Source organism: Oceanobacillus sp. M60, from assembly GCF_053839645.1.
In genome coordinates, this window is sequence record NZ_JBSSNH010000008.1 from 115,344 (window position 1) to 173,014 (window position 57,671).

The following is a 57,671-nucleotide window of genomic DNA, read 5'->3' on the forward strand; positions in this document are numbered from 1 at the left end:
TGGCGCTAACTTTTTCAACGATGGCTGGTACGCCGCCGATATTATTTAGTGCCAATGTCAATGTTGTTGCAACGCCGACGGTTAAGATAATAAACTGAATGGCATCCGTATAAATAACGGCCAGCATGCCGCCTCCCCAAGTGTAAATTACCGTAATAACAGAACCCAAAATAGTCATTGGAATATAATCAAATCCCGTCAAGGTTTCCAGAATTCTTCCCATTGCCAGCACCTGTACCCCAAACATTCCTACGCTATATAAGAAAGAAAAGATACCGGACACCAATTTCCCAGAGCGTCCATAGAAATATCCAAAAACATCTCCTACGGTGTAGACATTCCCCAGATTTCTAACCCGCGGCGCTACAAATTGTCCGATTAAAATTTGGCTGAAAACAACACCAAAAACGGCAAGAAAGATAACCACACCAGTCTCGTAAACGAACGCCACCCTGCCAATGGTTGCTCCGCCGCCGGCTAATGTTGCTGCAAGCGTCGCAAAAATAAGAGCCATTGGCATGGAACGGCCGGCAACGGTATAGTCTTTAAAACCGGAAATTCTTCTCATGGAATAGTAACCAATGTATAAGACGAGCGCTAAATAAAATAATACGATAATAACATCAAAGGTATTTACTGGCATATATCTTCCCCCTCATTTTATGATTTTTCAAATCGTGCTGGTGAGAAAGCTTCTATATTCAAGTCTGTTTGCCCGGTTAGGATGATTTCGGAAATCATTTTCCCGCTTACGGGTGCCATAGCCAAGCCTACCATGGCATGACCGGTACAAATATACATATTGTCCAGATGAGGTATCGCCCCAATGACCGGCATGCCATCAGGAGTCATTGGTCTCATCCCTCCCCATTCTTCTTCGGTATCTCCTTTGATTTCTTCCTTTAGATAGTGAGATGCAGCCGACCGAATCCCCTGCACACGTTTCTTATCGATGTTTACATTTTTTCCAGACAGCTCCATGGTTCCTCCGATGCGGATAGCATGGTCAAAAGGAGTAATTCCTCCCTTTAAATCACCTAGATAAAGCGGATGATCGATTTCTGTTTTAGGATTCGTGATTGTAATACTGTAGCCTTTCCCTGCAGTCAGCGGCAGCTTATAATTCAGCTTTTTTCCTATATCATCAGACCACGCTCCGGCGGCCAGCAGGAACGCATCCGCTTCAAAAACTTCCTGCTTGGTCTTTACCGAAGTAATCTGATTCTCCTGCTTTTCAATATCTATCACTTCTGTATTTGAATACAGCTTAACTCCCAATGCTTTTAATTTTTCCACTATCCCTTTGGAAAAGGACTCTGGACGAATATGGTATTGATTCTCTAAAAAAATGCCGCCCTTTACTTCATCGGAAAGTGCAGGCTCTAATGTTTTAACCTCCTGCTGATTTTTGTACTCCGGCTTTTGATGTCCATACTGATGCGAGACAGCTTTCAGGCGCTCTAATTTCTTCTTGAGGTTCGCCTCATAGAGAAATACAAACAGCATTCCTTTTTTATGCAATTCGAAAGTAACGCCATCCTTTTGAATCTCATTAAATAGAGATAAGGTATGCTTGCTTGTCGTTAATAAAGCCTCTTCCCCTTTTTTAAAAGCCGCTTCATTACAATGTTTCATAAATTGCGTCAACCAGCCGGACAGCTGCGGCATGGCAGAAGGCTTGATATAAAGCGGGCTGTCTTTTTTCATTAGCATTTGGATGGATTCCGTTACCAGCCCGGGTGTCGGCACCGGCTCATGGATTGCAGGACAGACCCATCCTTGGTTGCCCCTGGAGCACGCCATGCCAAATTCTCCTTTTTCAATAATCGTCACCTCTGCACCGGATTTTCTTAAAAAATAGGCACTGGTAAGGCCGATAACGCCTCCGCCAATTATGATTACTTTTTTCAAGATAAGGACTCCTTTGTTAAGCATTTGTGAAACAGTAAGATTAATCAGTAATCATTAAATTTTTCGTTAATTAAACAGATGCTTTATTCGATGGATTGTTCTATCTCGAATTATTGCCTGGCAACACATAAAGCTTGTTTTCTGACAGACTTATTTAGCACCCTCTTAATATTTTACAATTTTCTAATTTCTATTATACAAGATTAGACAGAATATTGCTTTATTTTGTTTTAATTTATTTAATATATGGCAGTAATATCAACTTCTAATAAATAGGTTAATCTTTAGCTTATCATTAAAAACTCTTACTTTTCCCTCAACAGCAGCACAACCTATTAGCCTTATAATCTACCTTATCCAAAATATAGCACATTCCACAGCATCCCACATAAGATACAACAATCTCATTTACATTATTCTTAACTAATCATGTTTCTATCATTCACACATCCTATGACCGTATTCCCTATCAAAACACCTTCACACTTATTCAATAATAGATAATATTCTCTATTTTTATAATTTTAGAAGGATTTGTATTCATTCCTAGCGAATTTGATAGTATAACAAAATGGGAGGGGTATCTATGAAAAAGATAAGCAAAAAGCTTTTAATGTTCAGTCTTGCCGGGGCATTTGTTGTGGGAGGATCAATCCTTACTTCACCGGCTGTCCATGCAGTAGGAAACGGGCCAAATTACAATGGCAATGAAACGGTTAATACTTCCATTCTTACTACCTACGATGAAATGGTTGATTATCTTAAGAAACAGGACTCAAAACAAAGTCAAATGGAATTGGAAGTGATTGGCCAATCTATGAAAGGTCGCGACCTATATCTTGTTAAATATATCTCCAACCCTGAAAACCCAACTATTCTTTTTTTAACACAACAGCATGGTAACGAGCAATTGACAACAGAAGGGACGCTTGAGTTCATTAAACACCTGGGAACTGGTAAAACAAAAGGTGTGCTAGATAATGTGAATGTGTTGATTGTTCCGATGTTGAACCCTGATGGAGCAATGGGAGATGTAGATTTTGATTTAGATGATTATATTGCTAGCGGAGATCGTCATCTAACAAGATACAATGCGGCAGGCGAGGATTTAAATCGTGATCATGTGAATAAAGTTTTCCCGGAAACACAAGCCCTGCATAATAATGTATTAAGTGCTTACGATATTGATTATATGATAGACCTGCATCATCAGGGAGCTAATAGTGAACGTGATGGAGAGCTAGTGTCTGGTTCCATCCTTTATCCGACTACGGAAAATGCAGACCCTGAAGTTGTTCATAAATCCAAACAATTAGGTGCTGTGGTGTTTGATAAAATAGATTCAACTGGTTGGGGACATCTTGGTAAATATAATGGCGGTTCTGCCGAGACAATTTCCCGAAATGGAATTTCTGTCGAATACGGAATCTCTACCCTGTTATTTGAAATGCGCGGCATGTCGGATCACTCCAATGAATCCGCCATTTTAGGACAAAAAAGTAATGGCTATTTAATAAAACAAACAGTAAATACGTTGGATGCTGCTGTTAGGGCCATTTCAGATGGATCTATCAACAATAAAGATGTTTCTTTTTGGGATACTTTACCAACACAATCTACGAGGACAACGGAGTAAATAGTTATTTCCCCATAAATCATGATAACTCGTACTATACCTTGAACTTCTCTAGGCAGTTTTAGAAAACGGAGCATTTAAGGGATTCTAAGAAAGCGATTATTACTTTCTTAGAATCCTTTACTTTGGTGTGGAATCTTTAACTTTCTATTAAAAAGAAAAGCACCTTCTCCGTTTGGATTTTGGCGCACTCTATCTGAGTGTTGAATTCCAGTCTAGCTTTTTTAAGACCCTTAGTTTTTCACTGGATGTCTATAAACATATTCGGGAAAGTCGGTAATAATACCATCCACGTTGCGTTCAAATAAGTTATTTGCTTGTTCCTGCGTTCGCACTGTATAAGGATATATCTTCATCCCGGCAATATGAACACGGTCAACAAGCTCATCGGTAACAATGCTCATATTTGGGTTGAAGAAATCAGCAAAAGTTGTAAATTGTGCCAACTGTTCATCGGTAACATTTGCCCAAGAAGTACCCGCAAGGACACCGTGAGGGACATTCTGCAGGAGTGCCTTTGATTGTTGCACAGATGTATGATTAAACGACTGGATAATAATTTTTTCGTTATTAGGCTTATGCATATTACGCTCCATTAAGGTTTCAGCGACTTTTTCTTCTACGCCTGGATACAATTCAGGAGATTTTAATTCTATTAATAACCCAATCTTTCCTCGATATGTATCGATTACTTCCTCAAAAGTAGGAATTTGTTCACCCGCAAATTCTTGTCCGAACCAACTTCCGGCGTCCAATTGTTGAATTTCTTCAAGTGTGTAATCCCCAACAGATCCTGCCCCATTTGTTGTACGATTAACAGTTGTATCGTGAATGGCTATTAGCTCTCCATCCTTGGTCATTTGTACATCAATTTCAATATAATCAGCTTTCATTTCAAAGGCTTTTTCAAAAGCAGCCATTGTATTTTCCGGAGCATGACCTGATGCCCCTCGATGTGCAATATTAACCATTTTTTTCTGTTGTTGAACTGTCTGAGTGCCTCCACCTTTGGATGCGAATACAGGAACTGTGAACACAGACGCGAAGATCATTACTGTTAACGATAAAATAGTAATCTTTCGTATCATAATCTTAATCTCTCCCTTTTTCTGTCTTACTTTTTATTATAGAGGTAATCTATTAAGTAAATGTAAACTGTAAGATAAAGAGATGTAAGATAAACTAAGAAATTCTTAATAGTTCAAAAAGTTTGCAACATTGAGGCTTCCATCTTTACTACCAAACCCTAACCCCCACTCAATCCCCTTCCAACAGCCTCAACATAATCATAAAATTCCTCCGTCCGATTATCCCGATTCCCAGACGAAAAATCCCCCTCCTCAAAAAAAGCCTTTCGCTGCGCAGTGCTAATCTCTAATTGAACTCCTTTGCTCTGCCTATTTTGATTAACAATATTGTCCTTTTCTTCCCCATTGATTTCCTTCGGTGCATCACTTACGGAAAATCCAGCTTTTTTTAGCTCTATCTCGATAGATTGAGCTAATGCTTCATCCAATCCTCCCAAATACGTGTGTTTTTCCAGTTCATCCTCGTATCCATGGAAAGATACGGTATAGAAACTGTCTGAGACAAGGGCTACTGCCTCTGGTTCATCGAAGTTCGTGGAATCAATATGCAGGTCCGTATTGTTTGCTGCTTTGATTCCTTGAAAAGAATAGAAGGAATAGTCGCCTGCGAAAGCTAATTGTTCCGCTAAATCCGTTGTACCAGGCTCTATCCCTCCGCCATGGATGGCTATGCTGGCAACATCCGAATCTCTTTCTTCGGAACTGATTCGATAATCTTCATCCTGCCCCTCCTGTTGATGAAGTTCGTTAAAGTTTTTATATTTATCGTTCCCGTTACTTCCATTGACTAGCAGCAGCGCTATCATTATAACGGCCAGTGCTAGTCCCACAATCATAAAGTTATTTCTTTTCATCGCTGCTACCTCTATTTCATGTATGCCATATTCTCTTTACCATTCTCTCATTCTACTATATCAGGCATCACATCTGAAACGTCATCAATATACTACCAGTCATTTATCGAACTTTTCTGCTTTCTCCACCCACTCCTCTGCGTCAAACATGCTAAAATAAGCATACCGATGAAATAACAAGTCAAACAGCAGCGAAAGGAAAAACAACCATGACCTTAGACTATACAAACTCCATCCCGCTTCATGTGCAGTTAAAACAAATCATTGAACAGAAAATATATAACGGCGATTATGCAGAAAAGATTCCCAGCGAGAGAGAATTGATGGATGAACACTATGTAAGCCGAAGTACGGTGAGACAAAGTATCGAACAGCTGGTTCGGGAAGGAATCTTGGTGAGAAAGCCGGGGAAAGGAACCTTTATCGCCGTTCGAACGATTAATGACTGGCTTGGCAGCCTTCACAGCACCTCGGAAAATATCGAGAAAATGGGGATGGCGCCGGGAGCCAGATTAGTAGCCTCCCAGGAAATCGAGTTAGTTGGAAGATTAAAAGAAGTGACCGGTTTAGATAAGGCACATCACTTTAAAAGAATAAGGTATGCAAATGATATTCCGATGGGAATTGAAAGGCATTATTACCCTGTGGCATTAGGGAAAAAGCTGTCTCAATTTAACCTGGATGAAGAAGCATTCTATGAGCTGCTGGAAAGAGAATTAAAAGTAAATACCTTTCAGGCGGAGCAGGAAATCAGAGCCGGAATCTCCACCCGGGATGATTCAGAGTTACTGAATATTCCTGAGGGGACAAGCATCATTATTGCAGAAAGAAAAATTACCGATGTCCATGGAGACTTCGTGGAATTTGAGAGGGCCTATTATCGTGCGGATATGTACTCCTTTAAAATAACCTTGTCGAGAAATAGCAAATAAAAATAGAATAGTTATTGTTTTTTAACTGGTTAGAACATTCTGACCTCCTTGAGAATACTGGTGTCTATCGCATAAAATATAAATACTATTTTTGCAGTCAAAATTAGACAGCTTTTTTAGGGAGGTCATCCATATGAGTTTTATGATTGCATTCAGTATCGCAAGTATCCTGCTTTGTGCCGGTATGATTATTCGGGCCAAAGTAGCTTTTATTCGAAATATGTTAGTGCCTGCCAGTGTCATAGCTGGTATTTTAGGCATGATTATCATGAATACAAATCTTATCCAGGCAACCAATGCCGAAATGTTCACTGTAATTGTTACGCAGTTATTTACGATCACGTTCATCTCCATTGGCTTAACAAGCAATAACAAGGCGAATAACGACCATACTGCCGGGAAGCAGATTGCCAGAGGCTCCCTCGGAATGGGCATGCTCTGGAATCTATTATATGCACTCACCCCTGCTGTCGGCGCAGTTGTCATTTTACTCGTCGGCGGTTATTTCGGAATGGACGCCCTATATGGGCTGCTTATCCCCTTTGCCTTTACACAAGGACCAGGGCAGGCGGCGACATTCGGATCTATTTTTGAACAGCAGTACGGAATAGAAAATGCAGCGATGGTAGGCCTGACCTTTGCGGCAATCGGTTTTATCGCCTGCTTCTTAATTGGCGTCCCACTTGCAAAATATGGGTTAAAACGCGGGTTAGCCAAGAAATATGGCGAATCCGAAATTAAAGATTATGTCAAACGAGGCTATTACACGAAGAATGAGAAAAGAGAATCAATCGGACAAGAGACGGTATTCAGCGGAAATATGGATACAATGACGTTCCACTTTACGATGATTGGTATCTGTTATGTGCTGGCTTTAGGAATGGCATCTCTTATTTCCATGATTCCTGGTATAGGTCCGACGCTTGGCGGAATGCTGTTTATTTACGGCATGCTTGCCGGCTATTTTGTGAAAATGGTATTGAAAAAGCTGCAGCTGGACCATTTGCTGGATAATACCTTTCAAACGAAAATTACCGGCTGGTCCACCGATTATTTAGTTGTCTGTTCCTTTATGGCCGTTCAATTCAGTATCATCGGCCAGTGGATTGTTCCAATTATTATCGAAGCCGTTGTCATAGCTGCGCTTACTATTGCAGTCGTTTTATACTTTGGAAAGCGCTTAGGCGGCGACAACGACTTTTCCCGGACGCTCGGTTTGCTGGGAACCTCGCTGGGTACTGTTCCAAGCGGAATCGCGCTTGTACGGATTATTGAGCCTTCCCTGCGTTCCACCACAGCCATCGAATTAGGGATGATGAATATTCCGATGATGTTCTCTTATATAACCGTTTCAACGATTATGATGATTATGGCCGGGACATTATCCGTCACAGCTGGAATTCTATGGTTACTGGCGCCTGTCCCTATTTATTTGATTCTATTAAAGGTATTTAAAGCATGGGGCAGAAAAACATACGATTTCAAAGAGGAAGCTGAACCAATCAAAAGTAAGAAAAAATCCTATGCATAATCTACAGCGAAATAAGGAGTGAAATCTGCAATGCAAAAATTATATTATGGCGGCGATATCATTACGATGACTGGAGAGAATGACAGCGCCGAAGCAGTGTTAGTAGAAAATGGGGTTATCAAAAAGCAAGGCAGCCTAGCAGAAGTGAAACAAGCAGCCAGCCCTCAGGCAGAAAGCATTGATTTACAAGGAAATACCCTGATGCCTGCCTTTATCGACCCGCATGGTCACGTTTCGATGGTTGGTCATTTTTCATTGATGGCTGATTTAAGTGAATGCGATAATTTTGATGAAGTAATTCAAGCACTAAAAGCATATATTCAGGAAAAAGAATTAAAAAAAGGCGATATTGTCGTCGGATGCGGGTATGATCATAATTTTCTTGCAGAAAACAGACATCCAACGAAAGAGATATTGAATCAAGTATCCACGGAGCATCCTATTTTGATTTTACATGCTTCCGGCCACTTAGGCTGCACGAATGATTTGGGATTACAGGCAGCAGGCATAAACGAGCACACTTCCGACCCGGAAGGCGGTACAATCGGCCGGGTTGCAGGTACAAATGAGCCAAATGGCTATTTAGAAGAAAATGCCGTGATGGGATTACAGAAAACCCTTTTTAAAGGTGTGAAACGGGATGAGTTCAAACTGGCAGAGTATGCCCAGAATGAATATATCAAAAATGGAATTGCAACCGTTCAGGACGGCGCATCATCCAAAGAGATTATTGACTTATTCAAAGCCTTGGCCCAGCAGCAAAAGCTGAAAATCGATGTGGTCGCCTACCCCGTATTTGATGCAGAGCCGAAAAAGCTGATGGAAGAAAATAAAGATTATGCCAAAAAATATCAGAACCGCTTTAAAATCGGCGGATATAAAATGTTTTTAGACGGGTCCCCTCAAGGGAAAACAGCTTGGCTCACAGAACCTTATGAAGGCGAAGAAACCTACCTGGGATATCCATGGTTCAAGGATGAGCAGGTCAAACAATATACCGACGCAGCAGTCAACGATGGCGTGCAGCTATTAACACACTGTAATGGAGATGCCGCTTCTGATCAGCTGTTACGGAACTACCAAGCATCGCTGGAAGAATCGAATCATCCAGATAAAGAGAATCTGAGACCTGTGATGATACACTGCCAGACCGTAAGAAATGACCAATTGGACATCATGGCCGACTTATCGATGGTCCCTTCCATCTTCGTCGCGCACACGTATTACTGGGGAGATGTCCATCTAAAAAATCTTGGCGACAGGCGTGGACGTCGTATTAGCCCGGCAAGATCCGCATATGACCGCGGTCTGTGCGTGAACTTCCATCAGGATGCACCTATCGTCAAACCGGACATGCTGCATACGATTTGGTGTGCGGTGAATAGACAAACGAGAAATGGTGTGAGCATCGGGCCCGAGGAATGTGTCAGTGTCTATGAGGCGTTGAAGGCTGTCACGATTAATGCCGCGTATCAATATTTTGAAGAGGATGATAAAGGGAGCTTGGAAGATGGGAAAGTTGCCGATTTGGTGATTTTGGATCAGAATCCGATGAAGGTGGATACGATGGATATTCGTGATATTCAAGTTTTGGAGACGATTAAGGATGGGGAGACGATTTATCGGAGTGAGGTTCGTGTGAGGTAATTGCATTTTAAAGAAGCTCCGAACCCTATAACTAAAAACTTGTTACAGAAAACAAATCACGAAACAAAGCAAATAAAATAATTGAATGAATTATTGAGTTGTTAAGGATTAAAGAAGCTTTATCACAGCTTTATTAGTGCCGTTGCTATCTAGATTAATTGCAAATGGGGGCAAGTATAGCTTCATTAAGCTATTGCTGTGTTTTGTTTGTTACTTCAATACGACAATTACAGCACCAGTCATATCTCTTTTTATAAATTGTAAAAGCAACAGAATGATTTTATTATCTGACTGTTGCTTTTAGTTTTCAATTAAATATCCACTGCCAATCACTGTATATGAATGACATAATAAAAATACATAGTTTAGCGGTGTGAAAGTACATAGACAAAACCATAAAAAAACCTGCTGCACAATTAAATAATTAATTATGCAACAGCCTCACGCTCAATATAATATATTCCTTTTATCCTTCATCTATAAAATCGATTATTTTATCTAACTTCCTACCCTACCCCGAAACCGGGTAAGCATAGGCAACAAACCGATCAGGTGCACTGCCTACAAAGTGGAATGGATAACAGGTCGTTACTACTAATACCTCTTCTCCCATCTCGCGGATAACCGATGTATCATCCTCAGGAACAATTTCTGTTTCCCTGATTTCGTACGTATACTCACCATAAGGCATCTGTACGACAAATGTATCGCCTATCTCCAATTCTCCAAAATCACGAAATACGGTATCGCGATGACCTGATAGAAGAATTTGCTCCTCCTGTCCTGGCAACACCGAATTGGATAGATGACCAACGCCTTTTTCTAATGAATCCGGGTCAGTTCCCTCGACAATAGGCAATGTTTTTCCCAGTTTAGGGATTTCTAAGGTGGCAAATGCTTCGTCTGTCTCTAAATTAAACTCCTCTATGATTTTCTCTATATCCTGGTCGGGGTCATCCTGCTCGCTGACTCCTTGCTCGATTCTTTCCTCCGCCTGAACTAAAGACTGTTTTTGCGATTGCTCATGTCCTATAATTTGATAACCAAAAACACCTAGACAGACGACGCCAATGATAATAAAGAGGATTCCGATACGTTTCATGGTGATGCTCCCTTCTTCATATCAACTTAATCATTTTCATTACCTTCTAAATAGAACTAACTCAGACTGCTGATCAATTGTTGCCATTTATCTGCTACTTTTTCTTCCGTATAATGAGCAGCTGTGCGTATGGCTGCCTGCCGATAGTATTGCTTTTCTTCGTCCGTTTGATTTAAATACGTAACAATCTTCTCAGCAAAACTTTCCTTATCTCCAAAATCAACAAGAAAACCATTTTTTTCTTCTTGAACCATTTCATCAACACAGTAGCGGACATTGTAGCTGCCAACAGGACAACCGCATGCTAAGCTTTCTAAAACACTCATGGTGAATCCTTCAGCTTGTCCAGCAAATAAGAATAAGTCGCTGGAGGCGTATACGTCCTCTACATTGTCTACATATCCTTTAAATGTTACATTATTTTTTAAATCAAGCTTTTGAACTAATTTCTTTAAATTCTGTAGTTCTTTTCCACTTCCGTAAATTTCTAATATTACTTCTGGAATATGTTGCTTCACTAAAGAAAGAACTTCCAATAAGTGATTGATATTTTTTTCGGGAGCTAAACGTCCGACAGAAACCAGCTTATTGGTTTTAGGCTTCTTTTGATCTAATTTATCAGTTATCTTGCAAGGGTGCGGAATAACAGCCAAATTATTAAAGCCAAATCGCTTTTCAATATCTTGTTTCTGATTATTTGTTAACACAACTATATTATCGAAGCTATACGGACTATTAAAAACTTCTAGATAATTCTTATTTATCTTGGAACGAAATGCTGTGTTTGAAAAATAAGTGGAATGAATCATAGATATTGTTTTCACGTTTAATTGGTTTTGTCCCGTAAAAATCGGGCTGTATCTTTTATTACGATCAATAATAACAATAGGTTCTTCCTGTCCGATTATTTCTTTCAAAAAATAAAGAATAAGAGCCTGCTCATCTGGCAGCACGGTTTGAAAAACAGCATTTCCATCACTGATAAGATAAGGACCGTCATCGTACTTTACAATCACCCGTTTGCCATAAACATCGAAGTATTCTGTCATGTACACCGTGTTATCATCGTGTAAATATTCGGTGTGGGATAATTGGCCAAACCGGTTAAATCGATCACGGACGATTTTTTTACCATTATGAAAATAATTTATATAATCTAAAAGCTCATTTGATCTAAATACCATATACTTTACGAGTTTATTATTGGCATCAAAAATACGAATATGTCGTTTTTCTGCTGATTTTTCATCTTCATACCCATATGTTTGTTCTTTTTTTATTTGAAAAGGGGGCATGTTCTTTCCCTCTTCACTGCGTTGAAAAAACTCGAATAAATTAATCATGGAAATATCCGGGTCAACGATTCCATTTTCAACATAGCGCTCCCAATTTGTATGTATATTTACGTTTTTATTCACTGTAACAAATACAGGTTCCACATCTAAATATTTCACAAACATATTCCCGCGTTTCATTGCTGATTTTTCAATACCAGTAAGATGCTGTCCAATATTTGAATGTAAGAAATAAGCTTTTCTCTTCTCCAATGACGAACTCCTTTCCCTATCCAAAACAATGTCAGCAAAGCTCCTTTTGACATATTAGCAGAGCTTTGCTTAGACTGTAAATTATTACTGTTTATTCTGTTTTAAAAATAAATTATAGTACGCACAATATCCAGATAAATAATGTTCCACATCATCAATTCGCGTTCGGAAGGAGTGATGCCGAATGAAGAAACTGCCGGTGATTCTTTTCGGATTTTTAAAATACATGGCCAGTTCCGGATAGAAAAAACCATTACGCTGATACTCTGCCCTTCGGTGAATCGTTGCTTCTAATTTCAATTCATCAAAATCTAATTCGTTAATTAAGTCACCGTATCCGTCTGCTTTCATACGATTAACCATCTGATATGCTGCAATCATCAACTCAAGGAAGGTAGGATATGTGGTGATTCGTTTGTAAATATAATCCAGTCTATTTTGTACGTTCTGTAAGCCGAATTTATAATATTTACGTTCCGGTTTATAGAGAGTGACCTCATTGGTACAGTAGCTTAGCCAGTGATCGTGATGTTTCCAGTGATCGCTTTCAATAAAATAGTCAAATGCTTTTTCAACTGCTTGTAACCACTGTTCATCACGGTCAATTTTATAAAGACGCATCAACGCAAAACAAGCTTCTCCATCATAATAAACAATACGGAACTCCTCTTTTAACGCAAGAGATGGATAATCTAGTATATGAACAAATTTACCATTTTCCTGCTGCAATTGAAGAATACCTCGTGCTAATTTCTGAGCGATTGGAATATGTTCTACATTCTCAAAGACCTCTGTGTATTTCGTGATAGCTAATATTGCTGCAGCAATTGCGCCTAGTTTCACTTCCATCCTATCTGCTTGTTCCCCATCAATGATATAAGCTATGTCTTTCTCTTCATCGACGTATAGTTTTTCACGAATAAGATAATCAATCCCTCTTTCAATGGCGTCTGCAGCTTCTTCTGTGGGATGAAATTCATAGGCTTCAATCATGGAATAAATGGTACTGCTATGCCGAAGACTATTATAGTGCTTTATTTCTTTATCATAGTAAGAGAAAAAACCATATACAAACCTACCATTGGGTTTACTTAAACTGGCTAAATATTTTTGCCCGCCTTTTATTAATATGTCAACTTCTTCTGCATTTAATGGGGTATCCCGCCGTCCATTATCACGTTCGCCCTGATGTAATTTATAGCAGTTCCCTTTTTCATAAAAATAACCTTGTGTCTCAAAAATATATACTTTTTCTACTTTCTTAAAATCAATTGGTTTTCCATTTGGTCTATGTTTTTGAATATACTTTTGTAAATTTTGTTCATGGATAAAGCCGCGTTTTGTTTCTCTATCAATTTGAATCACAGCATTCCCATTTAGTTCTTGTTCTAAAAATGCATGTTTGAAATCCTTACTGAAGCTGACACCTTGACGAAAATAATTTTTCTTGGTTTTTGTAATTCGGTTGATAAATTCAGGAATAGTTACAGGAATAACGTTGGTAACAATATCAATCTTTATAGAGGTAAATAATTCTTTTGTTTTTTTCAAATAGGAATCACCCTGATTCTCTATATTCTCCCATGCCTGATAAAAACTTTTCCCATTTGCAGTGAAGACGGCAGCACGTTTTTCCGCAAATCCAATTGATAAAAAGATAGTCAGCGAGGCCTGGCCGTTGATTTGCTGAAAGGTCTCTCCATCCTCTATTATATTATTTTTCAATGGTTCAAGGTGTTCTTTAAAATGTTGATAAGGTACTTTCTCCTCTGTAATCATCATGTCCTCCTACACTTAAAAAGCAGCATTATTTTATGTAGACAAAAGCAAACATCTTTTGACGTTTGCTTTTGTTTTGGTACTACTTATTTATTCATTCGTTTTATTTCTTCTGGAGAATAATGTTACTCCTACTCCAGCAGCTACAGCAACTAACCCAACTAGCCCAATTGTCCACATGGATGTTGCAGTACTTGGGAGTTTCTGACTTTCGTGCTGGTTTTGACTACTTTCAATTTTATAGCCTTGGCCAGATTGCCCTTGCGTCCCGTTAGAGCCAGAACCAGAACCTGATCCATTTCCAGGAGTGGCAGTTGCACCTTCTCCATCATTTCCGCCTGAACCAGAGCTGCCGTCTGCAGGGACAGTTACTTCATGCTCGTCATTAACATTGCCTGCTTCATCTGCAACAACTAATGTCAGAACATCTCCTTGATTAACCTCGTCTCCCGCAATAACAAGGGTGTATTCGCCAGTTTCTTCATCATAGATAACTTCTTCAATTTCAACTTCATTTCCATTTTCATCAATTAGTTTTATATCAGCTAATTCTTCATCGGATACGAACGAAATTTCATAGCCATCTTCACTATTTCCACTAATTACTACATCGCTAAGTTCTGGTGCGTCCGTGTCAGCATCTCCATCAGCATCCGAGTCACTGTCTGAATCGGAGTCACTATCTGAGTCAGAGTCGCTGTCGGAGTCAGAGTCACTATCGGAATCAGAGTCACTGTCCGAATCGGAGTCACTATCGGAATCAGAGTCACTGTCCGAATCGGAGTCACTATCGGAATCAGAGTCACTGTCTGAGTCAGAGTCACTATCGGAATCGGAGTCACTGTCTGAGTCAGAATCGCTGTCCGAATCGGAGTCGCTGTCCGAATCGGAGTCGCTGTCGGAGTCGGAATCACTATCGGAATCGGAGTCACTGTCCGAATCAGAGTCGCTATCTGAGTCGGAGTCACTGTCCGAATCAGAGTCGCTATCTGAGTCAGAATCACTGTCCGAATCAGAGTCACTGTCCGAATCAGAGTCACTGTCGGAGTCGGAGTCGCTGTCCGAATCAGAATCGCTATCGGAATCAGAGTCGCTGTCCGAATCAGAGTCGCTATCGGAATCAGAGTCGCTATCGGAATCAGAATCGCTATCGGAATCAGAGTCGCTATCGGAATCAGAGTCGCTATCGGAATCAGAGTCGCTGTCCGAATCAGAGTCGCTATCGGAATCAGAGTCACTGTCGGAATCAGAGTCGCTGTCCGAATCAGAATCGCTATCGGAATCAGAGTCGCTATCGGAATCAGAGTCGCTGTCGGAGTCGGAATCGTCTTCTTCATCAAAGACAATCGTGTCTTGACCTTCTGAGTCATTCAATAAGTCTATGTCAATAGCAGTAGTAGTTAGACCAGCACCACGTACAGGAACTTCACCTGATACACCAGCAGGGTTTTCTACACCTACGTTTAAGTTAACGGACATTGAACCAATTGCTTGTACACTGGCAAGATCATTGGATAAATCAATCGTTCCATTAGTGATTTGATCAATAAGTCCATTTGCTTCACCTGCTACATCAGTCACCGCCCCTAGGACTCCGTTAACAGCCTCATTCAATCCTCCGATAATTTGACCAACACCAGGAATATTTTCAGCTCCAGGTAAAATTTGAATTTCTAGAGCATTGGCAGCATCTACAACATTTTGCAGTGTTTCAACAATAACATCTTGAACAGCTGTTTCAAGATGTTGGCCAACACCATCTGTAAATTCGACAACAATTGTACCATCTGGATTTATTGTATAATCAACTTGATCATTGTACTGTAGTAAATCAGCTAACGCACTATCCAAGTTATTAAGTGCATCAAGTGCGCCACTTAACTCATCTACTCCATTGATGGTAAGAAAACGTTCTGGAATAATACTGCTTTGCAAGTCATCTACAACGCCTAAAACATCTGACACAGTGCTAGTTAACTCCCCCGTTAAGGTAGTTACAAGCCCACCTACTGCAGGAATATCATCCATTGTAATTGCTGTAAGATCGACACTTACATCAGCTGAACCTTTTTGATACATTTGACCAGCTAATTCAGGAATGCTGAAAGCAACTACTCGGTCTGGATTAAGTGCTTCAACATTAGCAACACCTGTACCACTTAGATTTAATGCTAAATCATAGTCTTCCCCATCTGCTGGTTGATTTAAAGTTGCATCAACATTTACATTCTCTAATAACCGCACTTCCGCCAAACTAGCAAATGGAGCAACATTTAAAATAGCAGAAGAGCTGGCGATTTTAGGGTTTGTCAAAGCTTCCCCGGCTGTTGACGCACTTGCTACAGCAGGTAATGTATTAAAAGCTAATAAAGAAGCTGCTGCTGAAGAAGCAAAGACTTTTCTCATTTTACTCGATCGACTTACTTTTTTTGCTTGCATCTTACGCTTATAGTCAAAATTCTTTTTACTCAAAGTCTCATCCTTCCATTCTGTTTTATCTAATAAACATTAACTTGACGAAAACAACAAAAGATTAATATGTACTTTATCTAATCAAACTCCCCCTTGCCTTTTAGCTAATTTCTAAAGATGACTGAGTCAATCAAACGATTAATTATGTATATTAGCTAAAATTAAAAATTTCAGAACATTCTCGTTGATAGATAATAATCCAACAAAGGACCTAAATTTTCATTAGCCTAAAAAAGTAACTTCTTTTCTAGTCTTTTAAATAAAAACCATGAATAGATAATTTCAGAAATTCCAATCTATCAACGAAAATCTATGTAGCAGAAGAGTGTATCTAAACATTCTGCTAATTAAGGCAATTCTATCTAAATCTCATAATCATGTGAACCCTGGACTTTAGACCTTAATTCTTAATTCTTTTTTACTTATTGAAGAAAATTTATTTCTAAATTATCTTTTTATCCTTTAAATCAGCTTTTTATAGATTTATTAAATATTTATAAATATATTTAAATAGTTAATTTTTCCTCAATTACCTTTTAAAAATCTCTTTATAAATAAGTTTATTGGCTTAATAATGATTATATATTCATTTAAATTAATTCAAATTACCTTAATTTAATTCTTAAATTTTCTTATATTAAAAAATAGTATCCTAACCAGAGAACAATCATCTCCTGAATTGTTTTGATTTGTTAAACCTTGTATTTAAAGGGATAGCGCAACTATAATTTTTATTATGTTTAGATAACTTCTTTTCAATGTAAATAAAAACTCTTAAAAACTTCGAGTTTCTAAACTTTGAAAAATAGTTAAATCGACCCCTTATATTGTTTTTTCGACAATAAATTTACCTACCTTGTTCAAACAATTTGTTTCTTAAACCTCAGAAAAAAATTAAATAAAAATATAGAAACTTTCTAGAGGCACCCCCTGCCTCATTTCTCTATTTCATTTAAATAGAAAGGAAGTGGCAAAGCCTCTTCAACAGAAAAAATGACTAAATTTGAAAAATAACAATGGAATATAGAACACTATTTTGCTAGTATTAATTTTATAAAAAATAAATTTGGGAGGAACAACCCGTTGAAAAAATTATTACTGGCAGCATTATTTTTAAGTTTATTATTGGCTGCATGCACCAGTGACAGCGATACTGGAGAAAATACTGAAGAAGAAAACAACGAAACAGCAGAGAGCGAAAAAGATACAGATACTTCAGAAGAAGAAAAAGAGGTATACAGCATCGGTGATACAGCAGTAATTACCAGCGATTTATACGAATTTGATTATGAGGTAACGGTAAACGATTTTTACTTTGCTGAAGAAGCAAATGGGAAGCCAATGGAAGATGTCATGTCTACTTCTGATGATGATTTTAAGCTGGCCGTGGCAGACGTTACATTCAAAAATATAAGTGATGAAGCTTATGTGCCTCATGATATGTATTCTGCCAACTTATCAGCAATAGATGAAGATGGCGGGGAAATATCTTATAATGAATTTTTTCCGGAAGCAGATGAAGAATTAGCTCCGGGAGAAGAAATAACAGGACCGTTAGTGTACGTAGAAAGAGTAGATTATGCCGATACCTTTTTATTAAAATTTGAAATGATGTCAGATGAAGAAACACATTTCGAATTGCCTAACCCTAATCAATAAGATAAATAACCAATTAAACCCATCATCAATCCAAACCCTGGCGTGAGGCATCGTGCCAGGGATTTTTTGTGAATGACATCTTTTTAAAAATAGAGAAAGATCCCTATTCAGAAATAAGTCCATATTTGGAGTATCTATATCTTACATATTCTGTTGATTCATTGCCCCTACCATCGAAATGATTGTAAGAATGCCAGCAATAATAAAGAGCTTCAACCAAAACTTCGGCATAGATTTTTTCTTAATGATACGGTAAAGCAGACCCCAAATCCCAGTAAGTATGAAAGAAAGTAAAAACGCTCCTAGAAGTCTGCCAAAAAGATAGGCAATCATGTTGGTCATTATAGATTTCTCCTTTGTTTATTATTTCATTTTTGATAGGTTATTGATAAATTTGTTATATCAACATATTTCATCAAATTTTGTTACTTTAATTCGTTTACAGCTTAGGCGCCTTGATTCATATCATGCCGAAGCTTCTCTCTTCCTGCATAACTTTTATTACTCATACGAGCGATAAGAGCAATAAAAAACCACTCCAGAATCGTCCATAATAAATAAAGTCTAAGAATGGTACCTTCTTGTAATGTAAACAAAACGACCGCACCCTCACATAACGCAGGTACGGCCTCCTCTATTAAGCAATTTTATTCTACGACTTCAAAGCCTTGGCTCTCCATCATTTCTACAGACTGTTCCAAACTGACCGTATCAGCACCCTCTTCTCCTTCAAAGGTAGAACCAGGCAGTGCTGATATTTCAGAAAGATCAGCTGTCGTGTAATCGATTGTCATTGTTTCAATGGCTTTATCATCTTGATAATCAATATTATGTTCAAGTCCTTCTGTTCCTTGGATTTCGGCAACAATGGGGTCGAGAATAGCTTGAGCCTCTTCTTTTGTTGTTACCATTAAAGAAGAATAGGGTATTTCACTTTCGGTAGATTGTTCTATTACTTCGTCACCCTCGGCTACATATGTAATTTTCATAATAACTCCGTTTTGTTCACTTTGGAGTGTGACCGTTTCTTCCGAGTTACAAGCCATGAGTCCAGCTAATGCCACAAGCAAAGCCAGCATTCCAATGATTCTAAAAGTTTTTTGTTTAATCATGTTTTTTCTCCCATCCATCACAAATTTATATTTTTTACATGGTTCCATTACCTTACTTAGATCCGGTCCAATATTTTTCCCTGATCCGCATTACTTGCATCTCAGGGGAAGCTTCCTCTGCAGAGACAAGGCAAGTTGGTTCGGAGCTTTTTTCATCTGAATTACAAGCAATTCTTGTCATACTAATTCAGTAAAACCAAATAGATGAATAACCGTTTTTTCATATGTGCGCTTCCTTTCTTATGAAGTTTTCAAATAACAGGCTTTCATGTTATTTCATAATATTATGTATTTATAAATCATTTTACAATAGGCCGAATATCACTTAGTCCTAATTCGAACTGGCTTGTCCCCTTTTTGTGTTATGACCTTTTCCCTAATTTTGAGTTCTATATTTAAAATAATTAAGAAACTTCCTTATCTTATTCATTTCTTAGCTATCATTGAAAAGTGCTCTTTTCACCTCTTTTTACCTACTTCATAAAAGAAAGTAAAGGAATTGTAATATTTATTTTTGTTTTGATTTCGTGTTTATGGATTCTTGTATGGCGATTATTTATAACGGAGGATTTGAAAACATGATAAAAAGAGTCTATGTAGAGAGGCCTCTTATAGAATCTTAATTTAATAATACCATATTGTTCTCCCCAGGTACTTAACTATACTGGAACTTTAACTTGTTCAATTAACTCATTTTTAAATCTCTTCATTAATAAATTTACTCTTCCCTCTTTTTAGGCATGAATTTCTGAACAAACTTACATTTTATTCTTCAAAAGCCTACCAAGTTCAAAAGAGTGCAGACATAAAAATCGGAGCTGTCGCAAAATGCATATTATGCATTTGCTAACAGCTCCTTTTAAAATTTCATCACAAATAAGCGTCCGTAAAAACTCTAGCAGAAGCAAGCTTCATTTTATACATTTACAAGAAAAGAATCATAGATAGCACAAACATAAATATAACACCTGATATCATCGGTACAGAAGTACGCTTAATAATATGAATTGGATTTAATTTTAACGTTCCAGCTACAATTAAGATAACAGCAGCTACAGGGGATACGGCTCGGAATAAGTTTCCTGCCATTCCCATTGGAACACTGATAGCAATTGGGCTGATACCTGCTGCCTCGGCAAGTGGTACAACCAGCGGAACCATTGCAAAGAATAAGGCAATGCCGCTTCCGCTCAACAGGACTATTAACGCTGTGACAGCCACTAAAATAAGCGGCAGAATAAATCCGTTTCCTTCGCCATGTGTACTTTGCATTGTTTCCTGCAATGTGTCAATCAAACCAATCGATTGTAAACCTGCAACAAAGACAGAAGCAGCAACCAGTAATGCTACTACTGGGAGCATATTACCCATTCCTGTAAAGAATTTCTCTGTGCTTGCAAAGACCTCTTTCGCCTTACGATGACGAATCAATTCACAGACAATTGCCAGGATAAATGAAATTAACACAGCAATTTCTACATTAACAGCTATCGTAGCTGAAGTTGTCATTTCAACAATAAAAGAAACGAGTAAAATAATAATCGGAAATACTGGAAGAATTGAATAAACTGTTTTATAAAGTTTACTACCCTCTACCTTTTCAATATCTTTTAATTCCACCTGTTCCTCCGACTCCGCTGCCGTCATTTTTTTATCCATTCGTTTTTGCCAGAAATAGTGAACCAATGCGATAAATAAAATGGTAGGAATCGATACAAGCGCGTGATAGCTAAATACATATTGTGTTACTGTCATATCATTAAACATAGGATATTTAGCAAGTTCCTCTGCAATAGCAACGTTATCACTGCCCAGCGGTGTGGGTACAATCGTTGCTGAGGTGGCAATAACAGCACCAATACTTAATGTAGACATCCCCGCTTGTTTTAAAACAGGATACAAGGTTGCAAGAAGCAGAATTGCTAAGGTCGACGCACTAGGAATAACCAAAGATAAAACGTTTCCAAGCAAAAATGTAAGTGGAACTAGAAAATAAACTGACTTTACTTTATTAATAGGTTTTGTCAATACTTGAACTGTTAAATCATTCGCACCAATGGAAGACATATAAGCGGTATATCCTCCAAGAATAAGAATAATTAATCCAGCTGAGCTCAGTGTTGCTTTGAACTGTTCAACAATTACCTGTAATGGATCGAGCAGGGCTGAGCCGGTTGACTGAAAGTCCTGAAATACAATATCTTTTCCCATTGCTAAACTAATCAAAAGCAGAACAATCCCCATTAAAAATAAGGCAATTTTAATATCCATTTTCTTGATCAGCATATAGACAATAACGACAACGGCTAAAACAGCGGAACCGTACATAATAAGATTATCTAACATGATGTCTTCCCTCCGAAGAATGGTTAATGCTTAATTACATTTTTGAATGCTTTCCATAAACCATTTTTTAAATTCTTTCGCATCAATATCAACACAAACGTTTACATTTGGCGTTTTATTCATTTTTCCTTTTAAATCGACAACGGTTGTTCCTTTTGTTAAAGCACCATCTAATTCAACATCGACATAAGAATGTGCTACTTCAAACAGGTCGGGTTTTAGCAAATAAGCAACTGCACAGCTGTCATACATTTTCAAACCATGATTGAAGCTTCCACCCCGGTATTTTTTAAACAAATGATAAATCATATTTCCTGTCTTATTCATATCTTTTAAAACTTCGCTGTCTTCCGGATAAACAAGTGCTTTTAGACCAACATCCAATCCAGCCATAGCAATAGGGACACCGCTTGCAAAAACGATTTTAGCAGCTTCTGGATCTGCATAAATATTAAATTCTGCCATTACCGAAGAATTCCCTCTGCCTGTTGATCCTCCCATCATGACAATTTCCTTAATGTTCTGCTTCACTTCCGGATAAGTTCTAAATAACAATGCAATATTTGTTAATGGACCAATCGGTACAAGTGTCACTGGTTCATCGCTTGTTAGAATCTCTCTCTTCATTGCAGTTACAGCATGTTCATCTAAAAGAAGGCTTTCATCTGCTTCTTCAAAATCATAACCATCCATGCCTGTCTCTCCGTGAATATCACTGGCATCAACTGGATCAACGATTAATGGTATTGCAGCACCTTTGGCAATAGGAATCTGCTTATTAAAGAATTTCATTAACCGGAGCATGTTATACGTAACTTTTTCTAAGCTGACGTTTCCATTTACCGTTGTAATTAAGCGGACATCGAGTTCTTCACTGTATAAAGCAATTCCTAGTGCAACTGCATCATCAATTCCTGGATCTGTATCAATAATAACTGGCTTCTTATTCATGACAATTCCTCCAATATTTTTCTAAGTTGAATTTTGTTCAATATTTTATAAATAAATTTTTATATTAAGCAGGACGTCTTCTCTCTCGGCTTAACAGCTGCCTGCATCTTTCTTCTGTATAAATACTGTTCTTACCTGAGAGAAAACCTTGCTGCTTTATTGATTCTTCATTCTTTTGATAACCTCTGCTCTTGTCGGCATTCCTTCCTGAGCTCCAATTTTCTCTACAGCTAAAGAGGCTGCGGCATTCGCAAATTCAATTGCTTTCTCTATATCTTTTTCTTTTGCATATTCCGTTACAAAGGCCCCGTTAAAGGTATCTCCTGCTCCAGTAGTATCCTTTACCTTTGTCTGAAAAGAAGAAATTGTCTTCTCTTTCCCATCCGGGAAGGTGAAGGCAACACCGTGCTCTCCTTTTGTCTCTATAATCTTCTTTTTTATAGATAAAGTATCTATGGATTGCTTCATTGCCGAATGCTCTGATTCGTTCGGTGTAATAAACGCTGCTTTTTCTGCAACGTTCTCCAGAATCTTGTTATATGGGGCTGGATTAATAACAACAGGAATTCCATGTTTATAAGCAAGCTCTATCGTGTACTCAATTGTTTCCTTCGGTATCTCAAATTGCATTAATATGATATCGCAGGAAAGAATAATTTCCTGTTTATCTTTCACCAGTTCCGGTGTTACATATTTATTTGCTCCTGGAGCAACAATAATTCGATTATCCCCATCAGAAAGAACAATAGTTGCTGCACCGGTTGATTCATGAGGAACTGTTATAATTGCTTCCGCATTAGCGCCTTCATCACGAAATCGTTCTTTTAAAATTTTTCCGAATGAGTCATCACCAACAGCTCCAACCATAACAACCTCTGCTCCCAGCCTGGCTGCTGCAATTGCCTGATTTGCTCCCTTACCGCCGGGATAGGTTGTAAACGATTCACCAAGAACCGTTTCTCCCTGTTCAGGCACTTTATTCGTTGTTGTTACCATATCCATATTGATACTTCCAACAACACAGACACTTGGATTTTTTTTCATACAATTCATTCCCTTACTTTGTTGATTGTCTTTTGATTAATTGAACAGTGTATTGTTCAGAAGTAATTTCCTTCTGCTTATTTTCCATCCGGTCAATAATTATTTCAGCAGCCCGCTGCCCAATTTCATAGATAGGCTGCCCCATTGTTGTCAGTGCCGGTGTTGTAATTTTTCCTAATTCAATCCCATCAAATCCAATAACAGATAAATCTTCTGGAACACGCAGGTTCAAAGCTTCAGCAGCCTTTAAAACACCTACCCCCATTAAATCATTCGCAGCAAAAATACCATCAATTTCAGGGTGTTTTTTTATTAAGTTCTTTGCTGCATGATAGGCATCCTCGAAGGTATATTCTCCCGAGGTAATAAAATCTTCTGAAAACCAATTCTCTTGTTCCACTGCTTCCAAATACCCTTTTTTACGTTCTACTGCACTTGTTGTATCTTCCGGTCCACTTATATGTGCAATCCTTTTACAGCCTGACTTCTGCAGATGCCGCACTGCTTCTACCGCACCTGTCCGGTTATTAACCGTAACAGAAATCACATCCATAATTTCTCTGTCTAACGCAACAATTGGAACGTTTACTTTATTCAGCGTTTCTAAAGGAATGGAGCTTGAAACCATTACCACGCCGCCAATTGTTTTTTGCAGCAGGGCATGCAGGTATTTCATTTCCTTCTCCCGATTGTTGTCCGTATTACAAAGAATAAAAGTATTGCCTGACTTATTTGCAGTATCCTCCACCGCACGCGCCAGCTCAGGAAAGAATGGGTTCATAATATCCGGTACAAATAATGCAATCATTTTAGATGTCCCTTTAAAAAGAGTCCTGGCTACATCATTTGGACGATAATCTAATTCTTTAATTGCAGCTTCTACTTTTTCTTTTGTTTTTTCATTGATATATCCATTTTTATTCATAACACGGGAGACAGTAGCAACAGATACACCGGCAAGCTTTGCAACCTCTCGGATAGTCGCCATAACATTCCTCCTTCTATCAAATATGTAACCCGTTACATATTAATGTAAATTTAAAACGGATTTATGTAACCCGTTACATAACATTGTAAAACGATTTCATTTCAATGTCAATGATTTTTATTTTTAATATTTTACTGGGTATATCTCTCCATTACAACTAATTTCTTACTGCCTCGCACAAATAACAAAACTATCCAGCGATTCTGTTTCCTCTTGCTGATGGTTCATTAAATGATTATAAATATCGAAAAAAGATTGATAGGTTCCCCCCATCCAAAAAGGAGCTCTTCATCCCCAACCTTCTATAATCAAACCACTAAAGAGCATCCCAAGAAATTGAGCAAATATTAAAGTAAAAGAAATGCTTCCCATTGCAACATGGACTTCATCCTCTGAAAAATAAATCGGATATAAGGCAGTAAAGGCAACTCAACTTGCAGTTGCAAGTCCGGTAAGCGTTCGTGCAAATAATAACCAACCCGCTCCCAAAAAAGAACTGCAAGGGGAATTTAGTTTACACTTCCTTTTTTTCGCTTTAGCTTTTTGTTCTTTTGATTTATTTTATTCTTCAAAATCCTGCCAGGTTCAAAAGAGTACAGACATAAAAACCCCTTTTAGATAATCATATCTAAAGGGGCTCAATCTAGACTTTATTAGTATATAGGATTAATAGTGATTTTCAATAAACTGCTGATTAGCAAAATAAACATGGGATACGCCTTATTAAAGAATTGCCCCCTTCGTATTGTACAGAAAAGGCATTTATCAACCGCTTTTTCACATAACTACTACCCCTTTTCATGCTTTTATACTTTGCGTCATAGTGCTACATAAAGTAATTTCGACTTTGTCAAACAGTATCCAACCACCATAAAATGTTAAGTTGAGCACAAATCCTTAAAACAACTCTCTACTATAACATCCTCAACAATTACAATATTTCAATATACCCTTCTGTTCCATGCACACGAATTCGTTGCCCATTCTTAATCCGCTTCGTTGCATTTTCTACACCAACCACTCCTGGAAGACCGTATTCTCTTGCAATAACGGCTCCATGTGTCATCAGCCCGCCAACTTCTGTAACGAGTCCTTTAATGGAAACAAACAATGGTGTCCAGCTGGGATCGGTAAAGGGCGTAACTAAAATATCTCCTTCTTCCAAGTTGGCTTCTTCCATATTTAAAATAACACGTGCTTTTCCTTCTACAACTCCTGAAGAAACAGGCAAACCTACTATTGCCTCGGCAGGGAGATTTTTTCTTTTATAATCACCTGTAATGATCTCACCATCTGATGTCATCACACGTGGCGGAGTCATTTTTTCGTATGATTTATATGCTTTTTTCCGTTCACTGATAATCTGATAATCCAAGTTGTTTGTTCGTACAGCTTCATGAAGTTCTTCCAAAGTGAGGTAGTATATATCTTCTTTTTCATAAATAATATCCGCTTGTACGAGCCGTTCAGCTTCTTTTAGCAAAGCTTGTTTATAAATGAAATAACGACTAATAAAGCCATATTTCGGATATTCCCGATAACCAATAACATTCCGCATTAAACGAATTACCCGCTTCATTTCTTTCGCTTTTTGCCTCCCATCGGGTAATTGCTCCAAGCGTCCAAGAAGCTTTTGTTCTTTTTTGAAAGCATTTTGCCGTCCTTGCTCAAATTTTGTTTTGCTGGCACCAGCTTCAAAGTTTTTAATATTATTGAGAATCATTGGGACAAGTATAGACGGTTTTTCACTCCAACGCGTTTTTGTAATATCGATTTCCCCGGCACAGCGCATACCATATTTGTTCAGATAAGCATAAATGGCATGTTGAGCCTCTGGGCCACCTTCAAATTCGGTCAATTTATCTAGAAAATCATCCTCTTTAACGCCTTGTAAATACGCAATTACTCCCGGGTAAGGGCGAATGACATCTGCCACATCTAATAATTCCAGTCCCATCTCTGAAGTAATATTGTTTGGTGCAGATTGCGACAGTATATCTGCCACGTTCTTTTCTCCCAGCCATTTCTCCATTTTTTTATTAATCCATACAGGAGCCTCTAAAGCAGTCATGATTACTTTCGAGCTTTGCGGATCAAATAAGATTTCCTTTAATCGCTGAAGGTCTTCCAGAATAAAATCAAACAAATCCGCTCCTGAATAGGCTTGGATATTCTGTTTTAATTCATCTACAGATGCTTGATTGCTTTTGATTAAGTCAGAGACAATCGTGGAGTCATTTTCAATTTGTGATTGAAAACCAATCGAATCCATCGCTTTATCACGATTGGTGAATGTTGGTTCATGATCGCCATTTGGCAAAGGTTTGCTAAAATCTCCCCGATCAATAATAGTCATTAAGGCATCTTTTATCAGCGGATCAGACTCTCCAAGGGTTTCTATCAGCGTTTGTCTGCTGTCAGGTGTAGCTAGTCGCGGTGCAATATCAACAAATAATCTCCCGCCAGCTTGATGCATTGGTGCTGGAGTTGTTGACAGCCAGAAGGAAATTCCTAATGGCTTCATAGGATCCGTCATCATTTGTTGATGGCCGACAGATACATAAACATGTTTTTCTGCATCATGCACTTCAGGGACGGGATATAACGTCGTAATAGGACGACTCTGGACAATATAAAATGTATCATCAACCAAACACCATTCAATATCTTGCGGCATTCCAAAGGAAGCTTCAATTTCACGTCCGATACTGGCCAGCTGTAAAATTTGTTGATCTGTAAGTGTTTGAGCCTTTTGTTGTTCCGGATTCAGCTGATGTGTATTTGTCCCTCCATCTTTTCGTCTATAGATAGCTAATTTTTTATCGGCTATCATCTTATCTATAATTTTCCCTTCTTCTACTTTATAGCAATCAGCTGATGTCAAGCCGGAAACCAGCGCTTCTCCTAGCCCAAAACCAGCATCAATCGATAGCAGTTTTCGGTTGGAGGAGATGGGATCTGCCGTAAATAAAATACCTGAAGCCTGCGGGAACACCATTCTTTGAATGATAACAGATAAATAAACTTGATTGTGAGCAAATCCATTTTGTATCCGGTAGATCACTGCACGATCCGTAAATAAGGAAGCCCAGCATTTTCGGATATGCTGTAAGATAGCTTCTTTTCCGATGATATTTAAATACGTGTCTTGCTGACCGGCAAAGGAAGCATAAGGCAAATCCTCAGCAGTGGCACTGGAACGAACAGCATAAGCATGTCTATCACCAAATTTAGAGAGTTTGCTGGTAACCTCCTGCACCATATCAGAAGGGATTTCTGCTTCTATAATGGTTTGCCGTATCTTTTTGCAGAGTTCACCAATTTGGTCTCGATCCGCTGCATTTAATCTTGCTAACTGGTGCAGTAATTCTTTAAATCGACCATTTTTTTGGATGGCTTTTTGATATCCAGCTGTCGTGATACAAAATCCTTCCGGCACCTTTATCCCTGGAATTTTTGATAATTCCCCTAAATTTAGCCCCTTGCCTCCAACGTTCATAAGCTGTGTTTTGTCCATTTCCTGAAAACCGATAACCAAAGAACGCATTCTACATCTCTCCTATTCGCTATGGTTCTATTGATTTTAGCAGTAGTAACTGGGAATAAACAGTCTATATTTACTTTTTTGTATATGCTATAATTAAACTAGAAAGAGCTAGCGTTCCATTTTCGAAAGGTAGCCAGACCTTAACCTAATCACCTGATTTTCTCCACGTACAGCAGCTCATACCCTTTTTAATCTGCAATACATATAGTTATACATTTTTTCTTCTAACCTGTGATTCAGTAATCAACCAAACATTTCACAACTCATTAAATTTAATTCGATAACAAAATGCCAATTTTCTATAATAATCTTTTTCCACTAAGTCGGTCGGCTTTATTTTAGTGGCAGGGCTCTGAAAATACTCCAAGCCGGCTATTTTCAGCATATTATAGACAAACTGGGAACAAAACATAATATTTGGACGGATAGAGAATTTGGTAACCAGCCCGACAAAATTATACGCACTGCCTGTTCCATTAATTTCCTTTACTTTATCCATAATTATTTCTTTTTGTGCCTTTGAAGCCTCCAGGCTGTAGACTAATATTTCCGCATCGTCCTTTTTGTGAAATTGTACTAACTGTTCTTGGTTCAGGCCGGGTGGGGAAACTTTTTCTCCGCCGTTATAACTCACAATCGTTTTTAAGTCTCTGTCAAAGCTAAGTGAAACATGATTATAAACTTTTTGTGTAAAGACAGAGATCAGTTCACTTGCAGGACTTCCGGTACTTGAAATGACAATATACAAATGTTCATCAGCTAAACTCCGCTGACATTCCGCAAAGAAGGCATCGGTTAAGGTATTTTTATTTAAATATTTCGTATAGCTGTGCCTGGGAATATCCTCCATGATTTCATTTAGGTTTTCCCGGGATAAGGAATTTCTGCCTTTCTTTAATTTATTCCCCAAGCTGACTGTACTTTTTTGCATTTCTTTCATCGTGTTAAAACTGATTGCAGTGGCGTCCTTTACAGATTGGGAAAAGACGTTTTGTATCGTATACAGATAATTAAAATACAAAACAAAAAAAGGAACCAGCATAAAAATAACCGCAATCATTTTCTTTATTAGAAATACCATGCCTGTATCGATACCGGAAAATACAAATAAGGTATTAAACACCTGTTGCGCAGACATAATGAGTAAATAAATAATTGTCAAAATGATTTTTGTTGTTTTTTTATTCTGCGATAACCAAAGATGGGCAATCAGAAGCACCGTCACCACAGCATAGATGACTGCATATAAGTTTAATTGCTCTACAGAAAGCAAAAATATCAAAAAGAATACAAGCAGCAAATTTAATAAAAGTTGATATATCTTCTTTATATTCATTGTTCTCTCCATGTTAAATAAGTTTTATGAATGATAATCTATATGAAAAATTATTTCTTCCTATTACTAGAATAGATTAAAAATCCCTTTTCTGAAATGAAAAGATAGCTATGACAGATGTTATGACTAACCAGATAATCAATATGCCCATACTGGTAATCGCATCGGTTGCTTCAAACGATTCTGCTCCAGCTGTACCAGATAAACTGTGTATTGCCGATTGAGGCAAAAGCGGAAGAAAGATTTTTTGGAGCGAATCGGGAAACATTTGAATCAGAGCCGGGATTGCCAAAATGATGATAGAAAATGCAATTCCTCCACCGCTGTTTTTGAAAAGAATCGTTGCCGCAACGGTAAGCAGGCAATAAAATATTGGCATCAGCAAGACTCCAAAAACAAATTGCCGGATATCCGAATCTGCTAAGCTGGCAAAGGACATGTTATTTGCCATAAGAATGAGTTGGCTGGACAGGTAAGTGAGTGCTACGATTAAGACGCTCATTGCTATGGACAGTAGAAAAAAGATGAGATACTTTCCCAAAAACAGTTTTTTCCGATTCGGAACGGCTGCTAAAGAAGTGTAAATGGTTTCTGCGGTGAATTCCCTCGATATCGTTAACGCAGTGAAAATAATCAGCAAAATACTGGCTAAATCCACGCCTAGCATATTTGCGGAAACAACCTCCATAACAGATAAATCTGTAATTGCCGTACCCTGTGTGACGTTGGTTGTTACAGCAAAGATAACTCCTATCAATAAACTGATTCCAATGGTAAAAGTCAAAAAGACTTTGGAAAAGGTAAGAAAGAAAATCTTTTTATATTCCGCTTGAATGATATTCCTCATTCGCTTTCCCTCCCTTCTGTCATCAGCTTATCCGTTGAAACGTAATCCGCTTTTCCTTCCGTTAATTCTACAAATAATTGTTCCAAGGAAGGCTGTACCTTCGTTAATTCGTATAAAGCAAGCTGTCCTTCCTTCGCTGTTAATCCAATTTGTTTTATATCTAATTGATAAACCTGCAGCGCGTCATTTTTTACCTGTTTCACCTCTGCTCCTTTCGCAGTTAATAAACGCTGTAATGTATGATTATCTTCACAGCTTACTTTTACAAAGGAGCCGAGGCTGTTTTGTGCTAATTCATCGATGGTCATATCCGCAATTAATTTTCCTTGAGCTAGGATAATCATTCGATCCGCTATCATTTGCATTTCACTCATGAGATGACTGGACACAAGTACTGCTTTTCCTTCCCTTGCCAGCCTCTTTGCTAATTTACGCAACCAATGAATGCCGTCTACATCCAATCCGTTAAAGGGTTCATCTAAGATGACTGTTTCCGGATCTCCCAAAAGAGCAGCAGCAATTCCTAAGCGCTGTTTCATTCCTAAGGAGAATGTACCGATTGGTTTGTCTTTTACATTTTCCAATCCCGTTTCCATCAGTATGCTATCTATTCGTTTTTTGGAAATACCGCTAGCTGAAGCGAGGATTTCTAAATGCTGCTTGGCAGTTAGTTTTGGATTTACTGCGTCTCCATGAATTAAAGCTCCTACTTTAGAAATAGGAAGCTTCAAATCTTTATAGGCCTTTCCATCAATCGTTACACTGCCCCTGCTCGGGTTTATCAGTCCCAAAATCATTTTCATCGTTGTGGATTTCCCTGCACCATTTGGACCTAAAAAGCCTGTCACCACACCTGGCTGAATGACCAGTGATAATTGATTGACGGAGATTTTATCCTTAAATGTTTTGGTTAAATGCTTCATTTCAATCATTTTGGTTCCTCCCATCGTCAGACTTACCTGAGGATAAATAGTGTTCTACCGCCTTATCGATAAACGTATTGGTAAAGTCAATCAGCTGCCGATCCTCCTTTGGCCATTGCTCCCGATTTTTATAGGAATCTTTATAAACATCAAGCAGATCCTGGCTCCCGTCTGAAATATTTACTACCATCTCAATCCACCTTTTAGCAAAATCTTGTCCTTGCTCACTCTCTGGCTGAATAGCATTCAGTATGTGCGCGACCGCTTCTAATATCAGCGCTTTCCAGTCCCAATATACTTCTAAAATCGCTTCCTCGTTCTGATAGTGCTCTATAAAGGTATCTTCTGATTTTTTATCAAAGGAAACATCTTTATATTGATAAACGGTGTCCTTGTTTAAAGAGATAATTAATTGCACCAAATTCCCTAAAGGAAGAGAATCATTTTTTTCAATCCCGGCCAAGCTCGCTTCAATCATCGCAATATTGCTTTTGATATCATGCAGCTTATAATAAAAAATTTCCCGCTGTTTTTCTAATACGTGACGAAGCTGCTCAGCAGTTGTGGTTTCTTCTAACAGCTTCGTAATATCTTTGATTTTTAATCCTAATGATTTATAGAACAGAACCTGTTGGAGCCTGGTTAAGTCTGATTCTGTGTAATATCTCCGTCTGCTTGTTTCGCTTTTTTGTAATGGCACCAATTGAATATTATCGTAATATTGTAACGTCCGGACGGTGACACCAGTCAGTTTGGAAATTTCGCCAATCGAAAACTTCCTTTTCTTTTCCATGAATACACCTCCTAATTAATATTAAATCACATTACGCAACGTCATTTGCAAGCAGATAAAATGGAATTATTTTATTTTTTCATTATGTACCGGTTTAAGCGAAATGTTGTAATCAAAAATACATTCCCATTTAAAAAATCCAACAAAAAAATAACCCCTTCTCTGCATTTCAAAACAGGAAGGGGTTATTCTGCTGCTGACCTTGCCTCCGTGTTTTTTGGCCAGGTTTCTTTTTTATTTTACGATACCTAACATAACCATCCACACGCAGCATCAGCGGATAATTCTTAACTTTGCATCATGACAATTTACGGAATTTAAGCTAATTCATCCATTCGTTCCATAAGGCAAGATAATTACAGAAGATGCTTCTACCTAATGAACTAAAGATGCTCTCAAATCACGAATTCCATGTTCCAAATAGCCCTTTAAACAAGTTAACGTATATACCCAGCCTTCTTTTTGACCCAGCATTTTGTTTACTGCTTCCGGATCATGTTCATTAATACCTGATTCGTTCACTTCAATAATGGTACTTGTATTTTCAAACTCTTTCAGGGTAAGGCTAACAACTGTTTCTTCATTGGTTTCTTCGCCCCATGAAAATTTGATTTTCTTGTTTTCCTCAATGGTTAATACATTTATTTTACCTTCTGCTCCATACTCATCATATCTCAACGTAATGGACTTGCCTTCTTCCCATCTCTCGGAACTTGAGGAGAACCAGAAGTTTCCGATTTTCAAAGGATCTACGATAGCTTCGAACACCTCATTAGCCGGCTTATGTATTTTAAGTTTTGTAGTTACTTGCGTATCCATAATAAAATCAACTCTCCTTCAAATGATTTAATATTTCTTTATCATTATACCCTATGAGGCTCTTTCTTATTTTACTAAATTAACGGTTAGTATAAGTATATCTTGTCACTATCTCTATTTATTTTACCAACATATTTCATATCCATTTTCGGTAATATTGCCAAATTATTGGTCAGCTCCCTTATTTTAACCATAATAAGTCCCTTTGGACAAGAAAGAATCCAAAGGGATAGAATTTCGCAGCTTTATTGTAGCTGAAAAGTTATAGGTAGAAAATTGGCTGTATTAAGGGGAGTCCAATCCGAACATAATACAGCCAATTACCAGCCTAATTAAAATGATAACTTTTAGAGGGTCACAACTGTTTATCTTTAATAATACCTGTTACAGCAATGACAGAATTTTTTCTTACATCGTTTGCTACGATAGTAATTTCCTTGATATCTATCATAGTCTCGGTTATCATAACGATTATCTTTCCGGCATCTATCATGGTCTTGGTTACCATAGTAATCATTTCTCCAACACCAATCATGATGACGCTCTTTCTTCTTGTGACAGCGGCACTTACAATGATTATCGTGTTTCTTTTTACATGGATCATAATTATAACACATAGCTTTATCACTCCTTTCGTATTCAATATACGTAATTTCAGAAAAGGAGATTGGACAAAGCTAATAGTAGATAACACATTTTTCTTCCAAGACAAGTAATTACCATTATTATTTTTAGTCGTAAAAAGCGAGAAATTTATCTTTAAATGATGTGTCTGTCTTATATACTATATCTTCGTTGATTGATTAAGTATTTCAAATATATTAGAAAAAAATATTAGTCATAATTGTTTTATGGACTGCCTCGCCATAGTTGGTGTTTATATATAGTCTTTATATTTTTTCTAAATCTTGGTTACTAGTTATTTTTAATAATTCTTTAACTCCCCGCACACCTAATTCGTGTGCGGTAGCTCAACCGAAGTCAATCGAGAATGTTAATGCTGGGGAATTAAAAAAGCCTACGTCGACATAGTAAACGCTCTTTTCTATTTTTGTTCTCTATTAAATTTATCAGAATTAAAGCAATACATCTATCGCTTTAATCGAAGAATGTTTTCTTTTGTCATTAATTGATGAACAATTCGAAATGAACTATACCTTTTCTAGTTTTATTTTCGCAGATATTATTATTTTATTCTCCTGTTTCCGAAAAACGTTTAATTCTTTCTCCTATTTGGTCACGGACGTTTTGGAATACAGCCCATTTTTCCTCTTCATTCCCTTGAGCTTTGGCTGGATCATCAAATCCCCAATGATCACGTTTCACTTGTGACGGTGTCATTGGACATTTACCCGCAGCATCCCCGCATAAGGTTACTACAAAATCCGCATTGTTTAAGATTTCCGAGTCAATCATATCGGATGTTTGGTTAGAAATATCGATATCAACCTCTTGCATTGCCTTTACGGCATTTGGATTTAAGCCATGTGCCTCAATGCCTGCACTTTTCACTTCCCAAGCATCTCCAAGATGTTTTTTCGCCCAGCCTTCAGCCATCTGACTTCTGCAAGAGTTTCCAGTACATAAGAAATAAATTGTTTTTTTAGACATAATCATTCTCCTTTTTAAAATAGAATCAATGTTAAATATAAACCTGCTAATGTAATCAATAAGATGGGAAGTGTTAAAATAATCCCTGTTTTAAAATAAGTTCCCCATGAGATTTTAACCCCTTTTTGTGATAAGACATATAACCATACTAATGTTGCTAAAGAACCAATCGGTGTAATTTTGGGTCCTAAATCAGAACCGACTACATTCGCATAAATAAGTGCTTCTCGTAACACACCGGATGTATTGGTTTCCGCAATGGCTAAAGCGTCAATCATTACGGTAGGCATATTATTCATGATAGAGGACAGAAAGGCTGCAATAAATCCCATGCCAACCGTTGCAACAAACAATCCTTGATTAGCAACTGTTTGAATCAAACTTGCAAGTGCAGAAGTAAGCCCAGCATTACCTAAACCGTAGACCACCACGTACATTCCAATAGAGAAGAATACAATATTCCATGGTGCACCTTTCATCACTTCTTTCGTATTAACAGCGGTACTGCGTCTTGCCATGATGATAAAGGAAATCGCAATGATTCCAGCAATAATGGAAACAGGTACATGGATAAATTCACTCGTAAAGTACCCAATTACTAATAAACCAAGTACAAACCAGGATAGACGAAACATTTTTAAATCCTTAATCGCTTCACTTGGTGTTCTTAATTTCGATACATCATAATTTTTAGGGATGTTTTTTCTAAAATAAATTAATAATACCGAAATCGTGGCGATTAAAGAAAATAAGTTTGGAATAATCATTCTTGAAGCATATTCGACAAATCCAATACCAAAGAAATCGGCTGAAACGATATTAACTAAGTTACTAACAATAAACGGCAGGGATGTTGTATCAGCGATAAACCCACTTGCCATGATAAATGGAAAAATCATTTTTTCTTTAAAATTCAAGTGACGTACCATTGCAAGTACAATCGGTGTTAGAATAAGTGCTGCACCATCATTCGCAAATAAAGCTGCGACAATCGCACCCAAAATGCTGATATAGACAAACATCTTGATTCCATGCCCTTTTGCAATTCGTGCCATATGTAATGCTGCCCATTCAAACAATCCAATTTCATCTAATACTAACGAAATAAGAATAATGGCGACAAATGATAATGTTGCATTCCATGTGATGCCTATAACTTCAAGTACATCACTAAATCCCACTACTCCTGCGAGTAAAGCAATAACAGCTCCTCCCATGGCAGACCAGCCGATATTTAAATTCTTCGGCTGACAAATGACCAGAACGAGGGTTAATACAAATATTAAAATGGCGAGTAGAAGTGTTGCTGACAAAATAAAACCTCCAAACCTAACAGCAAGAAATACGTATTCCTTTTTCTTCCAATTCTTTTAATTTATCATTTTGATTCGGTAATTGATCCAAAATTGGTTTGATGAATGAATAATACTCACTCTTACTATTGACCGAATAAAATATCCATTGTCCTTTTCTTTCTTCCTTCACTAACTCCAAATCTTTCAGTTTGCGTAAATGTTGGCTAATGGATGGTTGGCTCGATTGAAATATTTCAACGAACTCACAAACACAACAAGTCTGTTCATCCATTAGTTTCAACATAGTCAGCCTTGTTTTATCACCAAGTAATTTTAAAATCCCGGCAGCCTTCTCCATGCTGATTGTTGTTTGTAACATCTAGATTCCCCTTTCACTATCCTAATGTTATATAATTATATAACTATTCACTTATATATACAATAAAAACACTTTTTCCACAGTTGCTGAATATCCGTACAGCAATCCCCTATGACCTGCTCTCTTCAATTTATTTTAGGAATATCTATCCTCTAATCTTTTAACCACGCCTTCAGAATAAAGTAAAGATATGTAGTAGCTTAATGCTGCTAAAGTATAAATTAATAGACTCCCCAATCAAAAATTTGAGTGTATAAGTAACTCCTACATTCAAGTGCCGCTCCTATTACTAGTTCTGCAATTGCATAATTTAAGACGCTCCACCCTTTCACTTGCCTACATAACACAATATTCAAGAATAAATTATTCTTTGACCGCTCTCTACGAATATAACTCCAGAGTCTTCTGACAATTAATCATTAAAAAATCATGTATAATAGTTTCATACATATTTGCATGCAGCTTTATAATCTAAGAAGTATTCTACAGCAGGGTCATGATGGGACAGTTGCGGGCAGTGAATTCGTCCGGCTTGCTGCTTTACAAGAGGAAGCGGCATGATATCAATGTATTGGTGAATAAAAACAATCATAGAAAAGTAGGGGTAATATGACATATGTAGCTGTTTTTGATATTGGAACAACAGCAGTAAAAGGAATTTTGGTGGGTAAAGACGTGCAGCTTATGGAAGAACATTCGGTTGAGTTAACAACCTTTGTATCTGAAGAGGGATTAATCGAACAACAACCGGCAGATTGGTGGAAAGCGGTCATACAGATTACATCGCTTTGGTGGAAAAACGGCATTTCTCCTGAATCTGTTCGGGCAATAACCTTTTCTGGTCAAATGGAAGATGTCATTTCCATTAGTGAAGCGGATACGTATCTCGCTATTTTATACTCTGACATGAGAGCTGGAAAAGAAGCGGAATGGGTACATAAGCAGTGTCCGGAAATTCGCAGTCATACAGGGAATAATGTGAGTGCCTCAACACCACTGGCTAAAATAAAATGGTTGGAAAAGCATTCCCCTAACCAGTATGAGAATACAAAGAAATTTGTATTTAGTTCAAAGGACTATGTTATTTATAAACTGACGAATGAAGCAGTCACCGATCCAATAACTGCAGCAACTACGGGAATGATGGATCTTAAAAATCGTGTCTGGAACGAGACAATCTCTCAAACTTGCAGGATTAACGAAGAAAAATTACCTAAATTACTAGAAGCAGATAGTGTCGTAGGAACAATCACCGAAGAAGCTAGTAAACTCACCGGATTTTCGACATCTACTATTGTCATCAATGGAACAGGAGATGCGGGAGCAACCACCCTCGGAGCTGGGGCAGTTCATGAAAATGATTGTTATTTTTATATGGGGACAACCGGCTGGCTAGCCATTGTAGAAAGAAATAAAGGACAGTTAGAATCCTTATCAGAAAGTCATTTTAATCTGGCTTTTGTGGAAAAATCACATCGTATATCGGTGGCACCATTACTTAATGTGGGGAATGTCCACCAATGGGCAGCTCAATTGTATATTGACCAACATGTTGCACATAAATATGAAACGTTTGAAACGTTAATCGAACAAACGGAGCCAGGCAGCGGCGGTGTATTATTTTTGCCTTATTTGAACGGGGAGCGGAACCCAATGATTGACCCACAGGCAAAAGGGGCCTATTGGGGAATCACTCCGCATACAGAGCGGAAAGATTTAGCACGTGCAGCTCTGGAGGGGGTAACTTTCTCCTTAAAACAAACATTAGAAATGTATGATTTAAAGGATCAACGTACGATTACATTAATTGGCGGCGTGTCAAAGAGCAATCATTGGTGTCAAATGATGACAGATATTATGAACCATCCCATTCGAGTTCCATTAAATAGTGAGTATCTGCCATCTATTGGGGTGGCGTCTACAGCTTTTATCGAGCTGGGATGGTGTGAATCTTATCGGCAGTTTGTGAATACGTTTGTCAGAAACATCCCAAGTAAAGACTATACGCCGAATCAAGAAAGAGTAGCAGTTTATGCAGCACAATATGAGACTTTTAAGAAATTACATCCTGCTTTGCAGTCGGTGTATAGGTGAATGTGCTTTGGGGCTGTTTTGTGGCTGTTTAGGTTGAATTTTCTTCATTAGAAATTAGCGCTTGACTAGATTTTACGTTACATGCTGTCCTCTTGGATAGTAATCTCTTTGAACTTAAATGAATTATTTGGTAACAGCCACATTATAATAATTCAACAAAAAATAATCCCTTCTGTGCATTTTAGAACATCTTATATGATTTTCACCATCTTTTCAATTATCGACAACCACTTTACTTTAAAAAAATAATTGGACTCTAACACAAATTAAAAAAACTTCAGTAATACATAGTTGCCAAAAACCATCCTTCTACCGCGCTGGCTAACATAAAGGCACCAGCTAAAGCAGTGATTGTAGCAAGAATAATCTCCATAAGATATGCTAACCTAGAAGTTCTTTTATATTAATTCAACTGTAGACAACTTATAAACTAGTGTATTTAAAAATTTTATTGAACGTTTATAGTAATTAGAAGTTTTTACATTAAATAGAAATTTCAACTATTTACAAGTATGAAAAAACCAATCCTAGTATCTAAGATTGGTTTTTCATACTTATTTCCATTTACAGTTAATTAAGCTCCTAATTAAGCTCCTTAAAGAAAATATTTATCGTTGAAGCGAAACTATTAACTATAGCTTATCCCCAAATTATAATATTCTATCTTATTTATTCACAGAATAAGAATCATCTATCTCACCAATATCTTCCTTCTTTTGTTTATTATGATTCTTCTTATATAAAAACACTCCTAAGATCGCAAGGACCCCTAAAATATCTGTTACATAAGATGGGTAAATAAGCAAAAATGCAACCATTAGTAAAAAGATTCTCTCCCATACGTTGAGATTAGTTATAAACCAACCTTCTAAAGCTGCAGCTAAAGCCATTACTGAAATGATTGCGGTAATAGCACTAAGTATAATATCAAACCAGTTCCCCATCATCAGTAATGAATTATTAAATACGAACAGGAACGGCAGTATGAATGCAGCAATAGCCAATCTACTAGCCATAAACGCTGTTCTAATAGGAGGTGATCCAGCAATATTTGCTCCAGTAAATGCTGCTAATCCTACTGGTGGAGTAATTCCAGATAAACTAGCAAAATAAAAGATAAACAAGTGAGCTGCTATTGGAATTACTCCTAATTCTGATAAAACAGGTGCTAGAATGGATACTACTAATAAATAGGATACGGTAGTAGGTAATCCCATACCAAAAATGATGGCTGTAATCATTGATAATACAAGAGCCAGCAAAATACTCTCGCCAGACATACCAATAACCAAACTCGCAACTTTGCCACCTAGTCCTGTTAAACCTATGACCCCAATCACTAATCCGGCTGCAGCTACCGGAGCAACGATACTAATAAGTCCTTTTGAAGCTTCAAAAAGAGAATTACCTAAAGTTTTTAAGTTAGGTCTTGTCTCCTTCTTAATAAAACTTAAAATTATTGAACTGATTAAGGAATAAAATGCTGCTCTAATTGGTGAATACTGAAAGACTACCAACATAATTATTAAAATAACAAGCGGAGTTAATAGATAACCGCTATTTATTAAAAGTTTTCTCCAACTCGGAATTTCATCTTTAGACAGCCCTTTCAATCCTAGCTTAGCGGAACGAAAATCTATAGAAAACCAAATAGTAACAAAAAATATAATCGATGGAATCAAGGCCGCATACATTACCTCTAAATACGGAACACCTAAAATTTCCGCCATAAGAAAGGCGCCTGCTGCCATTACAGGTGGCATAAATTGACCACCAGTTGATGCTGCTGCTTCTATTGCACCTGAATATGTCTTACTATAACCCAATCTTTTCATCATAGGAATTGTTAGAGATCCAGTTGCTGCTACATTTGCAACTGCACTTCCGGATATACTTCCAAACAAACCGCTAGCAATTGTTGCCATTTTTGCTGGTCCTCCTCGATAACTGCCAGCTACAGATTTGGACAGATTTAAGAATACATCTCCTACACCGGTTAAATTTAAAATTGCTGCAAATACGATAAACATCGCCACAAATGTTACCGTTACTGCGATTGGGGTACCGAACATACCATCATAAGTAAACAGAGTAGTAATGATTCTGTTATAAGAATATCCACCATGACCTAGATTTCCCGGTATGAATTCACCAAATAGAGCATATAAAAGAAATGCTATTGTTACTATCGGAAGAGCGATTCCTACCGTTCTGCGGGTTATCTCCAAAACTAACAAAATAGCTAATGTTCCAAATATTAAATTTAAAGTTGTTGTATGAATTCCTCCCCTTCCTAATATTCCCTCGACTTCTTGAATAGCATAGCAAAAAGTAACAACTGATATTATCATTAAAGAAATATCAAGCCAACGATATTTAGATTTAAATATTCCAAAAATTAATACAGCAGACAAAAGGATAATTAATGGTCGGAAAAGACTTGGCGATAAAGGATTAAAATTTAATGACCACACAATTAAAATTGGCAAGGAAATTCCTATTACCTTAATTATAAAATTCAAGCTCTTTCACCACCTGTTCACATATTTTAGTAGTAAAATACCCCTTATAATACTTTAATCAAATTATATTAAGGTTCCTCCTTCTAAAAGAGAGGAACCTTTTACTTATCTTTTATTTATTCCGGTTTCAAGTCTTCAGGAATTTCTATGCCTTGGTCTTCAAAGTACTTAACTGCTCCAGGATGATATGGAATTGTAGTTTCTTCTACGTTTTCATATAACATACCACTTGCCATCTGTGGCCATGTTTGCTCAATTTGTGACTCATTTTCATAGATAGTTTCTAGAAGATTATATACTTGCTCTTCAGATATATCTTGACTAACTAGCAATAAATTGTATAATCCAAGCGCCTCTCTACCATCAGGTACTGCATTATAAACATCTGGAGGAATAGATAAAATAGGATAAGGGGGATTTTCCTCTAAAAATGCTTCATTTTCTTCCTCAGATAAAGTAACAATCTTCACCTCTTCACTAGTTTCTAATTCAGTAATTGCTTCTGAAGGCCACGCTATTGAAAAACCATCTATAAGACCATCCTTTAAAGCATCCGCTGCATCAGAGGTCGGTAAGTTTTGTATATCTGGTTTAATCCCAAAGGTATTAAATACCCTACTTGCGAATACTTCATTACCACTCCCTTTTGGACCAGAACTATAACTTTTTCCATTCAAATCATGTATAGAATCAATTCCGTTTCCTTCCAAAGTGACAAACATCCATACCCCCGGCCATCCGGGCAAAAGAGTTCTTAATTTTTCATGAGAATTTCCTTCAAAGGTAAATTTACCATGATAAGCCTCCCATGCAACTTCGGTTGAAGAAAAAGCAAGGTCTACTTCACCAGCTTGTAAAAGTTCAACATTATTTACAGATGACCCAGTGACCTCGACATTTGCCTGAACTCCTTCGATATTATCATTAATAACACTAGAGACAGCAGTTGCACCAGAATGAAAGCCTCCCCCTATTGTACCTGCAGCAATCGATAAATTATTTGACATACCTGAAGAACCTTCAGAATCATTAGAACAGCTAGCAACAATTAGGGTTAAGGATATAGTAATAATTAATAAAATTATCCGCTTCATTCACTTACCTCCAAATTGATTTAAAGTAGTTTTTATTAGGGTTATCTGCATATTAACAATTTTCTAAACATCATTAGTGACTTTCCCCTCTAAAGCATCTTCTGCCTGCAATTCCTTATCCCTTTCTTCCGGATTTCCATAACCGCCAGAACCTGGAGTTCGTACACTCAAAATATCTCCAGATTTTAAAGAGACATCAGAAACCTTGCCAGTTTCTAATTTCTTCTCGTTTTTAGTATCTGGATTAATAACAAACTCTCCACATTGCCCTTCTCTGCCTCCAAATAGCCCCCAGGGAGGAATGACTTGCCTATCACCATGAGTGGCAAAATCAACATCATTCAGTACTTTATAGTCCCTTCTAATTCCAAGACCGCCCCTGAATTTACCTGCACCACCTGAATCGTTTCGTAATTCAAATTTATCAAGAAGTAAAGGATATTCCATTTCCATAGATTCTATAGGAAGATTAGATGAATTCGTAACATGCACGTGGACTCCATCTAAACCATCTTTATTATGCCTCGCGCCTAACCCTCCTCCTATTGACTCTGGATAAACAAAATATTTATCTCTTTCATTATCATATCCTGAAAATAATACTGTTGTAACAGCACTATTACAACCAGCTACAACTTTCTCAGGCACCGCTTCGGAGAGAGCTCCAAAGATAACATCAACAATTCTTTGACAAGCATCTGTTCTTCCACCAACAGGAGCAGGTGAAACAGCGTTAACGATTGTTCCTTCCGGAGCTGTAACTTTTATTGCTCCATAGTATCCTGAATTTGAAGGAATAGTTGGATCAATCACTACCTTTAACGCATAGTAAATAGTAGCTAATAACGCTGTATATACAACATTAATTCCTCCTGTGACCTGTTTGCTTGTTCCTGTAAAATCCAAATGAATGAATTCATTATCGACAATAATTCTAACTTTAATAGGAATCTTAGTATTTAAATTTATCCCATCGTCATCTAAATAATCTATAAATTCATATGTTCCATTAGGTATTTTCTTAATACCTTCTTTTACCTTTCTTTCCGTGTATAATAATAATTCATCTAAACTACTTTGGTATTCATCCAACCCATATCTAGTTACAAGTTCATTAACTCTCTTACTCCCTAATTTGTTAGAAGCAATTTGAGCTTTTATATCTCCAAGTCTTTCTTTGGGGATCCTGCAATTTAGTAAAATCATATCAATAATAGATTGAGATAACTCCCCTCTCTCAATTAACTTAACTGGCGGAATACGAATACCTTCTTGGAAAATGCTTGTACAATTACCAGAAGAGCTTCCAGCAACCATTCCTCCAACGTCAGAATGATGCGCTATATTAGCGACAAAGGCTATTATCTTACCATTACTAAATACAGGCTCTGCGATAGTTATATCCGGAAGATGAGTGCCCCCGCCATTATATGGATCGTTTGCAATAAACATATCTCCAGGATGAATATCCTCCAAATCAAATTTCTTTAGAATTTCTTTACAAATGCCCAGCATAGAGCCAAGATGAATAGGTATTGCTGCAGCCTGGGCAATAGTTTCACCTTTTTCATTAAAAATAGCTGTAGAGGAATCTTTCCTCTCTTTAATATTAGTAGAATACGATGTTTTTACTAATGTAACCCCCATTTCTTCTGCGACGGAAAGTAAAGCATTACTTAATACTTCAATCATAATCGGATCTATAGTTTTTTTACCCAATCTTCTAACCTCCTATATTTAGAATAATATTTCTATATTCATCCATTTTGGCAGTGACATTGGGTGGAACAACAATCGTTGAATCAAGCTGTTCAATAATACATGGCCCTTGTATTTCTTCACCAACACCAATTAAATTTCGGTCATATATATTTGTTTCTACATATCCATCGCACTCCTCAAAATAAACATTCCTTTTGTCTACTATGCCCTTTCCTGACTCTGAATCCGTTTTATATTTTTTCAAAGAGACTTTCTTTTTTTCAGCTGAAACGACCGTTCGAAAATTTACGATTTGAACTTCTTCCTTATAATTTGCATAACCATATCTTTTTTCATGGGTCTTATGAAAACGATCAATTATTTGATTAAGTTGAGCTTCGTTCTCGAGTTCACCTGTAAGTTGAACCGATAATTCATAATTCTGTCCTTTATAACGCATGTTTAATGAACGGTTAACAATTCTATGGCTTTCTTCAATGTTTTCTTTTTCAAACCATTTACCGGCTTTACTATCTAGTTTTTTTAATTCTATTTGAATATCATTTAAGTTGGTTGAATCAGCCATCATTATTTTTGTTTGTACATAATCCATTTTTAAATCTGCAACTAATAATCCGAGAGCGCATAAAATCCCGGGACTTTCTGGTATTAAAACTGTTTTCATACCGAGCTCTCTTGCAACATCAACCGCATGTAATGGCCCAGCCCCGCCATATGCCACCAACGTAAAGTCTCTAGGATTATGTCCACGTTCAACTGAAACAACTCGAACAGCCCTCATGATATTTGAATTAATTACTTTAATTATTCCTTGAGCAACCTCATTATTTTCCATATTTAGCGGTTTGGCTAATTTATTATCTACAGCTTGATGAGCTCCTGCTGAGTCGACCTTCATTTTCCCGCCTAATATTTCTTTAGGATTTAATCTTCTCAATAGTATATTTGCGTCAGTTACTGTAGGCTCTTCACCACCCAATCCATAACTTACAGGACCTGGCTCAGCCCCGGCGCTGTGTGGACCAACTTTAAGTACTCCACCACTATCAATCCAAGCAATACTTCCGCCTCCTGCACCTACCGCATGAATATCTATCATAGGTAAGTTTACTGGAAAACCAGCCACTTTTTTGCCAGTAGCACTATTAGCCTTTAAATCTTGAATCAAACAAACATCGGTACTTGTCCCTCCCATATCTAATGTAATAATATTTTCAAAACCAGCTAACTCGGAGACATAAATAGCGCCAGAAACCCCAGCACTAGGACCTGATAAAGCAGTACGTACCGGATTTTTTTTCGTTGTGGAAGTAGACATCGTTCCACCACTTGATTGACTAATATAAGGATTTACATCTATCCCATTATTTTTTAAATTATTTTCAAATCTATTAATATAATCACTAACAACTGGACCTATATAACTGTTAAGAATGGTTGTGCTTAAACGTTCATACTCTCTATACTCGGGTAATACTTCGCTAGATATTGACACAAATACATTGGGGTACGTTTCATTGATAATATTTTTAATAACTTTTTCATGTTCAGGGTTTATATAAGAATGTAAAAAACAAACCGCGATAGACTCTATACCCTCTTCTATTAGCTCAGTCACAGTTTTTTTAGCTTCCTCGACATCAATTTTTTTATAAATACTTCCATCATGCAGTATTCTCTCATCCACTTCTTTCCGGAGCCTTCTTTTAATAAGCTGTTCTGGTTTATCTTCTGTCAAATCATATAAAGATGGTCGCGTTTGTCGAGCAATTTCTACGATGTCTCGAAAGCCTGATGTAGTTAATAAACCAGTTTTAGTACCTGTCCTTTGAATCGCAGCATTCGTCCCTACTGTTGTTCCATGAACAAGATAATTAATATCACTTTTTAATAAATTGTTTTCTTCCATAATTGTATTAATACCATCTATAATAGCCGTAGAGGGGTCTTTATTTGTAGAAGATAGCTTATAGATTAATATTTTTCCAGACTGTTCATCAAAAATACAAACATCAGTAAAAGTTCCTCCTACATCTATTCCTATTCTATATCCCAAAATTCTTCCTCCTCTTTTATACTCATCGATTGTAAACGCTAACAATATATTTTTTTAAAAATAACCAGATTTACGTTAATTAATAATAAGTTTTTCTAGTAGGTTCCCTTTTTGGCTTCTATTTGTCTCTTTAGCTTAGTGATATATAAGAGTTGATTACATCTTAAATCCCTTAATCAACGCTGCCTATATAGATAAACACATTGCTGTTTGTACTCCCCAACTTCATTGAGTTAATATGTTACAGTTCATAATACAACAATATATATTGCTTAACAACACTAAATGTTGCTATTGTGTAAAATGATTCTTTATATCACTGTTCCTTCACCGTACTTTCTAGCCCCAAACTACTAACTTATTATCTTAAAAAGATTATCTTGTAAAGTAAACGCGCGTATACTTAAATATTTTCATCTCTATAGCTTATACCATATCCATTCACGCCCTATATCAGTTATATAGTTAGACAATATCTCTCTTTGATTGAGAAGATACTTTTTCCTCATTAGATTGAGGAGATTGAGGTTTTTCAAATAATCCAAATAATTTACTCACAACAAGTAACAATACTAATATACCTAAAGCCGATACCCCTATTATTAATGAGCTGCTATTTAACATGAGCACTGGAATGATAGAAGTTATTAATCCCCCGCCTAAGATCGGACTATAAAATGGAGCTCTTAATGCAAAACCTTTAGCAGCATCCGTTTTCATTTCTGGGTCTACGGTTCTTAATAACATTAAACCAATAGCTGTCACTCCGGAATATGCTCCATAATGTACTATCGAATTTTCAAACCAATCTTTAGGAAAAAATCTTTTTCCAAGAAAATAAAAGTACCAAATCATAACAGCCACCGTTATAATTGTTATAATTGCTAACGGCACAGCAAACTCTAATACAATTGGAATTTGAATGGAAGCTACTGCTCCTAACACTAAAAAATCTAATGCGATACCCTGAATTCTATTCAGGGTATTAACGTCTATCATATCGACATACTTCGTTTTTGAAATAACTAAATTAACTATAAGTCCTCCAATCATTGCAAGAGGGAAAAGAGGTATACCAGGAATATATAAGGCAATTGTTTGTTGGATAAACCATCCAATAAGAATTGCAATTGAAATAAGACCTGCATGAAAAGCAAAACTCTCTACTAAATCCGGGTTTAAAGTATTTACAGAGTTTGACTTTTGAGCTTTTATTGGTATTACATCACTGTCGTTACTTCCACTCAATTCTTCCGATTTTTTTATAATCGAAGTGTATCCTTTTCTTACACCATGGTTTATCATTATTACTCCCGAAATTATACCTATTATGATTCCAAAAGTAGCCGCCGTAACGCCTAATGATGCTCCATCAGTCCATCCCAGATCATTATATACTTCAATCATACCGGCTGCTGTTCCATGACCGCCAGCCCATCCTACTTCAATTATCGAAGCAAACATTTCATTTAAATCAAATAATGGAATTAAAATTAATGAAGCTACTATCAATGGGATGGATATTTGTAATAAACTACCCGTATAGCTATATATTAAATGTCTTGCAACCAATTTCCCTGTACCATCTTGTTTCTCTTTTTTCATTCCAATAAGCATTGGAGCAAAAACAACTGATATCAATATTCCTGCTAATGCTCCCCATGTGCTAACCATTTCTTCCGAAAACAATTTAGCACCGTAAGGACCTAAAAACAAACCCAAAATCCCTGCTATTAATGATGCTGGAATAAAATACTTTTTAAATATTTTTATCTTTAATCTTACGAATATAGCTAATACTAATAGCAGCCCCATAACTGTAAAATAAAATAATAAGCTATTAAGATTTTCTGACGTTATAGCTTCTGTTGGTATCATCCTTTTCCCTCCCTCTCACAACTAATGTAAACCCTTACAAATTCACACCAAAGTAGGGTTTCCCCACATATCAAAATTAGTACCTATATTTTCTTGTATTGCTTTCTCATAAATCACAGATGCTAACGCTACATCCTGAATACCCATTCCAACACTATTAAAATAAATAAATTCCTCATCACTTGTCCTTGATGATTTTACGGCATTAACCACCTCACCCAGTTGAGCATGTATTTTATTTTCTTCAAACTTTCCTTCTGCATACATAATAGAAATAGATTCTACTCCTCGATGCTTAAGTTCTTCCCAATCATCTACAACAATCTTATCTGCTTTATCTATAACTTCAAATTCACATTCATGACTTCCTACATGTAAATATAATGCTCCTTTTTCAATCCATTCATATTTCACTATCGGAACCTTTGAAACAGTAGCTGTTATAAATACATCTGATCCTCTAACAGCTTCTTCAGCTGTATTAACTACAGTTATTGGTAAATTAGTTTTTTCACTCATTTCCTCTGCAAATTGCTTTGCACGTTCAATATTTAAGTCATTTATTTTTACTTCAGATAAATCTTCTAAAACATGTTTCATTGCTAAAAGCTGTGTTTTATTTTGCGCCCCAGCTCCAATTAAACCTAATACTTTAGAATTTTTCTTTGCTAAATGTTTAGCGGCTACCCCTGAATTTGCTCCAGTCCTCATTGCACTTAGCAACATTCCATCCATAATTGCCTTAGGAAATAATGTCTCATAATCATTTAATATTATAATCCCAGATGCTCTTGGCAACCCATATTTATCAGGATTTGTTGGCGAACTGGAAATCCATTTTATACCTACTGAATTAAAATCTCCTTCGATTGCTGCTGGCATTGAATTTATTCTGCCTCTTGTAGTCTCCGTTTCTATATCCCCCCAACGCAATACATTTTTATTTGGTAGTACATACTCTCCTTTTTGATGCAATGAAAAAACTTCTTCCATCGTTTTAATAGCAAGAGATATGTCCTCACCACCACTTCTTTTAACTTCTTCTTGGTTTAAAATTAATAAATTTGTTTTCAAAATACTTTCCTCCTTTTCAGAATTAATATATAATTTAAATTATCACAATTATTCTTGCTAAGCAACAATATTTTTTGCAAAGGAGGAAAAGAAGAATGGGAGTTCTCATTATAGGGGCTGGAAATGGCGGTCTTGCTTTTGGTGCAAAATTAATTGAAAGGGGTATAAAAGTTAATTTATATGATAAATTTGATAGCGCTATCAATCCTATTCAAGAAAACAATAACGAGATAACAATGATTTCAAATGGGAGAACAAAAAAACTTAGGTTTAATTTCGTATCAAATAACCTAAAAGAAACTCTTATTGACATGAATTTTATATTTGTTGTAGTTCCTGCTTTTGCCCATCATTCAATTGCAATAGAGTTATCAGAAACTATTATAGAGAATCAAATTGTTGTATTGCATCCCGGCAGGACTGGAGGCGCATTAGAATTTAAAAATATTTTTACTTCAAAAAGAAAAGAAAATATAATCGCTGAGGCAGAAACAATGCTATTTGCTGCTAGAAAAGATAATCCAACAGAAATAAAAATTCATGGAGTAAAGAAAAGTGTAGGCCTTGCCTCAATCCCTACATCCATGTCCCAGAAAATAACGGATCAGGTAAATAATTATCTTCCTTATTTCCATAATAGCGAAAGCGTTATAACAACTAGTCTGAGCAATATAGGAGCTATTTTTCATCCTGTGCCATTTTTATTTAATTTAACAAGAATAGAATGTAAAGAGAATTTTAAGTATTACCATGAAGGTATCACGCCATCAATTTCCAAATTATTGGAATCACTTGATAAAGAGAGATTGACTATAGCACAAGGATTTGGCTTGGATATCCAATCTGCAAAAGAATGGGTTAACTTTAATTACGAAGTTAACGGAAAAACATTGTATGAGGCAATTCAATTGAATAACAGTTATAAAGATATTTCTGCTCCAACTGATATTCATTCAAGGTATGTTATGGAGGATATACCAATGAGCTTGGTACCTATGAGGGAGCTTGCAAAGTTAGCTAACATAAAAACCCCTTTAATCGATTCTATTGTCAATACAGCATCAAAGTTATATAATTATGACTTTATTTGTAATGGAAGGCGAATAGAACATATGAAATTAAATTCTTTACGCACCACACCTACTAAATAAAGCATTTATTAATCTTAACTATCGAATAATTTTAATTTATTAATCAATACTTATTCAAATTATGATATGGTTAAATAGAAAAGAAATTCAAAATCATAAACTAACTGGAGAGAGAAATATGTCATTGTTTGAGAAAATACAAAATTCCTTAGATACTTTAAGTGGCGCGAAAAAAAGAGTAGCATATTATATCCTGGATAACTGGCTAGAGGCAGCTTTTTTGCCTGCTTCAAAAGTTGCTAGAAGTGCTGACGTTAGTGAATCAGTTGTTGTTCGATTTTCTCAGGATTTGGGCTATTCGGGCTTCCCCCAATTTCAGAAAGAATTACAGGTAATCCTTAAATCTAGACTCGCAAATCCAAAAGATGAAATTATTAATAATGACAAAGTAGATTTTAAAAATCATAATAAAGATCTTTTAAAGATATATAATAAATCAATTAAAAATATCGACGAAGTATTTAATAAAAATTCATTGGATACATTTGTTAATTTCATGAATAAAATAGTAGATGCAAAAAAGATTTTGATACTAGCAAGACAAAATTCTTACGGTCCAGCTGCTATGTTAAATGTTCATTTAAATGAAGTATTTTCTAAGTCCAACCTCATAGACGGAGAATCTGTAGAAGCGTTAGATTATATACGAGGTTTAACAAAAGATGATTTAGTAATCTTTATATCTATTCCTTCATATTCTAAAAGAATGCGATTATACAGTGACTTTCTAAAAGAAAAAGCAATTCCTCAAGTTGCAATTACAAATTCACGATCCCATAATATTGGACAAAATGCAGACCTTTTATTATTAACTAGTATCCATTCCTATTCTTATTCTAATTCACATCTGGGGACAGTTTTTATCATTGATATACTTATTTATTTAATTACTGAAAATAATAAAAGCGAATTATTGAAGTATATTGAGGACACTAAATTATTTAATGAACGATTTGGCATAACAGAATAAACAAAATACTTTTCTTAGCGTTGATATCTCTTCAACGCTTTTTAACAAACGGACGCCTTTTCATAAGTAATAATCTCGCAGGTCGTTTCATTCGGGCCGTCACCTTCGGACGCAAAAACTGGTATTTTTCTACCAGGATGGCTGGAGCTCCAGCGAACACCATTGGGTATTGTATCATCCAAACAGCTAAAGAAAATGGAATTAATCCATTTGAATACTTAACCGTTTTATTTACAGAACTTCCTCAGCTTGATATTTTTCATTCGGAACAATGGGAAAACTATTTTCCGTGGAGTGCTTATATCCAAGCCAAAGTGAAGCCACTTTTCAAACATATAAAACGAGCATAACAGCCTTAAAAGGAGCTTCTTTACGAAAAGTTTACTCCTTTTAGGGCTATTTATCATTGCATCATATTATTTCCCGCTTACCGCAATCATCTGAAATTCCACTGACAAGTCATCTTCTTTCATTCCAGATGGCATTGTCAATGCAGGATACCCCGTAAAATTAAAGGGGATGTATACCAAATTACATAATTTCCAATATTTTCATTTAACTTCCTTTTAAACATAAGTTTTTCATCAATATACGGAGGCAAAATTGGCATTGTTAGGGTTATCATGATATCAATAAGTAACAAGAATATCATCTTATTAGCTTATATAAAAAAGCGAATAATAATACCTTCTTCGTTTATCATTCGCCTTTTATATTCTGTTTTCTTTTTAACCTACAATATGTTTTTGTTTCAAAAATGCCTTCCCATGACGAAGATGTTCTAAAGGTGTTCCTGGTGCATATTCTAAAATCAATTCACAGTCTGGATGAATATCATTTAAAGCATCTAAAATGTCATCCCAATTGATTTTTCCCTTTCCAATTGGGAGATGTTCATCTGCTTCTCCAAAATTATCGTGAATATGAAGCCCTAATAATCTACCTTTTACAGTATGGATAACTTTAGGTATATTCCAATTATCCAACTGGGCATGTCCAATATCAATTAAATAGCCCGCTGTATCATCTATCTCGTCTAGAAAATGACCAAATTCCTCTTCGCTAAAAAGAGCGCTCCCTTGATAACCGACATTTTCAACAGCAAGATGCACATCCAAAGGTTTGGCAATATCACATAATTGTTTGATATATGCAGCAGATCGCTGTTGTGCCTGCTTTTTATCAAAAACTGGAGAAAAGCAAAACCCTGGATGAATCACTACATGTTTCGCACCAATCATTCCGGCAAATTCAATTGCTTTTTTATATTCATCAAATGCCGTCTTTCTAACAGCTTTATTTTCACTTGTTAAATTAATATCCCACGCTGGAGGATGAACACTAAAATCGACAGGAAGTTTTCTTAATTCTTCTGCCAGTACTTCAAAAATATCTTCCATATCATTCCAAGCATGTCCATCCATCATCAATTCAATCTTATCCGCCCCACAATCAATCAATTCATGAGCGTTTGTTAGAATATCCTCATTCAATAAAATTAAATCGGAGTATGTGATTTGATTATTCATTATACATTCACCTTTCTCTCATTAGAATATGTGTTATCATCTTCCATTTCTAACCCTTGGGGATAACCAATATTTCTTTTCGTGTCTTTATCAAAGAAATGAATTTTCTCCATAACAGGACAAACATATACATTCTGGCCTTGTGTCCAATTCTTACTCTCACTCATTGCGATAATTTCCTGTCCTTCCACATTTATATATACACCATAGTTATTCCCCTGATTTTCAATATATTTCACTTGGCCCCGAACTCCTTTTTGAGAAAATACAGGTGATAATTCAATATGTTCTGGTCGAATACCGAATAGTAGCTGATTCGTTCCTGTCTGGTTCACATACTGTTTCCACATCTCATTTAGTAAGAAAGATTGACTCCCTATATTGACTGCGCCATGGTCATATTCTATATTCAAAATATTTGCTGGTGGAGAACCAATAAATTTAGCAGTAAATACATTAGCAGGCCGATGATATACATTATCAGGTGTATCGATCATTTGTAATTCCCCGTTGTACATCAGCACAATCCGATCAGCAAATGTGGTTGCTTCTATCTGATCATGTGTTACATAAACAATGGTCTGGCCAAACATTTCATGAATTTTCATCAGCTCCTTACGTGCAGAAACCCGAAGCTGCGCATCTAAATTAGATAATGGTTCATCCAGAAGGAAAAAATCACTTCTATTCACCGTTGCACGAGCCAGCGCTACCCGTTGTCGTTGCCCACCTGAAAGCTGTTTTGGCAAACGATTTTCATACCCTTTCAGTTGGAGCATTTCCAGTACAAAATCAAGCCGCCGTTTTATTTCTTTCTTTTCAACCTTTTTGACTTTCAAGGCATACATAATATTCTGTTTCACGGTCATATGCGGATATAAAGCGTAATTTTGGAATACCATTGAAACATTTCGTTTTCCACTTGGCGTATCGTTTACCCTTTGTCCATTCATATATAAATTTCCTGACGTTATTTCTTCCAGCCCAGCAATCATTCTTAATATAGTTGACTTCCCGCATCCAGAAGGACCGAGCAAGATTAATCGTTCTCCTTCTCTCACCGTAAAATTCAAATCCTTTACTACTTCTGTGTCAGCATATACCTTCCTTACATTCTCAAATTTTATTTCCTTCACTACATTCCCCTCCATTACTTAATACCAGATGACGTAAACGTTCCAATAATATACTTTTGGAATGACAAATATAAAATAAGTGGAATAATCATTGTAATCACGGATACGGCCATTGCAACGGTGAAATTAGTTCCACCTTCAGAGCTAATGAACATTTGCAACGCTAAAGGCAACGTAAAATTCTCTGTTGTCTTTAAAATAAGCACAGGCCATACAAACTCATTCCATGTACTAATAAAGAACCAAATACCTACCGAAGTGACAGCTGGACGCACGAGGGGCAATACAATATCTTTCATAATTCTTCCATGGCTCATATTATCCAGCCTCGATACTTCAATCAGAGAAAGGGGAATATTTTTCATCGATTGGCGAATCAGGAAAATCCCCACGGCATCTGCCAACTGTGGAAGAATAACCCCCCAAACATTATCAAGCATTCCTAAATTTGAAATGATTAGATAGTTTGGTATCATCGTTACGGTAAAAGGTATAAAAATGGTACCAATTAATAGAAAATACAGGATCTCTTTTCCTTTAAACGAAAAATAAACAAAAGCATACGCTGCTAAAAAGGCGGTAACTAATTTAAAAATGGTAGCAACTGTAGCAACTACAAATGTATTCCATGTAATTTGAAAAATCGGCAACGTATCAAATAACGTTATATAATTTTCCAAAGTGGCATGGATTGGAATGATATTTAGAACGTTATTATACGCATCCTGTAATGGTTTAAAAGACATCCCAACCGCATAGATAACTGGTAAAATCATAATCAGGATCGTTATTATGAAAATAATATGCCAAACATTTTCTACACGCCGATTAATTTTCATAATAAATCCCCCGCTCTACATATCTAAATTCAAGAAACAGCAGTAATAAAAATAACGCCATGGTAATAATAGATATAGCTGCTGAATGCCCTGTACGATAAACAACAAAAGCTTCATGGTAAGCATGATAAATCAAATTAGAACTCGCGTAATCCGGACCGCCTTGTGAAATAACTTTTACGGGGGTAAACACATATTGCAAGCTCTGAACAATGGTGATAATAAATACATATATCCCTGTTGCACTACTCATCGGCAAAATAATTTGGAAGAATATACGTACGAGCGAAACGTTATCCATCCTTGCTGCTTCAATGATTTCTCTGGATATCCCATTAATGGATGCATATAAAAGGATGAAATTGTATCCAAAAACCTTCCAGGATGTAATCAAACTCAACACAACAATGATCCAGCCTTCTGCCTTTGTCCAATTAGGAATTTCCAAACCAAACCAGTTAAATAAAATAGCTACAGGACCTGAAACCGGATTTAATATCCAAGTGAATAAAATAGAGCCTACTACAAGCGAAATAAATGCTGGTAAAAACAAGGCACCTTTATAAAAGTTTTTATATTTACGCAGTACAAGATCAATCACAAATGCAAAAATATATGGAATGACGCAATTAACGATTAACAGTAATACAATGTAGAGGAACGTATTTCCTAAGATACGATAGGTCCTTGGATCGCTAAGAACTTCCGTATAGTTTTTTAACCCAACAAACTCTTTAGTGGGACTAATCATATTCCATTCAAAAAAACTTAAATATATGGTGTAGATAAATGGCCAAAAAGTAAAAACAGCAAAAATAATAATAGAAGGGATGAGCAATAAGTAACCAAACGCATTCTCTCTGTTAATATGCAGTTTTCCCTTTGCCACAGTTAACGAACTCATTTTATTGTTCCTCCACTTACTTCAGTTTTTAAAGAAATCGGAAGAAGGTTGCCCCTCTTCCGAAGCCCTTTTACATAGTTATGGCAGTAAAGCATTGATTTCATCTTGTGTTGTTTTCAATCCTTCTTCTGGAGAAATGCTCCCTTCTAATAGCTGTTCCCGCAAGTCAAGCAGCATTTGCTCTGCTTGTAATCCAGCATTACCAGGGAAAGAAGCCCAAGGAACCACCCCATCCATCTGATTGATTGCAGGAGTCATCATTTCATTTTCTTCTAAATAAGTTTTTAACCCATTTTCTGCTTCCGCTACATCATGGCGTGGCGGTACATAGCCTGTCCCTTTCGTCCATTCAGCCATTGCTTCTACGCTATATAGATAACTCATAAACTCCCACGCAGCTTTTTGTTCCTCTTCCTCTTGAGCAGTAATAGCCAGCATCGCTCCTCCAGCAGGAAGCCTTACTTCCTTTCCTTCCCATGCAGGTGATTCTACTGCTGCGACATCAAACTGTGCATTATCCTGAATATTGGAGCGCTGCGCAATCGTTGTATAAGTCATTGCTACACTCCCATCAATAAAGCTCTGCACACCCTGATCCCAGCCTATATGCAATGCCGTCTCATCTTCTACAATCATATCTGTAAGGAACTGATATGCTTCGATTCCTTCTTCGGATGCAAATGCTGCTTGGCCATCCTCAATAAACGATGCCCCATTACTTTCAAGTAAGGCTTGTGTTGCCCAGTTATCAGCAGGTTCTTGAAAATAAAGTCCGTAATTTCCTGTTTCCTCCTTAATCACTTTAGAAAATTCCTTTACCTCTTCCCATGTCTGTGGACCATCTTCATCCAGTCCTGCTTCTCTTAGCATATCTTTATTAATATACAAAACGGGTGTACTGAGAGAATAAGGAATACCAACCTGTTCTCCATCTGAATTCTTCGCAAGATCCATTACATTTGGCAGGAAATGATCTTCCAAAAATGTTGCGTCATCTGGAAAATGTTCCTCAATTACATGTTGCGGAGGTATATACTCGAAATTTTCAGAGAAATAATCCATAAAAGCCCACCCGATTTGTACAACAGCTGGAGAATTACCTGCAGCAGCTTCAGCTTGCATATTCTGCATCAAGCCTTTATACATATCCGGATTATATTTAGCGACAACCTCTACAGTATCACTTTGGGCATTAAATTCTTCCACAAGCTCTGCGACAGTTTGTCCTCCTTGTGTTTCCGCGTTAACATGCCAATACTCAATAACTGTTTTTCCATCTTCGTTACTTTCATTTCCTGCAGCTTCACTATTACATGCAGTAAGGAAAGATATAAGAATGATAAATAAAGCTATCTGCAACCACCGTTTCATTTACTTTCCTCCGTTCATTTTGTTTTGTATTCCTTCCAAAAGAGATAAGTTCTTATTTGACTTAAAGCACCATATTTTTAACAAAGATTAACAAGAAATCCCCTCCATTTGCTCGCCAATTAATTAACACTTAGCCATTAAAAACGAATCAAAATGTATTATGTATACTATTAATAACTCTATCTATATGTTTTTAGACTACACAACTGGCTGCACAGATTGTTTATTTCATTTTCACTACTGATTGTAACGTTCAATTATTAATAAGGAATAAAGGTATTGTAAACAATTATTAATCTTCTTTTAAATTAATTTAAAAGTAAGCGTTAAATCCCTCCCACCTATAAGTTATAAATCACGCATGAGATAATCTTCATAGAAAATAATTCAGAGGTTATACGATGACAAAGAAAAAAGAATAAAATGGAAAACAAGATAAGATGCATAGAAAGCTAGTGAAATGCAAGTTGCCGCATGGTGTCGAGAACAAGGTATTAAAGCGAGTCAAATGTATTATTGGATTCGAAAGTATGAAAAAGATGTTGCGCCTACACATGATGAAAGAATAATGGACACCAGTCCATATGGAGGAATGATTCCGTTTATCCTCTCCAGTCAGCGCCTGTATTCATCTATTTTGACACTCTTTCTGTCGAAGTACGCCCTGGTACGGATATGGCTTTGCGACAAACAGCACGTGTACTGCCTAAAAATGCCCTAAGTCAGGCTATTAAATATTGTCGTAACCAATGGGATCATTTAGAAGCATTTATGAAGGATGGTCGTCTCGAAATAGATAACAACCGGGGAGAGCGATTGATCAAACCATTCGTGATCGGTCGCAAAAAAACTGGTTATTTAGCAATACCGCTAAATTAGCTAAAGCTAGTGCCATTATCTATAGTGTTGTAGAGACAGCCGAGGAAAACGGATGGATTGGGAATGCGACATTCCTCAGGAAGTGTCGGTGACCAAGGTAAGAGGTGAGCTAACTTTTTCTTTATCAGACGTATCCATTTTGGGGAGTTCGGTGTCAAATGATGACAGATATTATGAACCATCCAATTCGAGTTCTATTAAATAGTGCGTATTTACCATCTATCGGGGTTACTTCTACAGCTTTCATCGAACTAGGATGGTAATTATACGCAGTGAAACTGGTAGTGGAACATGGAAGGTAAG

46 protein-coding genes and 2 pseudogenes (2 of these 48 cut by a window edge) are annotated in these 57,671 nt (G+C 36.9%); 12 read left to right on the forward strand and 36 right to left on the reverse strand.

Annotated elements, in window-relative coordinates; translation table 11 throughout:
- Positions 1-643, reverse strand: partial view of a sodium:solute symporter family protein gene (locus ACW0TQ_RS19270; RefSeq protein ID WP_332094551.1) — the 5' end (the start) only. 806 nt of this gene lie to the left of the window's left edge; 643 of the gene's 1,449 nt are visible here — the first part of the coding sequence; the start codon lies at positions 641-643; its stop codon lies off the left edge, out of view.
- A 17-nt stretch (positions 644-660) separates the two neighbouring features.
- Positions 661-1,911, reverse strand: coding sequence for an NAD(P)/FAD-dependent oxidoreductase (locus ACW0TQ_RS19275; RefSeq protein ID WP_455725930.1), 1,251 nt, complete (start codon positions 1,909-1,911; stop codon positions 661-663).
- Between the two features lie 586 nt (positions 1,912-2,497).
- Between ACW0TQ_RS19275 and ACW0TQ_RS19280 the strand changes: the two genes are divergently transcribed.
- Entirely contained in the window at positions 2,498-3,547 is a 1,050-nt protein-coding gene (locus ACW0TQ_RS19280) for a M14 family zinc carboxypeptidase (RefSeq protein WP_084612833.1), read from the forward strand.
- 233 nt (positions 3,548-3,780) lie between these two features.
- Here ACW0TQ_RS19280 and ACW0TQ_RS19285 read toward each other — a convergent pair whose 3' ends face one another.
- Together ACW0TQ_RS19285 and ACW0TQ_RS19290 are read right to left on the reverse strand one after the other, a co-directional pair.
- Complete coding sequence (locus ACW0TQ_RS19285) at positions 3,781-4,635, reverse strand: glycerophosphodiester phosphodiesterase (RefSeq protein ID WP_341173298.1); 855 nt, start codon at positions 4,633-4,635, stop codon at positions 3,781-3,783.
- Positions 4,636-4,793: 158 nt separating this feature from the next.
- Positions 4,794-5,489, reverse strand: coding sequence for a poly-gamma-glutamate hydrolase family protein (locus ACW0TQ_RS19290; RefSeq protein ID WP_341173299.1), 696 nt, complete (start codon positions 5,487-5,489; stop codon positions 4,794-4,796).
- Between the two features lie 209 nt (positions 5,490-5,698).
- Between ACW0TQ_RS19290 and ACW0TQ_RS19295 the strand changes: the two genes are divergently transcribed.
- From ACW0TQ_RS19295 to ACW0TQ_RS19305, 3 genes are all read left to right on the forward strand, one after another.
- Complete coding sequence (locus ACW0TQ_RS19295) at positions 5,699-6,421, forward strand: GntR family transcriptional regulator (RefSeq protein WP_042529714.1); 723 nt, start codon at positions 5,699-5,701, stop codon at positions 6,419-6,421.
- 133 nt (positions 6,422-6,554) lie between these two features.
- Complete coding sequence (locus ACW0TQ_RS19300) at positions 6,555-7,952, forward strand: sodium/glutamate symporter (protein WP_341173300.1); 1,398 nt, start codon at positions 6,555-6,557, stop codon at positions 7,950-7,952.
- A gap of 30 nt (positions 7,953-7,982) precedes the next feature.
- Positions 7,983-9,599 (forward strand): amidohydrolase, encoded by a 1,617-nt coding sequence (locus ACW0TQ_RS19305; RefSeq protein WP_341173301.1) that lies wholly within the window; start codon positions 7,983-7,985, stop codon positions 9,597-9,599.
- Positions 9,600-10,110: 511 nt separating this feature from the next.
- Here ACW0TQ_RS19305 and ACW0TQ_RS19310 read toward each other — a convergent pair.
- From ACW0TQ_RS19310 to ACW0TQ_RS19325, 4 genes are all read right to left on the reverse strand, one after another.
- Entirely contained in the window at positions 10,111-10,701 is a 591-nt protein-coding gene (locus tag ACW0TQ_RS19310) for a class D sortase (protein WP_256705118.1), read from the reverse strand.
- Between the two features lie 56 nt (positions 10,702-10,757).
- Entirely contained in the window at positions 10,758-12,248 is a 1,491-nt protein-coding gene (locus ACW0TQ_RS19315) for a glycosyltransferase (RefSeq protein ID WP_455725931.1), read from the reverse strand.
- An 84-nt stretch (positions 12,249-12,332) separates the two neighbouring features.
- Positions 12,333-14,030 (reverse strand): hypothetical protein, encoded by a 1,698-nt coding sequence (locus tag ACW0TQ_RS19320; RefSeq protein ID WP_341173303.1) that lies wholly within the window; start codon positions 14,028-14,030, stop codon positions 12,333-12,335.
- An 87-nt stretch (positions 14,031-14,117) separates the two neighbouring features.
- Positions 14,118-16,499, reverse strand: a complete 2,382-nt coding sequence (locus tag ACW0TQ_RS19325) for an adhesive domain-containing protein (protein ID WP_455725932.1) — start codon at positions 16,497-16,499, stop codon at positions 14,118-14,120.
- Positions 16,500-17,582: 1,083 nt separating this feature from the next.
- On the opposite strand from ACW0TQ_RS19325, the gene ACW0TQ_RS19330 reads away from it, so the two are divergent.
- Entirely contained in the window at positions 17,583-18,158 is a 576-nt protein-coding gene (locus ACW0TQ_RS19330; protein ID WP_341173305.1) for a DUF4352 domain-containing protein, read from the forward strand.
- Between the two features lie 141 nt (positions 18,159-18,299).
- On the opposite strand, the gene ACW0TQ_RS19335 is transcribed toward ACW0TQ_RS19330, so the two are convergent.
- The 17 genes from ACW0TQ_RS19335 to ACW0TQ_RS19415 form a co-directional block, all read right to left on the reverse strand.
- On the reverse strand, positions 18,300-18,500 hold the full coding sequence (locus ACW0TQ_RS19335; protein WP_341173306.1) for a hypothetical protein: 201 nt from the start codon (positions 18,498-18,500) through the stop codon (positions 18,300-18,302).
- A gap of 104 nt (positions 18,501-18,604) precedes the next feature.
- Positions 18,605-18,754 carry a hypothetical protein gene (locus tag ACW0TQ_RS19340; protein WP_341173307.1) on the reverse strand — a complete coding sequence of 50 codons (150 nt, stop codon included), beginning with the start codon at positions 18,752-18,754 and terminating at the stop codon, positions 18,605-18,607.
- Positions 18,755-18,805: 51 nt separating this feature from the next.
- On the reverse strand, positions 18,806-19,270 hold the full coding sequence (locus tag ACW0TQ_RS19345; RefSeq protein WP_289585038.1) for a YehR family lipoprotein: 465 nt from the start codon (positions 19,268-19,270) through the stop codon (positions 18,806-18,808).
- Positions 19,271-20,194: 924 nt separating this feature from the next.
- Positions 20,195-21,616: a C4-dicarboxylate transporter DcuC gene (dcuC, locus tag ACW0TQ_RS19350; protein ID WP_256705125.1), complete on the reverse strand. Its 1,422-nt coding sequence runs from the start codon at positions 21,614-21,616 to the stop codon at positions 20,195-20,197.
- 30 nt (positions 21,617-21,646) lie between these two features.
- Positions 21,647-22,567 carry a ribonucleoside hydrolase RihC gene (rihC, locus tag ACW0TQ_RS19355; protein ID WP_341173308.1) on the reverse strand — a complete coding sequence of 307 codons (921 nt, stop codon included), beginning with the start codon at positions 22,565-22,567 and terminating at the stop codon, positions 21,647-21,649.
- A gap of 156 nt (positions 22,568-22,723) precedes the next feature.
- Positions 22,724-23,611 (reverse strand): ribokinase, encoded by an 888-nt coding sequence (gene rbsK, locus ACW0TQ_RS19360; RefSeq protein WP_332094429.1) that lies wholly within the window; start codon positions 23,609-23,611, stop codon positions 22,724-22,726.
- Between the two features lie 13 nt (positions 23,612-23,624).
- On the reverse strand, positions 23,625-24,599 hold the full coding sequence (locus ACW0TQ_RS19365; RefSeq protein WP_256705128.1) for a LacI family DNA-binding transcriptional regulator: 975 nt from the start codon (positions 24,597-24,599) through the stop codon (positions 23,625-23,627).
- A gap of 931 nt (positions 24,600-25,530) precedes the next feature.
- Positions 25,531-28,146, reverse strand: a complete 2,616-nt coding sequence (ppsA, locus tag ACW0TQ_RS19370; RefSeq protein WP_341173309.1) for a phosphoenolpyruvate synthase — start codon at positions 28,144-28,146, stop codon at positions 25,531-25,533.
- 256 nt (positions 28,147-28,402) lie between these two features.
- Complete coding sequence (locus ACW0TQ_RS19375; protein ID WP_256705130.1) at positions 28,403-29,482, reverse strand: hypothetical protein; 1,080 nt, start codon at positions 29,480-29,482, stop codon at positions 28,403-28,405.
- Positions 29,483-29,558: 76 nt separating this feature from the next.
- Positions 29,559-30,329 carry an ABC transporter permease gene (locus tag ACW0TQ_RS19380; protein WP_256705131.1) on the reverse strand — a complete coding sequence of 257 codons (771 nt, stop codon included), beginning with the start codon at positions 30,327-30,329 and terminating at the stop codon, positions 29,559-29,561.
- The gene (locus tag ACW0TQ_RS19385) at positions 30,326-31,261 is read right to left on the reverse strand and encodes an ABC transporter ATP-binding protein (protein ID WP_341173310.1); all 936 of its coding nucleotides are present in this window, start codon (positions 31,259-31,261) and stop codon (positions 30,326-30,328) included. Before ACW0TQ_RS19385 ends, ACW0TQ_RS19380 begins: the two co-directional genes overlap by 4 nt.
- Positions 31,254-32,045, reverse strand: a complete 792-nt coding sequence (locus ACW0TQ_RS19390) for a MerR family transcriptional regulator (protein ID WP_341173311.1) — start codon at positions 32,043-32,045, stop codon at positions 31,254-31,256. The genes ACW0TQ_RS19385 and ACW0TQ_RS19390 overlap by 8 nt, the downstream gene beginning before the upstream one ends.
- 375 nt (positions 32,046-32,420) lie before the next feature.
- Positions 32,421-32,864, reverse strand: a complete 444-nt coding sequence (locus ACW0TQ_RS19395) for an SRPBCC family protein (RefSeq protein WP_212929062.1) — start codon at positions 32,862-32,864, stop codon at positions 32,421-32,423.
- Between the two features lie 355 nt (positions 32,865-33,219).
- A complete protein-coding gene (locus ACW0TQ_RS19400; protein ID WP_256705134.1) occupies positions 33,220-33,558 on the reverse strand; it encodes a hypothetical protein in 339 nt (112 codons plus the stop codon).
- 497 nt (positions 33,559-34,055) lie between these two features.
- Entirely contained in the window at positions 34,056-34,475 is a 420-nt protein-coding gene (gene arsC / locus ACW0TQ_RS19405) for an arsenate reductase (thioredoxin) (protein ID WP_343771473.1), read from the reverse strand.
- Between the two features lie 14 nt (positions 34,476-34,489).
- On the reverse strand, positions 34,490-35,788 hold the full coding sequence (locus ACW0TQ_RS19410; protein WP_341173312.1) for an arsenic transporter: 1,299 nt from the start codon (positions 35,786-35,788) through the stop codon (positions 34,490-34,492).
- Positions 35,789-35,804: 16 nt separating this feature from the next.
- Positions 35,805-36,149, reverse strand: coding sequence for an ArsR/SmtB family transcription factor (locus ACW0TQ_RS19415; RefSeq protein WP_256705137.1), 345 nt, complete (start codon positions 36,147-36,149; stop codon positions 35,805-35,807).
- A 609-nt stretch (positions 36,150-36,758) separates the two neighbouring features.
- On the opposite strand from ACW0TQ_RS19415, the gene ACW0TQ_RS19420 reads away from it, so the two are divergent.
- On the forward strand, positions 36,759-38,243 hold the full coding sequence (locus tag ACW0TQ_RS19420) for a xylulokinase (protein WP_341173313.1): 1,485 nt from the start codon (positions 36,759-36,761) through the stop codon (positions 38,241-38,243).
- 665 nt (positions 38,244-38,908) lie between these two features.
- Here the strand turns inward: ACW0TQ_RS19420 and ACW0TQ_RS19425 are convergent.
- From ACW0TQ_RS19425 to ACW0TQ_RS19450, 6 genes are all read right to left on the reverse strand, one after another.
- Complete coding sequence (locus ACW0TQ_RS19425) at positions 38,909-40,765, reverse strand: TRAP transporter permease (protein ID WP_341173314.1); 1,857 nt, start codon at positions 40,763-40,765, stop codon at positions 38,909-38,911.
- Positions 40,766-40,881: 116 nt separating this feature from the next.
- Positions 40,882-41,859, reverse strand: a complete 978-nt coding sequence (locus ACW0TQ_RS19430) for a TAXI family TRAP transporter solute-binding subunit (RefSeq protein ID WP_289585027.1) — start codon at positions 41,857-41,859, stop codon at positions 40,882-40,884.
- A 63-nt stretch (positions 41,860-41,922) separates the two neighbouring features.
- Entirely contained in the window at positions 41,923-43,578 is a 1,656-nt protein-coding gene (locus ACW0TQ_RS19435) for a hydantoinase B/oxoprolinase family protein (protein ID WP_341173315.1), read from the reverse strand.
- A 4-nt stretch (positions 43,579-43,582) separates the two neighbouring features.
- A complete protein-coding gene (locus ACW0TQ_RS19440; RefSeq protein ID WP_455725933.1) occupies positions 43,583-45,637 on the reverse strand; it encodes a hydantoinase/oxoprolinase family protein in 2,055 nt (684 codons plus the stop codon).
- A 465-nt stretch (positions 45,638-46,102) separates the two neighbouring features.
- Positions 46,103-47,515, reverse strand: a complete 1,413-nt coding sequence (locus ACW0TQ_RS19445) for a sodium/glutamate symporter (RefSeq protein ID WP_256705143.1) — start codon at positions 47,513-47,515, stop codon at positions 46,103-46,105.
- Positions 47,516-47,557: 42 nt separating this feature from the next.
- Complete coding sequence (locus tag ACW0TQ_RS19450; RefSeq protein WP_256705144.1) at positions 47,558-48,589, reverse strand: ornithine cyclodeaminase family protein; 1,032 nt, start codon at positions 48,587-48,589, stop codon at positions 47,558-47,560.
- Between the two features lie 95 nt (positions 48,590-48,684).
- On the opposite strand from ACW0TQ_RS19450, the gene ACW0TQ_RS19455 reads away from it, so the two are divergent.
- The 3 genes from ACW0TQ_RS19455 (at position 48,685) to ACW0TQ_RS19465 (ending at position 51,060) form a co-directional block, all read left to right on the forward strand.
- Positions 48,685-49,740, forward strand: coding sequence for an NAD/NADP octopine/nopaline dehydrogenase family protein (locus ACW0TQ_RS19455; RefSeq protein WP_332094455.1), 1,056 nt, complete (start codon positions 48,685-48,687; stop codon positions 49,738-49,740).
- A gap of 118 nt (positions 49,741-49,858) precedes the next feature.
- Entirely contained in the window at positions 49,859-50,710 is an 852-nt protein-coding gene (locus ACW0TQ_RS19460) for a MurR/RpiR family transcriptional regulator (RefSeq protein WP_256705146.1), read from the forward strand.
- Positions 50,711-50,730: 20 nt separating this feature from the next.
- Positions 50,731-51,060, forward strand: a complete 330-nt coding sequence (locus tag ACW0TQ_RS19465) for a transposase domain-containing protein (RefSeq protein ID WP_354005222.1) — start codon at positions 50,731-50,733, stop codon at positions 51,058-51,060.
- Between the two features lie 378 nt (positions 51,061-51,438).
- On the opposite strand, the gene ACW0TQ_RS19470 is transcribed toward ACW0TQ_RS19465, so the two are convergent.
- The 5 genes from ACW0TQ_RS19470 to ACW0TQ_RS19490 form a co-directional block, all read right to left on the reverse strand.
- Positions 51,439-52,239: a sugar phosphate isomerase/epimerase family protein gene (locus ACW0TQ_RS19470; RefSeq protein ID WP_289585025.1), complete on the reverse strand. Its 801-nt coding sequence runs from the start codon at positions 52,237-52,239 to the stop codon at positions 51,439-51,441.
- Positions 52,239-53,375 carry an ABC transporter ATP-binding protein gene (locus tag ACW0TQ_RS19475; RefSeq protein WP_289585024.1) on the reverse strand — a complete coding sequence of 379 codons (1,137 nt, stop codon included), beginning with the start codon at positions 53,373-53,375 and terminating at the stop codon, positions 52,239-52,241. Before ACW0TQ_RS19475 ends, ACW0TQ_RS19470 begins: the two co-directional genes overlap by 1 nt.
- Positions 53,376-53,389: 14 nt before the next feature.
- Positions 53,390-54,214 (reverse strand): carbohydrate ABC transporter permease, encoded by an 825-nt coding sequence (locus ACW0TQ_RS19480; protein WP_256705149.1) that lies wholly within the window; start codon positions 54,212-54,214, stop codon positions 53,390-53,392.
- Positions 54,204-55,118 carry a carbohydrate ABC transporter permease gene (locus ACW0TQ_RS19485; RefSeq protein WP_289585023.1) on the reverse strand — a complete coding sequence of 305 codons (915 nt, stop codon included), beginning with the start codon at positions 55,116-55,118 and terminating at the stop codon, positions 54,204-54,206. The genes ACW0TQ_RS19480 and ACW0TQ_RS19485 overlap by 11 nt, the downstream gene beginning before the upstream one ends.
- Before the next feature lie 78 nt (positions 55,119-55,196).
- Positions 55,197-56,489 (reverse strand): ABC transporter substrate-binding protein, encoded by a 1,293-nt coding sequence (locus ACW0TQ_RS19490; RefSeq protein WP_256705151.1) that lies wholly within the window; start codon positions 56,487-56,489, stop codon positions 55,197-55,199.
- 460 nt (positions 56,490-56,949) lie between these two features.
- On the opposite strand from ACW0TQ_RS19490, the gene tnpA reads away from it, so the two are divergent.
- From tnpA to ACW0TQ_RS19505, 3 genes and pseudogenes are all read left to right on the forward strand, one after another.
- Complete coding sequence (gene tnpA, locus ACW0TQ_RS19495; protein ID WP_417629147.1) at positions 56,950-57,210, forward strand: IS66 family insertion sequence element accessory protein TnpA; 261 nt, start codon at positions 56,950-56,952, stop codon at positions 57,208-57,210.
- Positions 57,186-57,421: pseudogene (locus ACW0TQ_RS19500) on the forward strand (IS66 family transposase); the annotation flags it as partial. The gene tnpA and the pseudogene ACW0TQ_RS19500, both read left to right, overlap by 25 nt.
- Before the next feature lie 219 nt (positions 57,422-57,640).
- Positions 57,641-57,671 (forward strand): annotated as a pseudogene (locus tag ACW0TQ_RS19505) (transposase); its annotated part runs 403 nt beyond the window's last position; the annotation flags it as partial.

What these genes read in the sequence shown, in the direction of transcription:
- ACW0TQ_RS19395 (WP_212929062.1), bottom strand. Translation starts at nt 32,864, where the DNA reads ATGGATACGCAAGTAACTACAAAACTTAAAATACATAAGCCGGCTAAT.
- ACW0TQ_RS19280 (WP_084612833.1), top strand. Translation starts at nt 2,498, where the DNA reads ATGAAAAAGATAAGCAAAAAGCTTTTAATGTTCAGTCTTGCCGGGGCA.
- ACW0TQ_RS19380 (WP_256705131.1), bottom strand. Translation starts at nt 30,329, where the DNA reads ATGAGGAATATCATTCAAGCGGAATATAAAAAGATTTTCTTTCTTACC.
- ACW0TQ_RS19490 (WP_256705151.1), bottom strand. Translation starts at nt 56,489, where the DNA reads ATGAAACGGTGGTTGCAGATAGCTTTATTTATCATTCTTATATCTTTC.
- ACW0TQ_RS19480 (WP_256705149.1), bottom strand. Translation starts at nt 54,214, where the DNA reads ATGAAAATTAATCGGCGTGTAGAAAATGTTTGGCATATTATTTTCATA.
- ACW0TQ_RS19390 (WP_341173311.1), bottom strand. Translation starts at nt 32,045, where the DNA reads ATGGAAAAGAAAAGGAAGTTTTCGATTGGCGAAATTTCCAAACTGACT.
- ACW0TQ_RS19335 (WP_341173306.1), bottom strand. Translation starts at nt 18,500, where the DNA reads ATGACCAACATGATTGCCTATCTTTTTGGCAGACTTCTAGGAGCGTTT.
- dcuC (WP_256705125.1), bottom strand. Translation starts at nt 21,616, where the DNA reads ATGTTAGATAATCTTATTATGTACGGTTCCGCTGTTTTAGCCGTTGTC.
- tnpA (WP_417629147.1), top strand. Translation starts at nt 56,950, where the DNA reads ATGCAAGTTGCCGCATGGTGTCGAGAACAAGGTATTAAAGCGAGTCAA.
- ACW0TQ_RS19455 (WP_332094455.1), top strand. Translation starts at nt 48,685, where the DNA reads ATGGGAGTTCTCATTATAGGGGCTGGAAATGGCGGTCTTGCTTTTGGT.
- ACW0TQ_RS19365 (WP_256705128.1), bottom strand. Translation starts at nt 24,599, where the DNA reads ATGGCGACTATCCGAGAGGTTGCAAAGCTTGCCGGTGTATCTGTTGCT.
- ACW0TQ_RS19305 (WP_341173301.1), top strand. Translation starts at nt 7,983, where the DNA reads ATGCAAAAATTATATTATGGCGGCGATATCATTACGATGACTGGAGAG.
- ACW0TQ_RS19290 (WP_341173299.1), bottom strand. Translation starts at nt 5,489, where the DNA reads ATGAAAAGAAATAACTTTATGATTGTGGGACTAGCACTGGCCGTTATA.
- ACW0TQ_RS19300 (WP_341173300.1), top strand. Translation starts at nt 6,555, where the DNA reads ATGAGTTTTATGATTGCATTCAGTATCGCAAGTATCCTGCTTTGTGCC.
- ACW0TQ_RS19485 (WP_289585023.1), bottom strand. Translation starts at nt 55,118, where the DNA reads ATGAGTTCGTTAACTGTGGCAAAGGGAAAACTGCATATTAACAGAGAG.
- ACW0TQ_RS19445 (WP_256705143.1), bottom strand. Translation starts at nt 47,515, where the DNA reads ATGATACCAACAGAAGCTATAACGTCAGAAAATCTTAATAGCTTATTA.
- ACW0TQ_RS19385 (WP_341173310.1), bottom strand. Translation starts at nt 31,261, where the DNA reads ATGATTGAAATGAAGCATTTAACCAAAACATTTAAGGATAAAATCTCC.
- rihC (WP_341173308.1), bottom strand. Translation starts at nt 22,567, where the DNA reads ATGAATAAGAAGCCAGTTATTATTGATACAGATCCAGGAATTGATGAT.
- ACW0TQ_RS19375 (WP_256705130.1), bottom strand. Translation starts at nt 29,482, where the DNA reads ATGAATATAAAGAAGATATATCAACTTTTATTAAATTTGCTGCTTGTA.
- arsC (WP_343771473.1), bottom strand. Translation starts at nt 34,475, where the DNA reads ATGTCTAAAAAAACAATTTATTTCTTATGTACTGGAAACTCTTGCAGA.
- ACW0TQ_RS19420 (WP_341173313.1), top strand. Translation starts at nt 36,759, where the DNA reads ATGACATATGTAGCTGTTTTTGATATTGGAACAACAGCAGTAAAAGGA.
- ACW0TQ_RS19295 (WP_042529714.1), top strand. Translation starts at nt 5,699, where the DNA reads ATGACCTTAGACTATACAAACTCCATCCCGCTTCATGTGCAGTTAAAA.
- rbsK (WP_332094429.1), bottom strand. Translation starts at nt 23,611, where the DNA reads ATGAAAAAAAATCCAAGTGTCTGTGTTGTTGGAAGTATCAATATGGAT.
- ACW0TQ_RS19310 (WP_256705118.1), bottom strand. Translation starts at nt 10,701, where the DNA reads ATGAAACGTATCGGAATCCTCTTTATTATCATTGGCGTCGTCTGTCTA.
- ACW0TQ_RS19285 (WP_341173298.1), bottom strand. Translation starts at nt 4,635, where the DNA reads ATGATACGAAAGATTACTATTTTATCGTTAACAGTAATGATCTTCGCG.
- ACW0TQ_RS19415 (WP_256705137.1), bottom strand. Translation starts at nt 36,149, where the DNA reads ATGTTACAAACAACAATCAGCATGGAGAAGGCTGCCGGGATTTTAAAA.
- ACW0TQ_RS19460 (WP_256705146.1), top strand. Translation starts at nt 49,859, where the DNA reads ATGTCATTGTTTGAGAAAATACAAAATTCCTTAGATACTTTAAGTGGC.
- ACW0TQ_RS19320 (WP_341173303.1), bottom strand. Translation starts at nt 14,030, where the DNA reads ATGATGATTACAGAGGAGAAAGTACCTTATCAACATTTTAAAGAACAC.
- ACW0TQ_RS19470 (WP_289585025.1), bottom strand. Translation starts at nt 52,239, where the DNA reads ATGAATAATCAAATCACATACTCCGATTTAATTTTATTGAATGAGGAT.
- ACW0TQ_RS19430 (WP_289585027.1), bottom strand. Translation starts at nt 41,859, where the DNA reads ATGAAGCGGATAATTTTATTAATTATTACTATATCCTTAACCCTAATT.
- ACW0TQ_RS19345 (WP_289585038.1), bottom strand. Translation starts at nt 19,270, where the DNA reads ATGATTAAACAAAAAACTTTTAGAATCATTGGAATGCTGGCTTTGCTT.
- ppsA (WP_341173309.1), bottom strand. Translation starts at nt 28,146, where the DNA reads ATGCGTTCTTTGGTTATCGGTTTTCAGGAAATGGACAAAACACAGCTT.